The following is a 57,671-nucleotide window of genomic DNA, read 5'->3' as shown; positions in this document are numbered from 1 at the left end:
GATGAAAACTTGGTCAAATTCAAGCCCCTTGCTCGCATGCACGCTAAGCAAGCTAACGCCCTGCCCTTCGCTCATCTCGTTGCTTCCAAGGGCTAAGAAATTATAAAATTTACTGATATCTTGATATTTTTTAGCTAGCTCGCTTAGCACCACGCTCTTTGCCATTATGCGCTCTTTGACCTCTTCTTTGAGCGCCAGATCGACGTTGCCATTTTTTAGAGTTGCCCTTTTTGTGCTGATGTTTTCGACGATTAACGAGTAAATTTTGCTAGTTTTTATCTCATTTATCATCGTGGCTGGCTTTGAGATATTTCTCATGCCTCTTAAAAAGTTGTAAATTTCATATAAAAACTGCGCCCCACTCTCGCTTAGCTTTTGTAGTTTTAGCACAGGGTGGCCTAGAAATTTATCGCTAAAGCCAAGCTTAGAAAACCTTGAAACCTCGGCAAATTCGTCAAGGTCGTCAAAAAGTCCTAGCTGGTAGTTTCGCCTTTTGTTTGATGAGATATTTACACTCTCATCTGGCTCAACTATCCCTTTTATCAAATTTCCATGCCCAAGCTTAAGCAGTGCGTCAAAAATTTCTTTGCTAACTGCGCTGCCAACGCCCTTTGCGTATTCGCAGATGTGGATAAATGCCATTATATCTTTTGGATTGACATAAATTCCCATGATGTCGATGAGCGCTTTGATCTCGCGGCTCTCAAAGAAGCTCACCCCGCCCTTTCGCTTTGAGCCGATGCCTCGCTCTTTTAGCGCGACCTCGATGCCGTCAGCTGATGAGTTATTTCTAAAAATTATGGCGATATTTTCTCTATTAAATGGCGAAAATGAGATGATATCAGCGATATTTTGATACTGATCAAAAAGCTCGTTATAGACAAGCAGCCTTGGAGGCTTGAAATTTCCCTCGCGGCTAACTGTGAGGTGCTTTTCATAAAGCCTTGGGTTGTTGTTTATGACCTTGTTTGCAAGGGCAAGTATGCTTGAGCTTGAGCGGTAATTTACATTTAAAGCGTAGATATTTGCGTTTGGGAAGCGATCTTTAAATGAGCCAATGATCTCGATATTTGCGCCGTTAAATGCATAGATGCTCTGGTCAAAATCGCCCACGCAAAAGAGGCTCTTTGTCTTAAATGCGTCTATTAGGCTGCCTTGAAGGGTGTTTGTATCTTGATACTCGTCGATCAAAATTTCATCATAAGCTAAATTTGCCCCATTTTTTAACTCATCACGCATTTTTATGAGAAGATCGTTAAAGTCAGCATAAGAAAATTTAGCCTTTTCAGCCTCAAACTCCTCTAAAACATCTTCATAAATTTCAGCATAAACGCCCTGCTCTTCGCTCTTCTCACTTATCCATTTGCCAAATGTTGTGCCTTGCTCGCTGTTTTGAAAGAGCGAGTAAAGATCGTATAAATAGGCTCCGCCATAAGGCTTGACGTCGCTTAAATGGTAAAATTTACGCCTCTCAACAAGACTTTTTAAAAGCGTCTTTAGCTCGCTTGGCTGCTTTAGCGTGACGCCTTTATCAAGGCTTTTTAAAAGCGAAAATGAGACCGAGTGAAAGGTGCCTGCGGTGATTTTGGAGGTGATTTGTTTGTCAAAATACCTATTTAAGCGCTCTATCATCTCGCTGGCTGCTTTGTTGGTGAAAGTTAGAAGCAAAATTTTCTCAGGCTTTACGCCTAAATTTAAAAGATGTGCGATGCGAGCGACTATGGTGCTAGTCTTGCCAGTGCCAGCTGAAGCGATGATGAGATTGTGTCCAAATGGCGCAGTTGCGGCGGTGTATTGTTCTTTGTTTAACCTAGATAAGGGCATGTCTTCCTCTTTTTTAAAAAGGTCTAATTATAGCTACTTAAACTTTAACAGCTATAATCACGCGGATGAAAAAGTTTAAATTTCTAAAATTCCTTGCCCTATTTTTGGCTTTAATAGTCGCTATTTTTTTGATACTGGATCAAATTTATCCACTAAATTTAGATGCACTTAAAAAAGACGAAGCCAAAATTTTACTTGATAAAAATGGCGAGATCATAAATATGAAGCTTAGTAGCGATGGAATTTGGAGATTTCACGAGCAAAGCTTCCCAAACTCGCTAAAACAATGCGTCATTCTCTTTGAAGATAGATACTTTTACTACCATTTTGGCGTAAATTTTGCCTCCATTTTTAGGGCATTTTTTCACAACCTAAGAAGCGACAACCGCATAGGCGCTAGCACTATCACGATGCAAGTGGCAAGAATGCTTGAGCCAAGTGATAGGAGCTATAAAAATAAGATAAAAGAAATTTTTAGAGCATTTCAGCTCGAGCTTCACTTTAGCAAGGATGAAATTTTAAATTTATACCTAAATTTAGCCCCGTATGGCGGCAATATCGAGGGTGCAAAGGCGGCAAGCTTTTTTTACTTTGGCAAGGAGCTAAATGAGCTTAGCTACGCTCAGGCCGCACTTTTAAGCACGATCCCTAAAAATCCAAATAAAAATAGACTTGACCGCGTTTCAAATATAAATGCGCTAAAAAACAGGGTTATAAAGATGCTTTACAAGGCAAATTTAATCGATCTAAGTGCGTTTAAAAGAGCGCAAGCTGAGCCATTTAAAAATGTAAGGATAAGAGCCGTCGTAAATGCTAGCGACTACGCAAATGTCGCTTTTAAAAACCAAATTTCAAAGGCGAGCTTGGATCTAAATTTACAAAAAGATATGCTTAAAATTTTAAAAGATGCGATGTTTTCGCTAAAGGCTAAAAACGCAAATAACGCAGCAGCGGTAGTCATCGACAATAAAAAAATGAGCGTTGTTGCCTTTATCGGCTCTCACGATGAGCGCGCACGCGACGGCAAAAACTCAGCCCTAAATATGAAGCGAAACACCGGCAGCACGCTAAAACCTTTTATCTACTCGCTAGCCCTTGATAGCGGGCTTATCACGCCAAACTCGCAGTTAATAGATACGCAAATTTATCTGAATGAATATGTGCCAAAGAACTTTAGTAACGACTTTTTGGGGCTTGTGAGCGCAAAAGACGCTCTAAATTTTAGCCTAAATATCCCAGTTATAAATTTAGACTTAAAACTAAAAGACAACTCGCTTTATGAGCTGCTTGAAAAGGTAAATTTAGTTGATGAAAACAAGGAATTTTACGGCTCTTCGATAGTTTTAGGTAGTGCTGAGATGAGCCTGCTTGATCTTGCGCATCTTTATACGATATACGCAAATAATGGCGTTTATAGGCCGCTTGAGTTTGCTGGCAAAAACTACAAAAATGAAGACAAAAACATAACCCTCATCTCGCCTCAAAGCGCCTATCTAACCGCTAAAATGATGAGCGAGGCCTCAAGGTCATATCTAAAAAATGCTTGGCAATACGCGCAAAACACGCCAAAGATCGCCTTTAAAACTGGCACTAGCGCAAACTCACGCGACCTTTACGCCATAGGTGTCGATGAAGACTACACGATAGCCGTCTGGGTGGGCAACTTTAACGCCGAAAAAACTGACAAGCTAACTGGGCTAAATGACGTTTCAAAGATCGTTTTTGATATGTTTAAGATCACGGCGCAAAGGCAAAATTTAGAGTTTATGAGCGAGCCAGAGGGCATCGAAAAAGTGCCAACCTGCCTTGATGCTTTTAGTTATGAAACATGCAAAAAAACGGCACTTGATGATAGGATAGTTGGAGTTAAACTGCAAGATAAGTGCGAGAGTTTAAGAGGAGAAGAGCTTGAGTTTTTGATAAAAAATGGCTTTTTAGACAAAGACGAGGTCAAAAATAGTCCTTGCGCTGAAGTTTTTAAAGACAAAAAGCCAGTCTTTGCCTATCCGTATGACGGCGAAGAGATCGTGACAGATGAAAATGTAACACAAATTATGCTAAAATGCTACGCGTTTTTAGGTGATGAAATTTACCTAAAAGTGGATGATTTGAACTTTTCTAAGATAGAAAATGCAAGTGAAAAAAGGCTAGATTTAACTCTTGGCGAGCACACTTTAAAGTGCCTTGATCAAAACTCAAATCAAAGTGAAATAACAATAAAACTAAGGAGATAAAATGCAGCAAAAAGCGCTACTTCTAGCACTTTTAGGAGCAGTAAATTTATATGCTTTAAGTCTAAATGGCAATGTCGAGGTGAAGTCGCCTTTAAGCGTGGAATTTGGGCTAGAAGATGATGTTAGCAAAAATCTCATAGGCACGCTAAGCGAGAAAAAGCTTATCTCGTGCGAGCCAGCACTAAGTGGCACGGTGAAATTTAACGCTCAAAGCTTTACGCTTTTTACAAAAGATATGCACGCAGGTGCTGAATACATCTGTAAGTTAGAAAATGGCAGCAGCGCTAGCTTTGAGACGAAAGAATTTGCGCTTGAGAAGATAGAAAAGCTCACTGATAGCAAATTTATCCTTAAATTTAATGACGAAGTTAGCGAAGAGCTTGTGAAAAAAATAGCCGTAAAAAGCGCAAGCTTTAACGCCTTGCAGCTCTCTCAAAACAGCTTTGAGCTTGATCTTGATAAAAATATAAGCGAGCCTATTTTTGAGTTTGGAGAAAATTTTGAGAGTAAATTTGGCGCTAAACTAGCAGGCGATGGCGTGGTGAAATTTAGTGAGCAAGCAAGCGATGAGAGCGTAAATATAAATGCCGAAGCTAAAAGCTTTGAGATAGCTAAAATCTATCCAACAAGCCTTGATAACGGCATCTTAGCATTTAGAATTTATCTAAAAGAGTGGCTAAGCGATGATAATAATCTAAAGAAATTTATAAAGATAAAAGGCGTAAAAAGCTTTAGCATAAGCGACGTGGCATATAAAAGTGACGATGAAAATGGCGCGCCAAATTCTGAGCTTGAGGGGTATGATTATTACATTGATATCACAAGCGATGAGTTTAAACCGCAAAATAGCTACGAGATCACGATAAAGCCAGGCTTTGGAGACGATAGAAATGTCGTAAAGGAGGCTAAAACCTATGAGGTGGTCGCTAGCAACTTCACTCCATTTGCAAATTTCACAAATGAAGAGCCTTATATCTCAAGTGTTGGAGAGATCGGCATTAGAAGTGCAAATTTACCTGAGCTAAATGTGAGCGTTGAAAAGTTAAGCGATCAAAATTTTAGATACTTTTTAAATTTCAACGACAATAGTGAAGATTTAAGCAATTTTAGCTCAAAAGTAGCAAGCAAAAGCTACAAGCTAGAAGGTGCATTAAACGAAATTTCACTAAATAAGATCAAGCTTGACTTTACAGGAGCAGGAGACGGAGTTTATAAGATAAGCTTAAACTACGGCAAAGATAAGAGCGTCGCAAAGGTCGTCTATCTAAGCGACATCGCCATAAATGCAAAGCTTGGCAAGGATGAAATTTTCGTCTTTGCAAACCGCCTTGGCGAAAACACAATGCTGCCAAACGCAAATGTAAAAATTTATGGCAAAAGAAACGAAGAGATCGCAGTTGGCGCGACAAATGACGTTGGCGTCTTTAAATTTAACAAAAAAGATATCTACAAAGAGATCTCATCAGTCGTCGTCTCACTTAGCAAAGAGCAAAATTTCCTCATCATAAAAGATGGCGAAGCTCTAAATGAGGCAAAGCTTATCAGTCAAAATCCAAGCGAGAGCATCGATGCTTACACGCATTTTGCCTCAAATATCATAAGACCAAACGAGAGCTTAAAAGGTGCTATTTATCTAAGAGATAGGGACTTTAATCCGCTTAAAAATATGCCAGTTAAGATCAAATTTATCGATCCGCAAGGCAAAAGTAGTGCTCAGATCACGCAAAATACAAATGATGTTGGCATGATAAATTTTGAAAAAGAAATTTTAAGCGATCTAAGCGGTAGATTTAACATGCAGATAATCTACGCTAGCAAAGTGATAGCAAGCGTGCCATTTTACGTCGAGAGCTTCGTGCCAAACAAGATAAAAAATGACATAGCCATAGACGCTGATAAATTCTTTGCAAACGAGCTAGTAAAGGTAAATTTAACAAGTAGCTATCTCTTTGGCGGAGCAGCTAGCGACTTAGCTGGCAGTATGCAGGTTAGCTTCTTTGATGATGAGTATAAAAATAGCGAATTTAAAGAGTATAAATTTAAAAACGACACCCTAAAAGCAGCTGCCTATCCAAGCATAGAAAATGACCTAACTCTTTCAAAAGATGGCAAATCAAGCCAGATGATAGATCTTAGCTTTAACACCAAAAACGCACCTTCAATAATAAAAGGTGTCATAAATTTCAACGTAAATGACGATGGCAAAAACGTAAGTGACGCAAAAAGCTTTACGCTCTATCCTTACAAAGATATGGTTGGCATCGCTGCTAGCACGGCATTTGCTGATCCAAACGAAGATGTAAAGATAAGAACAGTCGTTGTTGATATGCCAAGCCAAAAGGCAGTGAAGTCAAATTTAAAATTTGATATAAAACGTGTCTCATGGCAGTATCAAAGGGACGCAAACGGCTATATAAAATGGATCCAAACACTTGAAGATGTGGATAGCTTTTATAAAAATAGTGGCGAGTTTAGCTATAAATTTACGCAAAGTGGCTCATACGTCATCACTGCTACAAATTTAGTAAGTGGTGCGAGCACGAGCCTTGATATGGACGTGAGCGGCTACAACTACTCAACCCTAGCCCCTACAAAAGAGCTTAGCAAGTCTCAGATAAAACTAAACAAAAGCGTCTATAAAAAAGGCGACGAGCTAAGCGCAGACATAAGCTCAGCCATAAAAGAAGGCATCGCACTTGTCACGCTTGAAGATGCAGGTGTCAAAGCCTATAAGGTCGTCAAGATCAAAAACAACTCAGCAAACGTTAAATTTAAACTTGACTTTGACTTTAGTGGTCTTTATGTGAGTGCAAATATCTACCGCATGACTGACGCTGGGCTAACTCCGTTTAGAACCTACGGCAAGGTCTATGCAAACGGCGATAAATCTTCAAGAAAGATAGAGCTTAGCTTAGAAGCGCCAAAAAGTGCAAAGAGCGATGAAAATATCAAAATTTCACTAAAAACAAAGCCAAAAGCTTATGTAAATTTATTTATTACAGATGTTGGCGTGCTTGATATCACATCGCAAAAGCCAGCCGATCCGCTTAAGTTTTTTGACAAAATTTTACCTGATGGCGTCTTTGACTACGACATTTATAATATGCTCACAAACTACAAGGTCGAGGGCAAAACGCTAAGCTTTGGTGGTGACATGGCGGCGATGGCTGTGGCGGCGAAAATGGCAAAGCATGCAAGCCCAGTTGATAGCAAAAATGTAAAAACTTATGCAAATTTAGTGAGCCTTCAAGCGGACGACAAAGGCGAAATTTCATACGAATTTAAAACACCAAATGGCTTTAACGGCGCCATTAGAGTAGATGCTGTGGCAAATGACGCAACTGAAATGAACGCCGTAAATAGCGAGATAAAAGTAAAAGATGATGTGATTATTAAGCCAAGCGCTTTAGTTTATCTTTTAAAAGGCGATGAATTAAGCGCAAATTTAAGGCTTATAAATACAACAAATACGGACAAAAACCTTACTATAAACATCGTAACAAGCAAAAATTTAAACATCAAAACGCAAGAAAAAGCCAACCTAAAGCCGCTTGAAAACAAGGCGTTTGTGCTTAAAATTTCAGCCCTTGAAACAGGTGCTGGCGAATACAATATAACAATAAGCGACAAAAATAGCTCAAAAACGCTTCAAAATTTACTTGACGTCGTTAGCCCTTATACGATCAGCACCTACGCAAAGAGCAGCGTCTTTGACAAAGAGAGTAAAATTTCACTCCCAAAAGGCTATCACGATGTGAGTGTTGATGCGTCAAGCTCGGTCTCAAGCGTGCTTTTAGCAGCTTCAAAGAATTTAGTAGAGTATCCTTACGGATGCGCAGAGCAAAGGAGCTCAAGACTGCTTGCGCTTTTAAATTTAAAACCAAAAAATGAGCTTGAAAAAGGGGATCAAAAGAGATTTATCGTTAGCGGCATAGATGAGCTAGTTAAGATGCAAAAACCAGATGGTAGCTTTGGCTACTGGAGCGATCTAGGCGAGACAAATGCATTTGCAAGCATCTTTGCAACTGATGTTCTACTTGATCTTAGCGAGGCTGGATATGAGGTAAGCAAAGGCGTCAAACAAAATGCGCTAAACTCTCTCTTAAAATACGCAAACAACGATCTTGAGGCACTTTACGCCCTTTATGTAAGCTCACGTGCAAATATGGCTGATAGGTCAATCTTAAATAAAATTTACGACGATAAAGCCTACAATAAAACAGCACTAAGTAAATACCTAATGGCAGCAGCTCTAAAGCTAAACGGCCTAAATGACGAGTCAAAGGTTGCGCTAAAAGATATCAAAAATGTTAAAACAAGCGAGGAAAATGCATCTGATTTTAGCTCAAAAGTAAGAGATAACGCCTTTATCTTATACTTGCACGCAAAATACTTTGAGAAAAACGACTACTCAGACGACCTTGCAAATTTCTTGATAGTAAATTTAAATGAGCTAAGCTCAACGCAAGAGCGTGCATTTACGCTAAGAGCACTAAATGCCTACTTTGGCAAAGATAGCGGCGAGAAAAATAACAAATTTAAGCTTAGCTATAACGGCGAAAGTAAAGAATTTGATGGTCTTTTAAGCACGTCATTTACTACAAAAAATGGCGAATTTAGCATCACTCCACTAGGCTCAAATAAGCTTTATGCGACTATCTTAAGCTACGCTTACTTGCCGCTTGATATTAAGCATAAGATCGAGCCAAAAGAGCTTGATATCTACCGCGTTTTTGTCGATGAAAAAGGCAAAGAGCTGGGTCTTGACAGCCTAAAAGTAAATGACGTCATCTATTCAAAAGTGGTGATAAACTCAAAAACAATGGTTAAAAATGGCGTTATAAACGAGATCGTAAGTAGTTGCTTTGAGCCGATAAATGAAAATTTAAGCAACTTTAGCAAGAGCTTAAAAAACAGCTTGCAAGTTGAGTATAAAAGCATAAAAGATGACCGCGTGTTAAGCTTTTACACGCTAAGTGGCGACGAAAAAGACGCCGTGCTTTACACACCTTATCGCGTAAGACTTGGTGGTAAATGCTCACTTGGTGCAGTCACAACTGAAAATATGTACAACGAAAGACAAAATGACTACGACCTAGCCGTGAGAAGCTTTAACGTCAAATAGTCATCTAAACTTCGGGGCGTTTAACCGCCCCAAGCCCATATTTCCCCACTTTTGCAAAGATTTTTTTAAACAAATTTTAGATAACATTAAGCATTTTTTAAACGAAAGAGGATACAAAAGTGGCAGAATTTTACAATGCAAAAGAGATAGAAGATAAATTTTATAAAATTTGGGAAGAACGCGGATATTTCGAGATAGACGCAAACAAAGATATCCAAAAAGATGGACGTAAATTTTGCATTATGATGCCACCTCCAAACGTGACTGGCTCGCTTCACATCGGACACGCCCTAACCTTCACACTTCAAGATATCATGACTCGCTATAAAAGAATGGACGGCTACAAGACACTTTGGCAGCCAGGCCTCGACCACGCTGGTATCGCCACTCAAAACGTCGTTGAAAAGCAGCTTTTGGCTCAAGGGATCAAAAAAGAAGAGCTTGGACGTGAGAAATTTGTAGAAAAAGTGTGGGAGTGGAAAGAAAAAAGCGGCGGCATGATAGTTCATCAGATGCGAAAACTTGGCATCACTCCGGCTTGGTCACGCCAGAGATTTACTATGGATGAGGGCTTAAGAAAAGCTGTAAAAAAAGCCTTTGTAAATTTATACGACAAAGGGCTAATAGTCCAGAAAAACTACATGATAAATTGGTGTACGCACGATGGCGCACTCTCTGACATCGAGGTTGAGCACAAAGAAAATAAAGGCAAGCTTTATCATTTGAGATACTACTTCGCAGACAAGCCAAGCGAATTTGTTGTTGTGGCTACAACCCGTCCTGAAACATATTTCGGCGATACGGCCGTAATGGTAAATCCAAACGACGAGCGCTATAAAAAATTAATCGGCAAAAAAGTGGTGCTACCTATCATAAATAGAGAGATCGAGATCATCGCAGACGAGCACGTTGATATGGAGTTTGGAACAGGCCTTGTTAAGGTCACGCCTGCGCACGATCAAAACGACTACGAGGTAGGCAAAAAACACAACCTTGAGTTTATCACTGTATTTGATGAAAAGGGTATTTTAAACGACAAGTGCGATAAATTTGCAGGTCTTGAGAGGCTTGAGGCTAGAGATATCGTAGTAGCCGAGCTTGAAAAACTTGGCAATGTTGAAAAGATAGAAGACTACGAAAACCAAGTAGGATACTGCTACCGCTGCAAAAACGTCGTCGAGCCATACATCTCAAAGCAGTGGTTTGTCAAAAAAGAGATCGCGGACGAAGCGATACAAAAAGTCTCAGATGGCCTTGCCAAATTTTACCCACCGCACTGGATAAACAGCTTTAATGCGTGGATGAGAGAGCTAAGAGATTGGTGTATCTCACGCCAGCTTTGGTGGGGACATCAAATTCCAGTATTTTACTGCGATGATTGCGGTCATATGTGGGCTGACGAGGATGAGCCGTGCGAATGCAAAAAGTGCAAAAGCAAAAACATCCACCAAGACCCAGACGTGCTAGATACGTGGTTTAGCTCTGGTCTATGGCCATTTAGCACGCTTGGCTGGGGCAATGAAAATGAGCTAAAAAATGAAAAATGGTTTGAAGGCGACTTGGCTGAGTTTTATCCAAACAACCTTCTCATCACTGGCTTTGATATATTATTCTTCTGGGTTGCTAGGATGATGTTTCAGGGTGAAAATGCCCTTGGCAAGCTGCCATTTGACGACATCTACCTACACGCGCTTGTAAAAGATGAGTTTGGCAGAAAAATGAGTAAAAGCCTTGGCAACGTCATCGACCCACTTGATAGCATAAATGAGTATAGCGCCGATATCTTGCGCTTTACGCTGACACTTTTAGCCGTTCAAGGACGCGACATCAAGCTAAGTGACGCCAAGATGAAGCAGGTAAGAAATTTTACCAACAAGCTTTATAACGCGAGCAAATACCTAATGCTAAATGAAAGTAAATTCCCAAATTTAGAGGATATCAAGCTTGAAACAAAGCTTGGAATTTATATGAATAGCCGCTTTAACGAGTGCGTTAGAGAGGTGCGCGAAAACATCGACGCCTACCGCTTTAATGACGCGGCAAACACACTTTATAAATTCCTTTGGGATGAGTTTTGCGACTGGGGCATTGAGCTAAGCAAGGCTGATAAAGCGAGTGTAAAAGAGCTTGGAAGTATATTTAAAGAGGCGATGAAACTGCTAAATCCTTTCATGCCGTTTCTCTCAGAGTATCTATTTCAAGAGCTTAGCGGCACACAACTTGAAAATGCAAAATCAATAATGGTAATGAGCTATCCAGAGGTAAAAGAGCGAAATTTAGAGGTTGAGAAGAAATTTGAGCTAGTTATCGAGGCGATCGTGGCTATTCGCCGTGCAAAAGCTACTATCGATCTTGGCAACTCAAAGATAGCAAAAGCCTTTGTTAAATTTAATGAAAAAATAGACCTTGACGAGGTAAAAGAGTATATCAAACTGCTTGCAAAATGCGAAGAGATCGGCTTTGTAGATGAAAAAATAGAAAACTCAATAAGAGATGTAAGTGAAAATTTAGAGGCATTTGTCCCGCTTGAAGGGCTTGATATGAGTGGTATCATCACAAGGCTAAGGTCTCAAAAGACAAAGCTTGAAAAAGAGATAGCCAAACTCTCAGGCATGCTAAATAACCAAAATTTCGTGGCAAATGCGCCAAAAGATGTGATAGAGACAAACAAAGAGGCTTTGCAGAACGCTGAGGCTAAATTTAAAAAAGTATGCGAAGAGCTTGAGGCTCTTGGCGAGTAGGTTTTGCGGCAAAAGTTGAAGGGTGGCGTTTCTTTGGCAGTTTGTTGTTGTCACGCTACCTTGGGTGCTAATGTATTGTCTAACTAAAATGAAATTTATCGCCCTGCACTATCTTGCATGTAAATTTAAGAATTTAAAGGATCAAAAATGAGTGAAAAAATAAAAATAGCAGTTTTAGGATATGGAAATTTAGGTCGCGGCGTCGAGCTTGCGGCGCGAAATAGCAAGGATTTAGAGATTACGGCGGTTTTTAGCCGAAGAGATCCAAGCGAAGTAAAAACGTGTGGTGCGCCAGTTTTTAGCGTGGATGAAATTTTATCGCACAAGGGCAAATTTGACGTTTTAGTCCTTTGTGGCGGTAGCGCAACTGACCTTCCAACGCAAACGCCAGAATTTGCAAAAGAGTTTAATGTCGTCGATAGCTTTGACACACACGCAAAAATCCCAGAGCACTTTGCTGCAGTGGATGCTGCTGCTAAAAAAGGTGGCAATGTAGGTGTCATCGCTGTTGGCTGGGACCCGGGGCTATTTTCGCTAAATAGATTATTTGGCGAGAGCGTGCTTGAAAATGGCAGCAGTTACACATTTTGGGGCAAAGGCGTTAGCCAAGGCCACTCAGACGCCATACGCAGGATAAAAGGCGTAGTAGACGCTCGTCAATACACAGTGCCCATAGATAGCGCCTTGGAGCGAGTTCGCGCTGGGGAAAATCCAAATTTAACCACAAGGGAAAAACACCTGCGTGATTGCTACGTAGTGGCGCAGGACGGCGCTGATAAGGTACGTATAGAGCATGAGATAAAAACGATGCCAAACTACTTTGCCGACTACGACACGAGCGTGCATTTTATCGACCTTGAGACGCTTAAAAAAGAGCATGGCAGTATCCCACATGGGGGATTTGTGCTACGAAGCGGAGTGAGCGGAGAGCATGGCGAGAACAAACACTTGATCGAGTTTTCGCTAAAACTTGACTCAAATCCAGAATTTACAGCAAGCGTGCTAGTAGCCTATGCCAGAGCAGCATATCGCTTGGCACAAAGTGGTGAGAGTGGCGCATTTAGTGTATTTGATATAGCCCCAGCACTTCTTTCGCCAAAGAGCGCTGATGAGCTAAGGCGAGAAATTTTATAAATTTAGGCAGTTAAAAATAAGGAAAATTTAGTGATAAAAATAGAAAATTTAACCAAATTTTATGGCGGCACGCAGATCCTTTTTGATGTAAATTTAGAGGTTGCAAAGGGCGAAATTTTTGCTATCGTGGGACACAGTGGTGCTGGCAAATCAACGCTTTTAAGGTGCATAAACGGGCTTGAGAGCTATCAAGGTGGCAGCCTAAAAGTCTTTGATCAAGAGATAAAAAATTTAGACGAGACGCAGCAGAGACATTTAAGGCGAGATGTTGGGATGATATTTCAGCATTTTGCCTTGATGGCTAGAAAAAATGTCTTTGAAAACGTCGCTACTCCACTTAAATTTTGGGGATATAAAAGCTATGAGACCGAAAAAAGAGTGAGAGAGCTTTTAAATTTAGTTGGTCTTGAAAACAAGGCAAAGAGCTATCCAAGCGAGCTAAGCGGCGGTCAAAAACAGCGTGTGGCGATCGCTAGAGCGCTTGCTTTAAATCCTAAAATTTTACTAAGCGACGAGGCGACTTCGGCTCTTGATCCAAACACGACAAATCAAATTTTAGAGCTGCTTGAAAAGATAAACAAAGAGCTAGATATCAGCGTCGTCATCGTCACGCACGAGATGGAGGTGGTAAAATCTATCGCAAAACGCGCGATACTGCTAGAGGGTGGCAAGATCATAGGCTCTGGAAGCATCGAAGAGCTATTTTTAAAGCCAGATGAGAAGATGAAAGAGTTTTTGGGTGAAGTTGAAATTTTACCAAGCACTGGCACAAATATCAGGCTATTTTTCCCAAAAGAAGTGGCTCAAAACAGCGTAATCACGCACATGGCAAGAAGCCTAAATATCGACTTTAACATAGTCTGGGGCAAGCTTGAAAAGCTAAACGACAACGTCCTTGGCTCGCTTGTCATAAATATAGATGAAAAAGATAAAGAAAACGTGCTTAACTATATCAAGCAAAGTGGCGTTTTGTGGGAGGTTGCTTGATGTTTGGTATCGATTTTTCTAAATTTCCAGATGTTTTTTCTAGGATACTTTTGCCAGCTATCGGCGAGACGCTATATATGAGCATAGTCTCTACCCTGCTCGCCTTTGCCATAGGCCTCATACCTGCGGTTTTGCTCATCCTTTCAGACAAAGACGGACTAAAGCCAAACAAGCAGCTTTATTTTGTACTTGATATCGTTATAAACGTACTTAGAAGCTTTCCGTTTATCATTTTGATCATCGTGCTCTTTCCGGTCACAAAAATGATCGTAGGCACAAGTATCGGCACCACAGCTGCGATCGTTCCGCTAACTATTGGCGCGGCTCCGTTTGTGGCAAGGCTCATTGAAAATGCCCTAAAAGAGGTTGATAAAGGCATCATCGAAGCTGCTCAAAGCTTTGGTAGCTCGAAATTTCAGATCATCTTTCGCGTGATGTTTGTAGAAGCACTTCCTGGTATCATCTCGGCATTTACGCTAACGCTTATCGTAAATATCGGCTTTTCAGCGATGGCTGGCGCAGTTGGCGGTGGCGGACTAGGATCTGTTGCTATAAACTACGGATACCAAAGATTTCGCCCAGATATCATGCTCTATACCGTGGTTATTCTTATCATTATGGTTCAAATTTTTCAAGTTTTAGGCAACTATCTCTATAAAATTTCAAAAAAATAAGGTCACATTTTTTATCTGATTTTAAGCTTTTTTCCTTAAAATTGCCAAATTAATTTTAGCTGAAAGGACAAAAGATGAAATCAGATATGTGCCAGATGTGCCGCCCAATAAAAAACGCGTCGTCGAAAGACTAATCTCTAAGCACAGAATTTCTTTTTAAGTGCTTAGAAATAGCTTAAGCGCTTAAAAAGAGATTTAACCTTCTAGCTTAAATTTATCCTTTTTTGGTGCTTGGCAAATTTTAAAAAAGGATAATAAATGAAAAAACTACTTCTTACCTCTTTAGTTGCCCTAGGCCTTAGCGTTAGCGCAAATGCTGCTGACAAGTCAAAAACAATAATCGTCGGTGCTACACCTATCCCACATGCTGAAATTTTAGAGGTTGTAAAGCCTATTTTGGCAAAAGATGGCTACACACTTGAGATCAAAGAATTTAACGACTACACCACGCCAAACCTTGCGACAGAGGACGGCGACCTTGACGCAAACTTCTTTCAGCACATCCCATATCTTGAAGAATTTAACAAAAACAAAGGCACTCACCTTGTAAAAACAGTTGGCGTGCACCTCGAGCCAATGGGAGTTTATTCTAAAAAGATCAAAGACATAAAAGAGCTAAAAGATGGCGCGGTTGTCTCTATCCCAAATGACCCAACAAACGAGAGCCGCGCACTCGACATCATAGCCAGCGCTGGTCTTATCAAGCTAAACAACAACCCACTAAAAACTCCACTTGATATAGTCGATAACCCTAAAAAACTTAAATTTGAAGAGATCGAGACTGCTCAAGTGCCAAGAACGCTTGATGACGTTACTATCGCAGTTATCAACACAAACTACGCGCTAAATGCAAATCTCAATCCAACAAAAGACGCGCTTGTGATCGAGAGCAAAGATAGCCCATACGTAAACTACGTAGTTGTTAAAGCTGGCAACGAGAACAGCCCTAAAACTAAAGCGCTTGATAAAGCGATCAACTCACCAGAAGTTAAGAAATTTATCGAGACAAAATATAACGGCGCTATCATCCCAGCGTTTTAATCAAATTTATAAAAAAGCGACGTAAAAGCTTTTACCTTTTTAGCGTCGCTTTACCAAAACAAAAAAAGGAAAAACAATGAAATTTATCAAACTTTTAACCGCATCTTTAGTTGCTCTAAGCCTTCACGCAGCCGACAAGGACCACACTATCATTGTTGGTGTCTCACCAGTGCCACACGCTGAAATTTTAGAATTTGTAAAACCAAAGCTAAAAGATAAGGGCTATGATCTTGTTATCTCTGAAATTTCAGACTATTCGATACCAAATGTCGCCACAGAAGATGGCAGCTTAGACGCAAATTTCTTTCAGCATTTGCCATATCTTGAGGAGCAAAACAAGGCTAGAGGCCTGCATCTTGTAAGCGTTGCAAGCGTGCACGTAGAGCCACTTGGCTTTTACTCTAAAAAGATAAAAAACATAAAAGATCTAAAAGATGGCGCAAAAGTAGCGATCGCTTACGATCCGTCAAATGGCAATAGAGCGCTTAGAATTTTAGAAAAAGCTGGTCTTATCGAGATCGATAAAAACGTAAAAGTTGCAACTGTAAATGACATAACTAAAAATCCTAAGAATTTGCAGTTTGTCGAGCTAGAAGGCGCTCAGATCCCAAGAACGCTTGATGATGTCGATATCGCTGCCATTAGCACAAATTTCGTCCTTGATCTTGGCATGAGCGTGGCAAAAGACGCACTTTTACTTGAAGATGCCAACAGTCCTTATGCCAACATCATCGTCACAAGAGCTGGCAACGAGAACAATCCTAAGATTAAAGCTTTAGTCGATGCGGTACTTAGCCCTGATACTAAAAATTTCATCATCACTCGCTACAAAGGCGAGGTCATACCTGCATTTTAAAAACGGGGCGAGCTTTCGCCCTACTTTTACCTTTAAATTTTAAACCTTATATCTTTTCGTTTTAACTATCTTTTTTAAAATTTATCGCTTTTGTTAGTTACTATTAGTATATAAAGCTTTGCTACAATGCTTCACTTAAGATAAATTTCGGAGTAAAAATGCTACATGACATTATTGATTTTATAGTCTCAAGCGTGAGTAGCTGGGGCTATGCTGGCATATTTGTGATGATGTTTTTAGAGAGCTCGTTTTTCCCATTTCCAAGCGAAGTGGCGATGATACCAGCTGGATATCTAGCTCACAAAGGCGAGATGAGTCTAGTGTTTGCCTTTATATCAGGCACGCTTGGTAGCTTGCTTGGAGCCATTTTTAACTACTATCTTTGCTATTTTTTTGGACGCGAGATCATCTTAAAATACGGCAAATTTGTCGGCATCACTCACGAAAAAATGGATAAATTTGAGGCATTTTTTAATAAACACGGCGAAATTTCCACCTTCAACTCACGCCTCATCCCAGGAATTCGTCAATATATCAGCCTGCCAGCTGGGCTTGCTAAGATGAACATTTTTAGATTTTGCCTATTTACCACGCTTGGCGCTGGGGTTTGGTGCGCGGTTTTGCTTGGAGTTGGCTACTTTATAGGCTCAAATCCTGACAAACAAACACTTTTAACAATAACGATTGCTCTTTTAGCTATGGTTGCGATAATAAGTGCTATCTATATAGTAAAGCAAAGAAAGAGATAGTACATATAAAAATACATAAAATTTAATGTATTTTGCTAAATTTAGCCTAGCTGATCGCTCTCATTTTTTCTAGGCGAGCTAAATTTCTTGAAATTTTCTCTAGCTCGTTTTGCTCGCAAACCTCGTCACCTGAGTAGAAAAATTTCACATTTGGAGTTAAATTTGCATTTGAAATTTTAAGTCCAAGCTCGCTTATAAGGCGCTTTATCGTCCCTTCGTTGCCGTCTATTATGCTTACATTTGGAGGTAAAATTTCTCTTAAGCTATCTTTAAAATAGTTAAAATGTGTGCAGCCAAGCACCAAAAAGTCAAATTTACTTAGATCAAATTTAGCTAGCTCTTCTTTTAGATATGACTTAACGTTTTCACTCTTAAACTCAGCCTTTTCAGCGAAATTTACAAGGCGAGGCAGAGCAAGTAGCTCGGTTTTATCTTTTGCGTTTAAATTTGTAATTAGCTCTTTTAGTTTCGCGCCATTTACGGTGACTGGAGTGGCGATGACAAGCGTTTTTAGAGCATCATCATGGCTTAGATCGTGAGCCTTTTTTACAGCTGGTTCCATGCCGATGATCGGCACGCTCAAATTTGCTCTAAGCTCTTTTATCGCCACACTTGTTGCAGTGTTGCACGCTACCACGACAGCATCTGCGCCATTTTTGACAAGAAATTTAACCGCATCAAAGCTAAATTTTAAAATTTCATCCCTGCTCTTTTGTCCGTATGGGACATTTTTCACGTCTGCGTAATATAAAAATTCATGCTCGCTAAGCTTACTTAAAGCTTCGTTTAAGACGCTAAGTCCGCCAAGCCCCGAGTCAAATATACCTATCTTCATGCCCATCCTTAAAGCCTGCAATTATAGCAAATAATATCTTTGTAAGCCGTTTTTTATTATACTTTGGCTCATTTTAAAGTTGGAGCTAAATTTGGCAGTTGATAAGGTTATTTTCTATCTTTGCGCGACTTTGATCGCCATAAGCATCATTTTTTCACTATCCTTGCCAGTTTTTACAGTTTTATTTTTTAACTACGACGAATTTCACTTTTTTATCCGCCAGTTTGCAGTCGGCTGCATAGGAATTTTTCTCATGTGGTGGCTCTCAAGGCTAAATCCCGACAAAGCGCTCGTTTGGATAGGCTTTGGACTTCTTATCTCGTGTGGTATCGCTATGGGGCTCATGCACGCCTTGCCAGCTTCTATGGTGACTGACTCTGGAGGTGCTAGACGCTGGATCAGACTGCCTGGCTTCTCACTTGCGCCTGTTGAGTTTTTCAAAGTCGGTTTTGTCTATTTTTTGGCGTGGAGTTTTACTAGAAAATTTAGCGACGGCAAGAGGACTTTGATGGCTGAGCTAAAGATACTTTTGCCTTATATCATTCTTTTTGGTATCGCTATCTTTCTTATAGCCGTTATGCAAAACGACCTTGGTCAGGTTGTGGTTTTGGCGCTTACTTTTGTGACGATGGCGCTTTTTGCAGGGGCTAGCGTTAGGCTCTTTGGTATCGGTATCTTGGGCGCTGCCTTTGTCATGACGGTGGCGATAGTTAGCTCTGAGCACAGAATTTTGCGTATAAAGTCATGGTGGGGCACGATACAAAATATGGTTCTCTCTTTCTTGCCAGATAGCGTGGCAAACGTGCTTAGAGTGGCAGACGCACCAGAGCCTTATCAAATTTCTCACTCACTAAATGCAATTAAACATGGCGAGTTTTTTGGCGAGGGGCTTGGAGCTGGGATATTTAAGCTTGGCTTTTTAAGCGAGGTGCATACAGACTTTGTGCTAGCTGGCATAGCTGAGGAGGTCGGCGTTTTTGGTATTTTATGCATCACAGCGATCTTTATCACACTACTTTATAGGATATTTAGAATTTCAGCTAGGAGCGAAAACAAGGTCTATCACCTATTCTCGCTAGGCATCGGTCTTATCTTGTCGTTTTCGTTTTTGATGAATAGTTACGGCATCACATCGATCACGCCGATCAAGGGCATCGCTGTGCCATTTTTAAGCTATGGCGGTAGCTCCGTACTTGCTATATGCATCGGCATCGGCATGGTCTTGATGGTTAGTAAAAAGGCGAAACTATGATAGTTATTTGTGGTGGCGGCACTGGTGGGCATTTGGCGATCGCTAGAAGCTTTTGCGAGGAGCTAAATAGACGAGGCATAAAGCCAATTTTTATCGGCTCAACTAGCGGTCAGGATAAATTTTGGTTTGAAAATGATGATAAATTTGCACAAAAATTCTTCTTACCAAGCAGTGGCGTCGTAAACAAAAGAGGTCTTGCCAAGCTAAAATCACTAACAAATATCATAAGCCTAGCTCTAAAATGCAGGCAAATTTTTAAAGAAAATGGCGTTAAAGCAGTCATCAGCGTGGGAGGCTACTCAGCAGCGCCAGCAGCCATAGCAGCCATCATCTCAAAAACGCCACTTTTCATCCACGAGCAAAATGCCGTAACTGGCAAGCTAAATAAAATTTTAAAGCCATACGCAAAGGGCTTTTTTAGCTCTTATGATGAGCTCTCGCCCTGCCCTTACCCTGTGGCAAATAAATTTTTTGAAAGCCAAAGAGTTAGAGACGAGCTAAAAACGATACTATTTTTAGGTGGCTCACAAGGTGCAAAAGCGATAAACGAGCTAGCTATAAATTTAGCCCCATATCTTAAAGAAAAAGGTATAAAGATCATTCATCAATGCGGCAAAAACGCCCTTGATGAGCTTAAAAAAAGATATGATGAGCTTGGCTTTAGCGAGGCAAATTTAGAAATTTTTGACTTTAGCAAAGAGATAGAAAAGAAGATGAGTGAGGCTGATCTAGCCATATCAAGAGCTGGAGCTAGCTCGCTTTGGGAGCTTTGCGCAAACGCCCTGCCATCTATCTTTGTGCCATTTCCTTATGCTGCTGGCAATCACCAGTTTTATAACGCTAAATTTCTAAAAGATAAAGGCATAGCTGAAATTTGCCTGCAAAATGGCGAAAATTTAGACAAAGATAAAGTCATAAAAATGATCGAGAGCTTTGATCTAAGCAAAAGCAGCAAAGCTCTAAAAAATATCCTTTTGCCAAATGGAGCAAAAGAGATAGTGGATAAAATTTTAAGCTAGATCCTCGCCTATGGCGTAGGCTTTTAGCTCTCGTAGCTCGTAAATGAGATAGTGATATATAAGCTCATTTGTCTTTAGGCTCTTGCCTGAAAGCACTGGTCTTATCATCTCAATGATCCTATCTGTGATGCCAGCGATCTCAACCAAAAGTAGCTCATCGCCTCTTTGTTTAGCCACTCTTATGCAGTTATAAAAAAATGTGTAGATAGTTTTAAAATTTTCCAAAACGACGTTTGAGACGATTTGAGAGTCGAGATGTAAAATTTTATTCATCCTATTTTGTAGCTCCATAAGCTCTGCAAGTAGCCCTCTTATCATCGCTGTGTCGCCACTTCTTGAGAAGATACTCTTTTTCTTTTTTTTATTTTGTATCTGATACTCGGCGACTAAAATTTGCATGATGTTTGAGATGCTTGTCAGGCTCTCTTGTAGGTTTTGATTAGTCTTTAGGCTCACTCCAGCCTTTTCTATCTTGTAGTATAGGCTTTTGTTTGTCTGCTCGAGGTATGAGCTAATATTTTCGTAGTAATCTTCAGTATTAAAGACATTTTTAAAAAAACTGCCCTCGTCTGTTGTGTTATAAAGTCTTTTTTTGATCTCTTCGACATTTTTATTAAAAGTGAGCGCATCGATCTTTGTTTCAGGCTCGACAACGCCGTTGTTTTCGATAACTTCCAAGTTTTTCTTAAGCGTGTTTATCAGCTTATCAATCTCATTAAAATCCATTTTGCCTCTTTGAAATTTTTGGCTATTTTACTATAAAAAGCTGAAGTTTTCGCTTGCAATTCTTAAAGAGATAAATTTATACTTCTTTTAATAAAATATCTCAAAAAAGGAGCAAAAATGAATGGTGAAGTTTTTAACGCTTGCATTATCGTAGCCTCTATAAAGCAAGCCTTAAAGTCAAATTTAGAGCTAGACTACAAAAGCGAAAAATTTATAAAAAGCCTAGTTTTTGACTATGTCTTAGGCGATGAGCCAGAAAAAAGAGAGCAAGCTAGCATAAATGAGTGGTTTAAGCACGTCTTAAAGCTTGGACTAAAAGATGTGAGATTTGCTACAAATTTAGCAGTCTCTTCAGATGAGCGCTCACTGCAAGGCTTTTCAAACGTAAGCCACAAGTCGATTCTTTGCATTTATAAAGATAAGATGAGCTACTTCGTGCCGCACTGGAGTTTTAAAGAAGATAAAAAGGGCTGGGATGTCTGGGAGATAGTCTATAAAGAATTTAGCCTAGATGGCATGCCAGAAATTCAAAAATTTAGCGATAACACTTTGGAGTTTAAAGATATCCTAACAAGGACCTCTAAATTTGCAGATGAGATAGAGTGTGAGAATTTTGGCGACTGTTTTAGAAAAGGGCTAAAAGCGCTAAATGAGCCAGAAAAGATAGAGCAAAATATCCTAAACGCTCCACTTATGCCAAAGCTAAATTTAGCCCTTTTTACTGCGGCAAGTGCGGCTGATGTCTTTGGTGGTATGGGCTCATGGAACGACGACGCAGCGGGCTGGGCGCAGCATAAAAAACGTGCTAAAGAGTACGATGAGCTTAGCAGTGAGCTTTTTACCCAGATGCGAAAGGCCTTGCTTTTTGCCATAAATGAGTGGTAGCTAGCCGTTTATCTGATAGATCTTTTTTCGCTGGCTTGAGCTGCCGATGTTTAGAATTTTGCGGTATTTGGTGATAGTTCGGCGAACGATTTGGATGTTAAATTTAGCTTGGATGAGCTCTTGGATCTTTAGATCAGAAAGAGGCTTTTTATGATCTTCATTTTTGATAAGCTCTAGTAAAAATTCCTTTATCGCAGCGTTTGAAGTCTCTTCGTCAAAGCCAGTTGCAAAGAAATTTTTAAGTGCGACCGTGCCTCTTGAAGAGCTTAGATATTTATTTGCGATGGCTCTTGAGATGGTTGAAGGGTTGCGTCCAAGCTCGTCAGCTAGGTCTTTTAGCTTCATAGGCTTTATATCGCCGCCCAAAAAGTAGTCGTACTGATACTCAACTATCATGAGCCCTATCTTATAAAGTGTCGCCTTTCTCATCTCAAGGGCGTCTATGAGCTCGCTAGCCTCTTTTATGCGCGAGCTTACAAAGGCCTCTTTCTCGTCTAGTCCCTCTGTATCAACCAAAATTTCAGGATAATAATCATCATTTATCTGCACGCTAATGCCACTACTGGTACTTAGCACGAAGATATCAGGCACCTTTTGGCTAGCCTCTTCTAGATATTCAATCGCCGGAGGATTTTTAAATTTCTTTATTATTTTTAGTGCGTCATCGTAAAATTTAAGCTTTCTAAGCTTTTCTATATTTTCAAAATTTAAGATGATCTTTTTGGCACACTCTATGATCTCATCACTCGCTTCTGCCTCGCTTAGCTGAAACAAAAAGCTCTCTTTGATATCCTTTGCGCCCACGCCACATGGCTCAAGATAGGCAAATCTAGCCCTTACTCGCTCCACTTCGCTCTCATTAAAACCCGTAAAAATTTCATCATCATAAGAAAAATATCCCTCGTCATCTAAACACTCAATGATCTTATATGCGATATCTTGGGACTTTTGCGTGGGAAAAAGTGGTGGATTTATCTGCCTAACGAGCTTTTCATAGAGGCTTTCTTTATATATGCTTAAAGCCTCGATGCTCTCGCTAACCGAGTTTTTGCTAACCTGCTCGAAAAAATTTCGCTTTTTTTCGCTTTTTTCTAAATTTTTATGCTCGATCGTGGCAAAAGGGTTCTCTTTTATAAAAGGCTCAAGCGTCTCTTTTAGCTCATCAAGCCCGCTTTGAAGGATAGGAAGCCAGCTTCTTAGCGTTTGGTTTAGTTTGATCTTTGGCGCTAAAGTTTGCTTTTGCCTTAGCATCATCTACTCAAGCAGTTTAAATTCTTCGCCAAGATAGTGCGTTCTAACAAGCTTGTTGTTCGCTACTTCGCTCGCACTGCCACTTGCTAGCAGCGAGCCATCTTTGATGACGTAGGCTCTGTCGCAAATGGCTAGCGTCTCACGGACGTTATGATCTGTTATCAAAACGCCGATGCCTAGCTTTTTAAGGTCTCTAACGATACTTTGTATGTCGCTAACTGCGATAGGATCGACGCCTGCAAATGGCTCATCAAGCAGCAAAAATTTTGGCTTTATGATGAGACTTCTAGCGATCTCACAGCGTCTGCGCTCGCCGCCACTTAGACTAACGCCCTTTCTTAGGCGGATAGGCTCGATGTTTAGCATATTTAGCATCTCATTTACTCTTTTAGAGATCTCTTCTTTGCTTTGATTTAAAATTTCAGCGCCAAGGAGTAAATTTTCTTCTACGCTTAGCTCTTTAAATATGCTTGATTCTTGCGGTAAATAGCCAATACCAAGGTGTGCTCTTTTGTGAAGTGGGACGTTTGTGATCTTTTCGTCATTTAAAAAAACATCTCCGCTAGTTGGTGAGATGAGCCCGCATATCATATAAAAAGTGGTCGTCTTTCCAGCGCCATTTGGCCCAAGAAGCCCCACCACTTCGCCACTATTTACCTCTAAAGATATACCTTTTATGATCTCACTTTTTTTTATCGTCTTTTTTAGATCTTTTACTTCTAGTTTATGCACTTATAACCTCGTATTTTCTGCCATTTTTGCTAGGAGAAATTTTTACTAATGTATAGCTCTCGCCGTTTTTCTTTAGAGCTTTTTCTAAATTTTCATCGCCCCACTCTACTAGATGAAGCCCCTCTTCAAACAAATTTTCAAAAAGGCCATTTTTAGCCATTCCGTCAAATCCGATCTGGTAAATATCGTAGTGGTAGATATCTTTACCATAAATTTGCATCAAAGAAAATGTCGGCGACGTCACGCTCTCATCTATGCCATGAGCCTTGATGATCGCCTTTACAAGCGTAGTTTTGCCACTTGCTAGATCGCCACTTAGTAGCACCACGCCACTTTTTGGCAGCACCCGCACAAGCTCGTTAAGCTCATTTTCTAAAAGCTCAAAAACCATCAAAGCTCTTTTACATATTCGCTTTGAGCGCTTTTTGGTATGCTTTTTGTGGTAGGGATCGCTAGCACCTCGTATCTCGCCTCTCGCGTTAGAAATTTGATAGTGATAACGTCACCTATCTTTACATCTTTTGCCGCTTTTGCCTGCACGCCGTTGATGCTCACAACGCCACTTTTGCACATATCTTCGCTAACGGCACGCCTTTTGGTGATATTTACTACGTTTAAAAATTTATCTACTCTCATGCGGCGGATTTTAACAAAAATAGCCTTAAATTTTTAATCCTTCAGATATTTTAAAAGCTCTTTTAAATTTAGAGGTATGACGCTGCCGTGCGTCTCATTTTTAAAAAGCTCAAAGTGAGAATTTACGCCGCTTTGCTTTAAAATCAAAGCCAAATCGCTCGCCTTTAAAATGCCAGCCTTATCAGTTTTGCCCTTTCTCTTTTCAAGCTCGCCAACGCTAAGAAAGACGAATTTAGCTTTTAGTTTCTCTTTAAATTTACCCTCACTCACGTTTTGCTTTAAAATTTCAGACTCGCCCCACCAAAGAGATGGCGAAGCGATAAAGAAATTTGAAAATACACCATCATTTTTTAGCAAGGTATAGAGCGTAAAAAGGCCGCCAAAAGAGTGTCCATAAAGGCTTTTTTGGCTATTTTGCACGTTAAATTTCTCATCAATTAACGGCACTAAATTTCTAGTTAAAAAGTGGTAAAACGCATCAGCGCCACCACCCTTGCTAAACTCCTCGCCCACTGCCTTTGGTGTGAGATCTCTTGTGCGTTTTTCTACCTCGTAGCTTTTGTTGCTGTCATATCCTATGCCTATTATTAGCGGGGCAGCCTTGTCATCAAATTCATTTAAAAGCATGTTAAACTGAGCGTTTGCATCAAGCAAGTAAAGCACGTTTTTAAACTCATTTTGCCCTTTTAGCTTGGCTGTGAAAATTTTATAAATTTCATCATTTGCGCTCATTTTAAAGGTTGAAATTTCAAATTTATTAGCAGCTTTTTGGCTAAGTGGCTCAGGCGTTTGGCTAGGTCCTGCGTACAAAGTCTGCGTCACGCCAAGCGTAAAAAGTAAAAATTTAAAGGCTCTTACCATTTTGCAGCGACCTTAAACCAAAATCTCCTGCCCTCTTGCGGATACCAGTAGTAGTTGCCATCGTCTGCTAGCGTCTCATCGTATCTTACTTTATCAAAGATGTTGTAGGCATTTAGGCTAAGAGTTAGGTGCTTGTTTGCGTCCCAGCTGACGCCTGTATCAAAGGTGAGTAGGTCTTTTGTGTTCTCTCTTACTCTGTTGCCAGCACCAAAATTTACGCTTGTTAGCTTGCTCTCATAGTTTGCGCCAAAAAATGTCTTGACGCTTTTTACAGGCTTATATGTAAGCGTGGCGTGAAGTGTGTGCTCTGGCGTTGCTGTTAGGCTTTTACCATCAAGTCTAGCTAGGTCTGTCTCGCTAAATTTCATAGGACCTCTTGGCGTATTTATCGTTGGGTTGCCAGTTTTTATCTTTGACTTATTATAGGTGTAGTTTGAGCTTAAATTTAGATTTGAAAGGATGTCATAGTCGCCACTTAGCTCCACACCCCAAACGGTCGCACCTTCAATGTTAAAGTAAGTTCCCCAGCCAGGGCAAGTAACGTGTGGTGCATTTGTGCAAGGACCAAAGGCTGGAATTTTATTTACATTACTGCCGTCGGTGTCTAGGATCTTATCTTTAAATTCATTTCTAAAAAGCGTCACCGAGCCTCTAAAATCAGCCTGATTGTCATAATATGCCCCAACCTCATAAGTCGTGCTCTTTTCTGGCTTTAGGTCTTTATTACCAAAATCAACTATCCTCCAGCCGCCTTGGATAGTGCCTACTTCTGGAGAAATTTGATTGACATCAGGGGTTTTATAGCCAGTTGCTACGCCGCCTTTTAGGCTTAGCGTATCTGTGGCGTTATAGACTAGGTAGGCTCTTGGCGAGAGGTGGTTGCCAAAAAATTCATTGTGCGTAAGCCTTGAGCCAAGCGTTAAAAAGAGTTTCTCATCTAAAATTTGCCACTCATCTTCGATAAATCCCGCATGCTCGCTCATCGAGTAGGTCTTTGGGTCTTTTAAGCCATTTCTTGAAGCGTTTGAGACGATGAAGGTCGTGCCGACATTTTGTTTGCTAAAGTCATAGCCAAAAGTTAGAGTATGTGCGCCAAAAAACGTTGTAAATTTTGAGTTAAAGTTGTGATTTTTAGCTTTTGCTGGTATAAATTTGTCAAAAAGGCTCGTTCTTTGTGTCTGGTCGTAAATGTAGCTAAGATCAGCATTTAGGCTATCAAATTCGCCAAGATAGCCCACACCATAGCTCTTTTTCTCATAATCATAAGCGTTTAAAAGCTTATTTGTTTTTATAGTGGCTGTTTTGCCAACGGTGCGCGAGTAGTCGTGTTTTTCACTTGAGCCAAGGATGAAAAATTTATTGTGTTCATCTGGAGTGATCCAAAGCTTTGCGCTTAAATTTCTCTTATCACTCTTTTGGTAGCCGCCTTTGTAGTTGTCTTCATCTCTTAGCTTTTTATAGCCCCAAAGCTGAAGCGCAAAAAGCTCTTTATAAAGAGGCAAATTTAGATAAAAGTCGCCTTGTCTGCCATCACCTATGCCTTTATGCGCATTTATCGTAGTTGAGATGCCGACGTTGCCGCTAAATTTTGAAAAGTCCTTTTTGGTAATGATATTTATAACGCCTCCAACCGCGTCGCTACCATAAAGCGAGCTCATAGGACCACGGATAACCTCTATACGCTCGATCGCCTCGGCTGGCGGGATGAAATTTGAGTTCATATCCCCTGCTCCGCCCTTTGGATTTGCGCTGCTTGAATTTACTCTTTTGCCATCAATTAAAACTAGCGTTTGAGACTTCTCCATACCGCGTATCGAGATGCCACTAGCTGGACCATCCTCGCCACCGACAACATTTACGCCTGGTACCTTTTGCGCGATTGAGTGAAGTGAGGTAAAGCTATCTTTTGTAAGCTCATCACCGCTTATCACGCTTATGCTTGCAGGGGCTTCTTTTATCTGTTGCGAAAAGCCACTCGCACTTACTACGACGCCATCTAGCTTAGTTTCGTTGTTCTCTTTCTCTACTGCATAGAGAGAATTTGCCACACAAGCGCTAAGGCAAATGGCAATAAATTTTGATCTATTCACAGATATCCTTTTGTTAAATTTAATCTTTGATAATGAAAGCGAAACGCAAATTTAACAAAGCAAGCATAAAAACAATATTAATTATCATAATTTTAAATGATAATGTAGAAAAAATTTATGAAAATAAAATTTAAATCAATCTAAGAGGAGCTAGACCCAAGTCGAGTCTAGCAAATTTGAAGTTATTTTGAGGCGACCATTTCGTTGTATGAGTTAAATATCTCTCTACTAAGATCTTCGAGTTTTCTAAACTCAGTGACAAAATGTTTTAAATTTTTCTCGTTATAGCCCTTGCCAGCTTCTGTCAAGATGGCTTTGATGTTTTTGTTAAACTCATCCACTAAATGGCGTGATTTTTCGTAAATTTTAGTGTGACTAAAGCTCTTTGCGCACTCATTTTCATACCACGCTACAAGATCATCTGCGTCTTTTGCTATATCGTCGCCGTAACCCTGCTCATTTACAGTGTCTGAATAAACACCCACTTTATAAACGATGATAGCTATCTTTGCGATGATGCCAAAGGTCTTATCTTCTACATATTTTGATCTTTGGGCTGTCTCTTTTGCATTTTGGTTAAAGCTAGCTAAAGTTTGTTTGAAATTTTCAACATTTGCTGTGGCAATCTTTGAAATTTCATCGATCTTTTTAGAGTTTTCATCGATATCTTTGGCTTCTTGCTGAAGTGTTTGGATATTTACGCCGATCTCGTGTGTCGCTTTTTGGGTATTTTCAGCGAGTTTTCTAACCTCATCAGCGACAACTGCAAAGCCGCGTCCATGCTCGCCTGCTCGTGCTGCTTCGATAGCTGCGTTTAGAGCTAGCAAATTTGTCTGCTCGGCTATATCTTTTATCAAATTTACAACCGAAGTGATGTCATCTGTTCTGCTATTTAGCGTGCTTATAGCGTGGCTTGAGCCCTCTATCAGCTCCTCAAGCGAGCTCATATTTACACTTAGCTCATTGATGCTTTGCGTCGTATCCTCAGCGATCCTAGCCGTATCTTTTGCCATAAGTGCCATTTGGCTTAGGTTTTTGATACTCTCATTTAGATCGTTTCTAACATCTTCTATGCCGTCGTTGCCGTTGCCAAGTGTATCAAGCTCTTTTGAAAGTAGGCCTCTTACTTTACTTTTGTGACTGTCTTTTATACCAGTTACGCCATTACTCATAGAGATGGCATTTTGTTTAAATATACCGCGAAATCCCTCTGTAAAGATATTTCTATATGTTAGTCCGCTTTGAGCAGCGTCTATTGAGGTTGAAATTTCTCTTTGGAGCGCCTCAACTTGATCAAGCAAGTCATTTATACCAAGTGCTACTTCATAAAGAGGGTCATTTTCTTTTACATTTACTATCCTAGGCTCTAAGATACCGTTTCTAGCTGAGCCTACTACGCTTAAAATTTCATTTATAGAGTCAAGTTTTTTTCCAAACATCTTATAGCCTTTGTAGGTTATTTACAAATTCATCATAACTTATATTTTTTTCTTTTAAAAATTCAGTTAAAAATTTCATCGAAGCATCCATGCCACCGCTCTTTTCTACCGATAACAACTTTTGATATATAGGCTCTATTATCTCAATCGCCTTTGGATTTGGCTTGCGTCTAACTGAGTAGTAGCCAACTGGATTATTTTGCACATCAAGCGAAGTTGTGATATTTGCAAAGACCCAGTAGTATCCACCATCAAAGCTTTTGTTTTTAACATAAGCGAAAATTTCTTCTCTATTTTTTATGCGCTCCCAAAGTAGCTTGAAAACAGCTCTTGGCATATCTGGGTGTCTTATGATGTTGTGAGGCTTACCCAAGACTTCAGCTTGCTTTGCTCCAACTATCTTTAAAAATGGCTCGTTACAATATGTAATACGTCCTTTTAAGTCAGTCTTTGAGACCAAAAAGGCGCTCTCTTCGACCATGTGTTCTTTGTTTTCAGACATCTTCTCTCCTTTAAGATTTTAATTATTTTAGTTTTTAACGGCTTTTGATAGATCCCACATCGGTAAAAATATACCAAGAGCTAGTAAAAGCACCATACCTGCTATAAAAACAAGCAAGATAGGCTCAATATAGTTTGAGATGTTATCAATAATATCGTTAAATTTCATCCTGTAATAGTCAGTTACTTTTCCAGTCATATCGTCTAAGCTACCGCTTTGCTCGCCAGCGCTTATCATCTGTATGAGCATATTTTCATATAAATTTGTATCTCTAAAAGCTTCCGTTAGGCTAACACCCCTACCAACAAGTATCTTAACGCCGCTTAGCTTCTTTTTGATATCCTTGTTTGAAACCGTTATCACAGCTGTATCAAGGGCATCTGCTATAGGCAAACCAGCTCGAACAAGCTCTGTAAAGATGAGGTTAAACCTGCTCATATTCGAATAAAATATGATCTTGCCGATGAGATAGACTTTCAAAAGGTATTTATCGACCTTATCTTGAAATTCTTCACTCTCAAGGTAGTATTTTCTAAGCAAATATCCGATAAACGCAAGTGCTCCAAGGATATAAAAGCCGTAGTTTGTCATGACGTATTCGATATTTAGCAAAATTTTAGTTGGTAGTGGTAGCTCTGCATTTAACTGCTCGAAAATTTCTCTAAACTGCGGTACAACAAGTATCATAAGGATGACAAAGGCGATGATGATCGCACAGATGACTGTTATCGGATAGCGTATAGCTTTTTTAAATTTTTGCTGATTGTCCCAAACCTCTTGCAAGATAGAGGCAAGCTTTGCAAGCGCGTCAGCCATATTGCCAGTGCTTTCCCCTAGCCTTATCATCGCAAGCGTCACGTCGCCTAGCTCTTCTTTAAAATTTTCTATGCTATTTGTGAGGCTTGAGCCTTGATTTAGCTCCTCATCTATAGTTTGAAATATAAATTTAAGGCGCTTATCCTCAGTAGAGTTTGCAACCTCTTTAATGCTATCGTGGATAGAAATTCCAGCATTTGTCATAACGCTAAGCTGCCTTATGGTGGCTACTAAATTTGGGATTTTCACCTTTGGATTAGTAAAAGCCTTTGCGATCACATTTTGTAAATTTTCAAAGTTATTTATGCTAGAAGTTTGCGTCTCTTTGATCTTTACGATCATGCCAGTGACATTTGCTTTATCTTTGATCTCGTTTTTATTGTTCGCTCTTAGGCTCATCTTATGGCGTTTGCCGTTTTGGATATACTCAACCTCAAAGTATTTCATATCTTAGCAACCCTATAAACTTCTTCAAGCGTGGTTATGCCATTTGCTGCTCTTATGACACCATCATGAAACATATCTATAAAGCCCTCTTCGTAAGCTACGCTTTTAAGCTCATCTTTAGAAGCACCATTTGCAACCATGCTTGCTATATGGTCACTAATAGGTAAAATTTCACTTATCATCTCACGTCCTAAATACCCAGTTTGTGAGCATTGCGGACATCCGACGCTTTTGTAAAACTGGTAGTTTTCAGGGACAAATTTCTTAACCTCGTCAAATGCCTTTTGAGATAGAGTGATCTTTTGTTTGCAGTGTGGGCAGAGCTTTCTAACAAGCCTTTGAGCCTCTATGCAAACGAGCGCGCCACTTACTAAATATGGCTCGATGCCCATATCTATCATACGAGGAAGCGCGCTAATGGCATCATTTGTGTGAAGCGTAGAAAAGACAAGGTGACCAGTAAGTGCCGCTTGTATCGCTATGCGAAGCGTCTCTTGATCCCTGATCTCACCTATCATTATGACGTCTGGATCTTGCCTTAAAATAGAGCGAAGAGCTGAAACAAAGGTAAGTCCAGCCTTTTCATTTACATGCACTTGTTGGATCATATTTAGCTGGTATTCGACTGGATCTTCGACTGTGATGATCTTAGTTTTTACGCTTTTTATATCATTTAGCGCGCCGTAAAGCGTCGTAGTCTTACCTGAGCCTGTTGGACCAGTGACAAGGATGATGCCATAAGGCGCTTTCATGCTCTTTTTAAATTTAGCAAAGTTATCAGGATGCATGCCAAGATCTTCTAAATTTATAATAACCTTTGACTTATCCAAAATCCTTAAAACTATACTTTCGCCGTTTAAGATAGGTAGCGTCGAGATACGAAAATCATACTCTTTGTCTAAAATTTGAGCTGAAAATCTACCATCCTGTGGGCGGCGGCGCTCTGCGATGTCCATGTTTGAAAGTAGCTTCATACGGCTAACCATCGGCGGATAGATATCTTTATCAAATATAAATGTCTCGCTTAGCATGCCATCGATCCTGCTTCTTACAATGCAGTTTGTCTCGGTCGGCTCTATATGGATGTCGCTGGCTCTGCTTTGGATAGATGTTTTTAAGATGATCTCTATTAGCTTTAAAATTCCAGAGTTTTCAGTGTTTTGACCTTGACTAGCCGAGCTTGAAAGCTCTCTTCTGATCTCTGTTATCACATCTTTTATGCTCTCATTAAGCGCTAGCTTGCTTATATATTTTTCTATCTGGGTTGGCTGAGCGATGGCAACTTTTAGTAGTTTTCTATTAAATAAATTTTGCACCTTATCTTGAGCGATAACATCAAATGGATTTTTAAAAGCGACATATACGCTTATTTCATCTTCTTTTACTGGGATCGCGCTATATGTTTTTAGCTGAGCGGTGCTTAGCTTCTCGCTTATGCGGTAGTCGATATCGATATCATCAAGGTCAAAGTATAAAACCTTAAATTTCTCGCTTATAAATTTAACAAAAGCCTTTATATCAAGCTCAAGATCATTTGAAATTTCATCTATATTTACATGTCCTCTTCTGTAAATATCAGACAAAATTTCCATAAAATCATCGTCATTTAGTAAATTTTCATCTCTTAAAATTTTAACAAGACCCTTACCTTCTTGCTCGCTTATCTGCTTTATCTTTTCTATATCTGATGTGCTTAGTTTGCCGTTTTGTTCTATATTTTTTAAGATTACATTTTCTACATTTTTCATTATCTATACTCTATTTGTGATTTCAGGTCGTTATTTTTAAAAATTTTAAGCACTAGCTTTGGTATTTGTCCATTTGTTGGGCTTATCTCATATCTTGTGTCAGAATTTGGCTCTTCAAAGATAAATGTGCCAAGCTCTTCAACATACTCTTTTTTTACAAATTTATCAAACAAAAATGAAAGTATATAATCACTCTTTGGAAGCCTGATATAGCTTATATCAACGCCATCTATCATAGCGTGAAATAAGAGCTTTTTCTTAAACAAGATGTCAGCAAAATAGGCAGCATTTTCTCTTGATTTTTCGCTCTTTACTAGCTTATCGATCGGAGTTGCTAGCCTGTTTAGATCGTTCATCTTTATGCAAGCGATGCCAAACATAGAAATTTGCTCTTCGTTATTTTGTGTTTTTAAAAAGTCCTCAACCTTTTGGTTGCAGACTTTTGCATAGTTTGCGCTATTAAAATCATCCCTTATCTCGGTTAGACTAACAGCAAAAACTTCACAAACAAAAACCAAAAAAATAACAAAAAATTTCATAATGTTCCACTTTTTATCTTATTTATAAGCTCATTTATCGAAGCTTTGTTTAAGTTTTTATTATACTCCCTTAGAGCTTTGACGGCATCATCGCTTTGTTTTAGCTTATATTTCGACTTTGCAAAGATGATCCACGACTCCTCTAGGCTATTATCTATATCGTTCGCAGCAAGCGACCACTTTATAGCTTCTTTGAAATTATTATTTCTAAAATTTAATCTAGCAAGCTCGAGCGCAATAGTTGGATTGTTTGTTTTTAAAAACTGCTCTCTTAACACGCTCTCTTCATTTGATGCTGAAGTTACTTGTATATTTACACGCTTTCTAGCTGGCTTTGACTCAAGATCTATCACTTCATCTTGTGGCACGCTCATGCCGTTTATGCCATTTTGTTCGGTAAGTGGCTCTTCATCAGGGATATTTAGCTTAAGCCAACCTTGTGAGCTTCTTTGCCTTTTTGGGTCATTTTTTGAAGTATCATTTGTCTCATTTATCTTTACAACCTCTTCAAGCTTTTTAGCTATCTTGTCAGCTAGCTCATCTTGCTTCTTACCCTCTTCAAATTTAGCCTTAGCAACCTCGCTCTTTTGCTTTAGCTCACTAAGCATGCTTGCATTTGTCTCGTTTTTTTCTACCATTTTTACTGCGGTTGCATTTTTGGCTAAAACTTTATCGCTTTTACTAGCAAGACTTGGAGCTTTCTCTATGCTTAGCACTATCAACGCAACCAACAAAATGATGATAAGCAAAAGCTCAATGATTAAAATTTTAGAGTTTTTGGCATTAAAAATTTTATGCAAAAAACCGCCATTTTTTTTCTTGTAGCTCTCATAAAGCTTTTCTAGTCTTTGAATTTCTTGTGGTTCAAGCATCGATTAGTCCCGCATCAAGTGCAGCCATGGTGAGTATCATGGTGTTTGCCTTATCACCGCTTAGCTTTGAAGGCTGATACTGCTCGTAGTATTCGCAAATTTCATAGAATTTATACATGATCTTGTTTAGCGTTCTTAAATTTCCGCCGCAAAATGAGTAGGCGCACTCGTAATCTTTTTTCTCAAATTTAAGGTATTTGTCATAGTTTTTTTGACTAAGCTTTCTTTGTAAGTAGATGATGATCTCATTTACATCAGCGCTACTTAGCTCGATGCTCTCCCAAATTCTAGTCTGAAAATAATCTTTTGCCAAAATATCTTCGTTTTCAGTTTTATGTATCGTAAAGAGAAATTTAAACATCCTAGTATCAGCCATAAGCCTTATCTTCTCGATAAGCTCAGTCGGATAGAGCTGCGCTTCATCTAGGATAACCGTCATTTGATTTTTTAAAATTTCATCTTTACTGCTAAAGTCTTTTGAATAAAATTTTATAAAGCTCTCAAAGTTGTTTATATCTTCAAGCTTTTTTCCATAAATTTGCTCACAAAGTGCCTCGATAAATGTCGCCTCACTAAAAAATGGATGTGGGAAAAAGATGAGACTTTTATCTTCTTTTAGATCATTTGCGATCTTGTTTAGCAAAAAGGTCTTGCCGCTACCTGGCTTGCCATAAAACAAGATGAGCTTAAGTGGCTTTTTTAGAGCTAAAACTATCTTGTTGTAGCAGCTTATAGAGTTGTCTAAATTTACGAAATTTAAACTCTCGTCTTCATCTATGAAAACATCTTTTATATGTGTATAAATATTTTCGTTACTCATAGATCGATTTAGAAAATCCTAGATCTTTTAGCGACTGCTGAACTGGTTTTGGATCTTCAAGATCAACAACTCTTGGCGTGATGACAAAGATAAGCTCAGTAGTTTTTACGCCATCTCTTGTGCTTTTAAAGACGCTTCCTATCAAAGGTATATCAGCTAGAAGTGGCACGGCTGTATTTTGTTTATTTTTAGTCTGTCCGATAAGTCCGCCAAGTATGATCGTATCGCCACTATTTACCTGAACTACGGTTGAGAGCTTTTTCTGAACTGTATCAGGGGCGATCTCTCTAATGGCTGTATTTTGTGATCTTATATCGTCTTCTGCATACTTAAAGCTGCTTAAGCTTGGGTTGATGCGAAGCATGATCTTGTTGTTATCTGAAACTTCTGGAAGTAAATTTAACAAGATACCGATAAATACAGAGTATTGCTTATAAGTTGTTGTAAGCCTATTGTTATTGTTATTGTTGCTACCATTATCTGTCTCTTCCATTACGCGGTAGTTTATATTATCACCCACAGAGATTAGCGCTTGTTGGTTGTTTAGAGTGGTTACTTTTGGGCTTGAAACGACCTTTGTTTTGCCATTTGTTTCAAGGAAATTTATCATACCATCAAGGCTAAAGTTTAAATTTGCAGCGATATTTAGTGTGCGACCAAAGCCATCGCTTAAGCTGTTGCCCTTGTTTGTCCAGCTTGCACTTGAGCCGGTGCTAGAGCCTTGGTTGCCTATATATGAGTTAAATCCAAGCTCAAATTTACTCCAATCAACACCTTGCTTATACTCATTATTTAAATCAACTGCGATGATAGAAACATCGATGATGACTTGTTTTTTAAGTCTTCTTTGCATCTCAGCTATATATTTTTCAACGCGTTTTAGCTGTGATGGGGTCGCTGTAACCGTGATAAGTCCAGCATTTTGGTTTATGATAGGATCTGGCGCTGTGATGTGCTCGCTGTTATTGTTTAAGATAGCTTTTAGCTCAGCATCAAGCTTCTCCCAGAAGTCAAATTTCTCAGTTGTTCTTATTAAGTTGTTTTCATTTTTTATGTCGTTTGAGCTAGTATCGCTGCTTGAGCTATTACCAACCTCTGACGGAGAGGCATCAACTGAAGCTTTTGTGATAGCTGTGCCCTCACGGATAGAGGTTATATAGTCTATTTTAAAAATTTTTGTTTGAAGCGATGAGATTTTTAAGACATTATTTGAAAACTCATAGCTTAAATTTTTCTCATTTAAAAGCAGATCAAAGACCTCGCTTAGGCTCATATTTCTTATATTTACGCCAAAGACTTTATCATCAAGCTCTTTTTTGCTATAAGCATCTTTTGCAACGATACTAAAATCACACATTTCAGAGAGCTGGTTTAAAACATCTCCAAGACTTATATCGTCTGTGATCTTCATACTAAAATTTTTACTCAAGCATGTGCTTGGTTTTGCCATCATAGGGGTAGCTAAAAATGAAGCCAACGCCGCAGCTATAATAAATTTACTTAATTTTGATACCAACATTTTTACTTCCATTTTTAAGAGTTAGTTCTTGTTTTTCATCATCTTTTACGATGATAACCTTGCTGCCATAAACACTTGTGATATTGTAATCATCAATCATATCTCCCACTTTATACCACTTGCCATTTATATTTGCTTTATTTAGCAAAATGGCCTTTAGCATAAACCCCCTTGCAGAAGAGTATTTTGTAGTGTTTTGATCGCCTTTTGGAGCAACTGGCAAATTTAGCTTGAAAGGATCTTGTAAGCTAGAAATTTCACCGCTATTAAGCCCTTTTCTTTGCTCCTTTATCTTAACAAAAACCTCATCATAGTTTTTCATCTCGCCTTCAAACTCACTGCCAAATAGGCTTAGAGCTAAAATTAAAAATAAACCAAATTTTTTCATCAGTACTTCATACCCCACACAGAGATAGAGAGCTTAGCTCCTAGATCTTTTTGAGTGGAATTTATATCCATTTTGTGAAGATCTACTACGAGTTTTGACTCTTCAAGTCCGTTTATATAGCTAAGCATATCTTTAAAATTTCCAAGGCAAGTGACATCTATATTTAAAATTTGCTCTATCTTTTGGAAATTTGGCTCTTTTATATCACTTTTAAGCTCTAAAATTTTTATATTATTTTGTTTTGCCAAAAGCACGATACTATCTATATAGTTTGCCCAGTTTTGATTGTCAAAAAGCAAAAATGAAAGCTCTTTAAGCTTTGAATCAAAATAGGTATTAAATTTCAAAATATTCGTGTAGCGAAGTTTTAGATTGCTTAAATTTCTATTTTCTTCATTTATCTTAAAATTTCTATCGCCATCAGGGGAGCTCACTGAGGCTAGATAGTTTCTAGTATTTTCTAGTTTTGTAGAAATTCTCGTATGTTTATCAAGCTTTTCATCAAAGAAATTTTGTGCAGGATCAAAGCATAGCATATAGACAAGATAAGCTATGATAAGCGCCGAGCCAAGGAAAATGAGGTTTGTTTCGTTTGGCTTTTTACTATCAAAGTATTGATCTATTTTGCTCAAAATATCTTGTCTCATTGTCTAATCTCTATGCTTATATTACTTTCATACTCGTGTTTAGCGTCATCTGAACGAATTTTTTTAGTATTTACCAAGTATTTTTCATCTTTGCTGATATCTTTGATCAACTGGGTTATCCTTTTTTCATTATCGCTAACTGCAGTTATAGTCAAATTTCTATCGTTATTTACGATGTTTGTGATATGAACTGCGTTTAGATTTAAAATATCGGTAATTTTAAAAAGATTTAAACCCTTCATAGCGTAATTATCTTTTTTATTTTCGATCTCAGCAAGCAGACCTTTTCTGAAATTTAGCTTTTCATTCTCTTTTTGAGTCTGTTCTTTTACCGCCTCTTGTTCTCTTGAAATTTTAGCTAGCGTCTCTTTTATCTGCATCTCTTGTGCGTTTAGGACGCTATATTCGTCATTTAGTCTTGCGCTGTCTTTTTCTAAAACAAGACCAGCTATGTAGTTGTAAGCTGGATATAACATACTTAGCGCAAATGCCGCAGCGCAAGTGAGCAAAAATTTGCCACTTTTTCTTTTGACAAATGGATCTGGACGAAGCATATTTGAGAGGTTAAAATTCTCATAAAATGGCTCTTTGGTATAAAATCTACCAAATAAAGCCATAACGTTATAACGCTCGTTTATAGTATAGTTTTTGTTGTTTATCGCAACTTTTATGTTTATATACTCTGCATCCAAACCAAGTTTGGTTGAGATAAAATTTGCAAAATTTTTGATCTCATAGTCACAATCTATGTAAATTTTCTTTATGGCTATGCCATTTTGGCTATTTATAATGTTTAAAATATCGTTAAAGTAAAAGATATAATCTTCAAAAACTGTGTTTAGATCGTAGTTAAAGCCATCATCGTCTTTATTTACAAGCCCTCTTTGAGACAAAACTTCGATAAATTTTTCATCACTCAAGCGATCGCCACTTTGCTCTAAGAATTTATCTTTAAGATAGTTTAAGTTATAGCGAATTTCTCTAGCAGTAAAAAAATCACCATCTAAATATATGCTTAAAAATGATTCATCTTTTCTAAGCGCGATAAAGCAGTCTGCTTGCGTGCTAGGTAGCAAGCCTTTTTTATAAATAGCAGAGTAGATCAAAGGCTCAGGCGCTAGGTAGTCGATATATGGGACCTTTTTTGCAACTGCTTTAAATGTCGAATTTATATCTTCATTTGTGATAGCAAAAACAGTAAAAATTCTCTCTTGAGCTTTTGTAGTGCCTTCTGAGAAAAATATCTTATTGTCAAGCGCAGGATCAAGCGAAAGCTCTGCATAGGTCTTTGAGTAAAGCTCTTCATAAAGAGTGTCGTTATCAACGCTTCTAGGGATGAAAAAGGTTGTTGTTTTTAAGTCTTTAAATTTTATATATGAGATGAAAAAGTCGCGTTTATTGACTGTTTTCGAAAAGTTAAAAGCTTCTACATTGCTGTTGTGATAACGAAATCCTTTATAGTCATACGGATCTAGTGCAACTATAGAAATTTCACTATTTTTTTTAATATTCATCATGAATCAAAAAACCTTCCTAAACGCTTATACTTGGTATTTTAATATCTTTAAAATAAAAAATCAATAGCCGATTATCTGATTTAGGCTCTTTTCTTCTTTACTCCAGCCTTTTTTAACGACTACATCGAGCTTTAGAAAGACCTTTGTGTTGGTTAAATTTTGTATTAACTTTCTTGCAAAAATTCCAATTCTTTTAATGGTTTCACCATTTTTCCCGATGATCATACTTTTATGGATCTCACGCTCCGTGATGATGCTAGCATAAATTTCAGTGATACCTGTTTTTTCTTTTACGCTTTTTATGATCGCATCGCTAAGGTAAGGTATCTCATCGCTTAAATTTTCATAGATCGCTTCAAGTATAAATTCTCTAAAAATTTCCTTCTCATTTGTCGGCGTGAGAAATTCTGGATCATAAAAGTACTCATGCTCTGGTAAAAGCTTGCAAATTTCATCAAGAAGCGGCTTTTTATAGGTAGGCTGCTTGGTGCTAAAAGTAAGAAGTGCTGCAAATTTATCTTGAAATTTCTGATACTGAGTGATCTTTTCAAGCACTTTTGCGTTTGAGCTCTCATCGACTTTTGTTAGCACTAAGATGTGTGGTTTTTCAGGATTTAGAGCTAGAAATTTCTCATAGTCACTTGTATCATCATGGATAGGCGCTAAAAATACGATGAGATCGCAGTCTCCCATCGATTTTATAGCTTGGTTTATTAGTAGTTGATTTATCGCTTTGTTGCTCTCGTGAAGCCCTGGTGTGTCGGTAAAGATGATCTGATCTTCGCCGTTCATCACGATGCCATTTATCTTTCTGCGAGTTGCGTTTTGCTTGTGCGAGACAATGGCGATCTTTTCGTTTAATAAAGCATTTAAAAACGAGCTTTTGCCAGCATTTGTGCGTCCTATGATGCTAACAAAGCCTGATTTCAAAGTATATACCTCGCTAGATCTTGATCTTCGACCACGTCTTTTAGGCGCTCTTTTACAAGCTCTTTTGTCACATTTATCTTCTCGCCACTCTTTTCGCTAGCCTCAAAGCTGATATCCTCTATCACGCGCTCGATCACCGTGTGAAGGCGTCTAGCACCGATATCTTCCATCTTTTCATTTGCTGCGTGAGCGATCCTAGCTATCTCTCTTATCGCTTCATCGTCAAATTCTAGCTCAACATTTTCAGTTGAAAGAAGTGCGATATATTGTTTTAAAAGCGAATTTTTTGGCTGAGTTAAAATTTGATAAAGCGCGTCCTCATCAAGACTATCAAGCTCTACTCTTAGTGGGAAACGACCTTGAAGCTCTGGGATGAGATCGCTTGGCTTGCTTATGTGAAAGGCGCCAGCTGCGATAAATAAAATGTGATCTGTCTTTAAATTTCCAAATTTGGTATTTACATTTGAGCCCTCAACGATAGGTAGCAAGTCTCTTTGCACGCCTTCTTTGCTAGGATCTTGCCTGTTTGAGCTACCTGAGCCAACGGCTACCTTATCGATCTCGTCTATAAAGATGATGCCCTCGTTTTCAGCCCTTCTTAAAGCCTCAGTTTTTACGCTCTCAAGGTCTAAAATTTTATCATTTGCCTCGCTTTGAAGAGCTTTTTTGGCGTCCTTTACCTTCATCTCTTTTTTGATGTTCTTGCCACCGATGCCAATTATCTTTATAAAGCTCTCTTGCATCTGCGCCATATCAGGTGGCACGTTTGAGCCAGCTTCAAGCGGGTTTTGCTGCACCTCTATCTCGATGCTTAGCTCGTCAAGCTCACCGTTTCTTAACCTATTTAGCATCTTGTCATAGCTTTTAGCATACTCTGCTTGCTTCTCTTCGCTAGCACCTTTTGGTAGTGGTGGAAGTAGCTTTGAGACGATCTTTTCTTCGATGTAGGCGTTAATTTTATCTTGATTTTTCTCGCTTTGCTCGTTTTTTACGAGATTATATGAGGCCATTGCAAGGTCTCTTACCATACTTTCAACGTCACGACCAACAAAGCCAACCTCGGTATATTTGCTAGCCTCGACCTTGATAAAAGGTAGCCCCATCATCTTTGAAAGACGCCTTGCGATCTCAGTTTTACCAACGCCAGTTGAGCCGATCATCAAAATATTTTTTGGCATGATGTCATCTTGTAAGCTTTTTTCAAGCTTCATACGGCGATAGCGGTTGCGAAGTGCGATCGCTATGATCTTTTTGGCATCCTTTTGACCGATCACATAGTCATCTAAAAATTTAACAATTTCTCTTGGTGTTAAGTTCATTTTCTCTCTTATTCTAAAACATAAGTTTTGATGTTTGTATTTGTATAGATGCAAATTTCGCCGGCGATCTTGAGGCTCTCTTTGACTAGCTCCTCTTCGTCGATATCGGCAAATTTATCTAGGGCACGAGCCGCTGAAAGGGCGTAGTTGCCGCCGCTTCCGATAGCTGCTATCTTGCCATCTTCTGGTTCTACTACATCTCCAGTGCCACTAAGTAAGAAAATTTTATCCCTATCAAGCACAAGCATCATCGCTTCAAGCTTTCTTAGATACTTGTCTTTGCGCCACTCTTTGCTAAATTCTATCACTGCCTTTAGCAAGTCGCCCTTTGTATGCTCTAAATTTTTCTCAAACATATCAAAGAGATTAAACGCATCAGCGGTGCTGCCAGCAAAGCCAGCTAGGACTTTGCCGTTGTGAATTTTGCGGATTTTTACGGCATTGCCTTTTAAGACGGTATTGCCAAAGCTCACCTGTCCATCACCGCCGATGACCGCTTTATTTTTGCCTTTGTAGGCTAGGATGGTTGTCGCATGAAACATCTACTCTCCTTGCACATCAACCTTTAAGGTCGCATTTATAGAGTGTCCAAGCTTTATAGAGACGTCATAAAGACCAACTGTTTTTAGGTGAGTGTCTAGGTCGATAGCCTTTTTCTCAACCACCAAATGATGCGTCTTTTCAAGCTCTGCTGCGATCTCCTCTTTTGAAACTGAGCCAAAAAGAGAGCCATTTGCGCCAAGAGTTTTCTTGACGACGACTGTCACTTTTGAAAGCTCTTCTTTAAGCTTTTCTAAATTTGCGATCTCATATTTTAGCTCTTCAGCCTTTCTCTTTTGAGCTGCTTCGTATTGACGAAGGACATCTGGAGTGGCAGCTTTTGCAAAGCCTTTGCCGATTAAGAAGTTGTTGCCGTAGCCGTCTTTTACCTCTTTTATCTCGCCAGCTTTACCAAGTCCTTTTACATCTTTTATTAATAATACTTTCATTTTTATCCTTTTAAATTTTATTTTTAGTCAAATTTTCGCCCATTTTTGCGTGCGATGATGAAACGAAGCGCATTTAGTTTGATAAATCCAGCTGCATCTTTTTGATCATAAACACTATCTTCTTCAAATGTGCAGTATGCCTCACTAAATAGATTATCATCTTTGCTATTTCTACCAAGGATGATCACATTGCCTTTATAAAGCTCTACTTTCACGGAACCATTTACGTGCTCTTGGCTCTTGTCGATAAGAGCTTGGAGCATATTTCGCTCAGGTGACCACCAGTAGCCGTTGTAAATTAGCTCGGCATATTTTGGCATGATCTCATCTTTTAAGTGAGCTGCACCGCGGTCAAGTGTGATGCTCTCGATCGCTCTGTGAGCTTTTAGCATTATCGTGCCGCCAGGAGTTTCGTAGCAGCCGCGACTCTTCATACCAACTGAGCGGTTTTCTACGATGTCAAGTCTGCCGATGCCGTGTTTTGCGCCAAGGCGGTTTAGCTCGGTTAAAATTTCAGCTGGGTTCATCTTTTTGCCGTTTATGCTCACTGGATCGCCTTTTTCATAGCCAATCTCGATGATCTCGCTCTTATCTGGAGCATCTTTTGGGCTTACTGTCCATCTCCACATATCATCTTCTGGTGCGTGACTTGGGTCTTCAAGCACTAGACCCTCATAGCTTATGTGAAGTAAATTTGCGTCCATTGAGTATGGGCTTTTGCCTGGTTTTTTGGTGATATCTATGCCGTTTTTCTCAGCGTATGCCAAAAGTTTTTCACGGCTGTTTAGATCCCACTCGCGCCATGGAGCGATGATAGTTAGGTTGTCACCAAGTGCGTAGTAGCCAAGCTCAAAGCGAACTTGGTCGTTGCCTTTGCCTGTTGCTCCGTGGCTCACACCATCAGCGCCAACAAGTCTTGCGATCTCGCTTTGGCGTTTTGCGATTAGTGGGCGCGCGATTGATGTGCCAAGCAGATATTCGCCCTCATAGACTGCGTTTGCTCTAAACATTGGAAATACATAATCACGTACAAATTCTTCTCTTAAGTCTTCTATAAAAATATTTTCAGGTTTTACACCAAGCGCTAGGGCTTTTTTGCGTGCAGGCTCTAGCTCTTCGCCTTGTCCGATGTCAGCTGTAAATGTGACTACTTCGCATTTGTATTCGTCTTGAAGCCACTTTAAAATAATACTTGTGTCAAGTCCGCCTGAGTATGCTAAAACAACTTTTTTTACATCTTTTTTCATAGCTGTCCTTTTGTTGAAATGGTCGTATTTTAGCCTAAATTGATTAATCTTTAATAAATTAATCTATTAAATAATGTAAGTAAAATTTTATTTTTCTGATAGTTTTTATCCGTAGAAATTAGAAATTTTAGTTTAAATGAAATTTGCTTGCAAATTTTAAATTTACAAGCAAAGTGTTTTTCTAAACGCCTAGAAATTTAGCAAGAGCAAAATAAAATATAGCTGATGATATTGCAGCTGCTGGAAGCGTGATGAGCCAAGCTAGGATGATAGGTCTTACCATTTTCCAGTTTGCATTTTTATTTACGATACCAATGCCCAAAACCGCGCCTATTAGGATATGTGTCGAGCTAACTGGTATGCCAAGCTTTGTAGCTAGAAGTATGACGATACTTGAGGCAAGCTCCGCGCTAAAGCCAGTCGTAGGTAAAATTTCGGCTAGTTTTGAGCCAATAGTTGTGATCACTTCTTTGCCTAAAAACCAGAGTCCAACGACAAGCGAGATGCCAAAGGTTACCATTGCGATGCTTGGTATGGGTGAGCTTTCGTTTATAGAGCCAGTTTTTAGCACGTCAAGCACAGCAGCAAATGGTCCAACTGCGTTTGCGATGTCGTTTGCGCCATGTGAAAATGCAAAAGATGAAGCGGTAAAAATTTGAAACCATGAGAAAATTCTATTGATGCTCTTTTCGCTATCGTTTTTGCTCATGACGTTTATGATAGCAAGGCTTGCAAGATACGCTAGTGCGCCGATGACGAAGATGATCCAGACTGTTTGGATGATGCTAAAGGCTAAATTTATATGCTCTAGCCCTTTAAAAAGCATCATTGATGAGATGACCATTGCGGCAAATCCAGCGATGATCGGGATGTGCTTTTTCATAGCTTTAAAGGTATCTATCTCTTTTTCGCTATCTTTCATGATGCGAATTTTTGAGCGGTACTCGCTGTATTCAGTGGTTTCGATCTCGTCCTCATCGATAACTGCGATCTTTGAAAGAGTGGCTATCTGCTCCTCAGCTGGCTTTGTTTTAAGCGCTTTTATAAAGCTTTCTTTATAGGCTTTTCTCTCAGCTTTTAGCGCTTTTAAATTTGTCTTTAGTTCGTGCGTTGGCTCGATTATTTTGCTCTTTACGTAGCCAAATATAATATAAGACATCACGCCACCAAGCAGTGGTGAGATGACCCAGCTAACGGCGATCCTGCCGATCTCACCCCAAGAGACCATATTAAGTGGCTCAGGATCTTTTATCATAAAACCCATGGCAAGTCCAGCACCTACGATGCCGCCTACGATAGAGTGTGTGGTCGAGACTGGCAGACCTTTTTTGGACGCATAAAATAGCCAAAGACCAGAGCTTAGAAGGGCTGAGATCATGATGATGACAAATTTCATCGGGTTTATGTCGCTTGGAAATTTCACTATCTCGTTTCTAATGGTATTTGTAACCTCAGATCCTGCGAATATCGCGCCGCTAAGCTCAAAAATGGCGGCGATAACGAGAGCTTGTTTTAGTGTGAGTGTTTTTGCGCCGACGCTTGTGCCAAAGCTGTTTGCAACGTCATTTCCGCCGATATTAAACGCCATAAAAAGACCAAACATACCAGCGATTAAGAATAAAAAGTAGTTATTTGTCGGTATGTATTGATAGCCCCAAACGAAAAATCCAACGCTGCAAATCGCAAAAATAACTAACGCCAAGAAGTTATCTCGAAGCAATCAAGCCCCCTTGTAAGAGTTTTTAGCAAAATTATATCTTGAAAATTATTAAAGTTTTTAGAATTTTCTCACTTTAAATGATACTAAATTATCATATGTTAGAATTTGGCAAAAATTTTAAGGATAAATTTTGGTTATAGCGATCGATCTTGGCTCAAACACCTTTCGCGTGGCACTTATAAAAAAAGAGCAAAATGGCTTTAGCAACGAGCAAATTTATGAAAAGATAGTTGGAGCTGCAAGAGGCTTAAACGAAAGTGGCAAGATAGGCTTGGAGGCTAAAAATAGGCTTTTTGAAGCGATAGTGGAGGCTAAAAGCAAATTTGACTTTACTAAATTTAAATGTGTGGCAGTTGCGACTGAAGCTTTTAGGGTGGCATCAAATAGCGAAGAAATTTTTAGTGAGATAAGAGAGAAATTTGGCATAAATTTTCATATCATTGATGGGCAAGCTGAAGCGAAACTTACATTTTTAGGCGTGCAAAATGCCCTAAGAAAGCTTCGCATAAATGATAAATTTGGCATCATCGACATCGGCGGTGCAAGCTCAGAGATAGGCGAAGATGGAAAATTTATAAGCTTTAAATTTGGCATCATCACCTTTTACGAGAGGTTTAAAGCGCTTGATCTGATGCAAGAAAATGCAAAAATTTATACAAAAGAGGCAAGGGAATTTCTAACAAGCCTTGACAATAGACTTATCGTGCTAACTTCTGGTGTGCCGACCACCATCGCAGCACTAAAACTTGGGCTAAACTACGAGAACTATGATCCAAAAAAAGTGAGCGGATATGAGCTTAAAAATGACGATCTTGCTTGGTTTGTAAATGAGCTTTTAAAGATGGATGACAAAAGCGCTGACGTGGCGGTTGGAAGAAGCAGAAAGTATCCGCTCATCGCTGGGACACTGCTCTTAAAAGAGCTACTAAACGGGCAAAAAGCGAAATTTATAGTAATAGACGATGGGCTTAGAGAGGGCGTAGGGACGGCTTATTTAAAAGGCATATTTCAAGAAATTATCACAAAATTTTAGTTATTATTTCAAAAATTTAAAGGAGATAAAATGAGCATAAGAGAGCAAATTTTAGCCGACATAAAAGAGGCTATGAAAGCAAAAGATGAGTTTAAAAGAGACACCTTAAGAACGCTAAATGCAGCACTTAAGCAGGTTGAAGTCGATCAAAGGATCGAGATGACCGATGAGGTCGTGCTTCCGCTACTTCAAAAAGAGATCAAAAAGAGAGCTGACTCGGTTGAGCTCTATCTAAAGGGAGCAAGAGAGGACCTAGCTAAAAAAGAGCAGAGTGAGATCGAGCTGATCAAAGCATATCTACCAGCTCAGCTAAGTGATGATGAGCTAAAAGAGAAAATAAAAAGCATAATTGAAAAGGTTGGTAAAAATTTAGGCGCTGTGATGAAAATGGCAAAAGATGAGATCGGAGCGAGCGCTGAAGCAAAACGCATAAGCATGATCGCAAAAGAGCTTTTGGCATAAAAGTAGATAAACCCATGTAAATTTTCGCATGGGTTTTAAAAGTTATAGTTAAATTTTATACGTTACAAAAGTATTTTATTTATTTTTAAATTTTAAAAAAGCTACTTTGAAAAATAAAATAAATTTACATATTTTTTTAAAAAACCTTGACAAATGGCATTAAAGTCTATATAATTACAACTCTTAAAAACATTGGGGTATCGCCAAGCGGTAAGGCAACTGGTTTTGGTCCAGTCATTCAGAGGTTCGAATCCTCTTACCCCATCCACATTTTAAAAATCCCAAATAACTCTTATCGCGGAGTAGAGCAGTGGTAGCTCGTCGGGCTCATAACCCGAAGGTCGGCGGTTCAAATCCGTCCTCCGCAACCAAATACCAAGGACTTTTACCACCTTTTAACCAAACACCAACTCCCACACCATCACGTATATCATCAACATTTAGATGCACGTAATGCAGGCTACTTTTAATATCTGTGTGACCCATAAAAGCCATCAGTTTATGAGCATTAAATCCCTTCAAACTCACTAACCTAGAAGCCACCGTATGGCGTAATACGTAAAGTCCGTGAGCACTATCATCTCCCTTATATCCTAAAAACTCTTTTACTGACCCCCACATCCTACTGCTACTATCAATATTTAGGTGGGTTATAGGACACTTATCAAGTGGTAGGTCTTTGCAGTTATCATAAGGCTAATTAAAAGTGTCAAATTTATTTCGTTAACATCAAGAGCATTGCTTTTTTGTAGTCATGATATAACTCTTTTAGGTATCAATTAGCACGTTATGCGAATTTGTTTCATAAAGAGTTTAAATATTTTTGATTATATTTTTAGCTATTTTAAAATTTTATTTTAAAATTTTTAACGATAATTTTAATTTGTAAAATTTCATTAACCATCAAATTTAGTAGATAAATTTAAATCAGCACAAGGCTTTTTATATCTTATCCGCGACACATCTAGCAAGTTCATCTTCACTATCACCCGGATATTCACTCCAAAAATCAATCTTCAAAATTTTTTTCTAACTGCTTTGAATTTTGCAAATCATCCAGCCAACGACCATCTATATAATCAACCTTTTTAACTTCTGAGAGTAGAATTTTTGTGTTTTTAGTTCGTAAGTTTTTCTAATAAATGTTCCTCATCTTCTTGCACATCATATAAAGATTTTTACTTTTCTATACACTCTTCGTATCTCTTATACTCTTTATTGCCAGGGTATAGCAAATTTGCACTTTTATCCAACCTATGATTTACAAAGTCCATTTGCACTATATGCTCTGGTTTAGGACCATTGTTATCACTACTAAAATACCTTACAAGCTTGAAATCTTTTCCATCTAATGCAAAAACATATTCCCAGTATCCGTACTTGCCATAATTATAGAAAAATTTTAGTTCGCTATTTTTTATCTCTACTACAAGCTATGGTGGAAAATAAGCTCCACCATCTTCATTTGGGCTCTCAAAGATATCTCTCTTAGTTACTACAGCCTCATATTTGTCGCCATTTGAGAGCAAGATCACGACACCACGACGATTTTTATTTACTATTTGACACCATTTATCGTCCTTGGTGCTCTCATCACAACCATCACTAAAAGGTAAAAATTTATCCTTAAAAGTTTCTTGAGTTACCACAACTACATCCTCTACGCCATCTTTATTTAGATCGCCCTTGATGGCATCATATAATGCAGTTTGGTTTGACAATGATGCTTTCACTGCCGCTAGCATCTTATCATCTAGCTTGGATAAATTCTCTATCTCGTACTCATTGCCAGAAAAAGGTATGCTCATCTGCTTTAGAGTTTTTAGCATAGATGTTGAGTTTTTCTCTACATTACTCGTATTGATATCTTGAGCAAAGGTAAAATCTAGCATTGAAAAAGGAATACAAATGAGAACTCCAATTTTAAACATTTTTATTCCTTTATCTTTACATTGCTATATAAATTCAGACCAAAATTTCTCTTTGGCCTTTTGCGTTAACTGGGCTTAAAACGCCCATTTTTTCCATCTGCTCAATTATATTTGCAGCTTTGTTGTAGCCTATTTTCAAGCGTCTTTGCAGGTAGCTGATCGATGTTTTTTGCTCGCTTAAAATGATCTCTTTTGCCTCTTCATAAAGCTCATCAAGCTCTTCTTCGCCTAGCGCACCAGCAGCCGAGCCTGCGCTAGAGCTCTCCTCTGCTAGAAATTTCTCGTCATAGATCACATCTTGTTGCTCTTTTAAGAAATTTACGATTGTTTCTATCTCTTTTTCGCTCGCAAATGGCGCATGCAATCTGATCACTCCAGGACTTCCAGGAGGCGTAAATAGCATATCTCCTCGTCCTAGCAAGCTTTCAGCTCCCATTTGATCTAAGATGACCTTACTATCGATCCTCTGCCCTACTCTGTAGCTTATCCTGCTTGGTAAATTTGCCTTTATAAGACCAGTCACGACGTCGACACTTGGACGCTGGGTCGCTACTATCAAGTGTATGCCACTAGCCCTTGCCATCTGTGCTAGACGTCCGATGTAAAGCTCCACGTCCTTGCCGCTAGTCATCATAAGATCGGCTAGCTCATCGATGATCACGACGATGTATGGGAACTGCTCGCCGCCCTCGCTCTTCATCTTTTCGTTATAGCTCTCTATATTTTTTGTGCGAGTTTGGCTCATTATCTTATATCTTCGCTCCATCTCAGCGACCATATTTGAAAGCGCTGTGATCGCCTTTTTAGCCTCTGTGATAACAGGCGTCAAAAGGTGCGGGATGTCGTTATATATGCTAAACTCAAGCATCTTTGGATCGATCATCATTAGGCGCAAAGTTTGTGGGCTGTTTCTATAAAGCAAGCTTAAAAGCATCGCATTTATACCCACGCTCTTGCCAGATCCTGTTGTGCCAGCGATTAGCAAATGTGGGAGCTTTTTAAGGTCAGTCACAAAAGGAGCGCCCACTATATCTTTGCCAAGAGCCATGGTTAGCGGACTGCTCGCATTTTTAAAGACTTCACTTTCTAAAATTTCTTTTAGATAGATCGTCTCTAAATTTTGATTTGGCACCTCGATACCAACGACGTCTTTGCCAGGGATCGGCGCTTGGATACGGATAGTTTGAGCCTTTAGTGCCATCGCTAAGTCATCTTGCAAAGTGAGGATTTTACTCACTTTGATGTGTGGGGCTGGGCGAAACTCAAATGTCGTGACGATAGGTCCGGTGTAGGTTCGCACCACGTCACCATCTATCTTAAATTTACGTAGCTTATCGAGTAAATTTGAAATTTGCTGGTCGATCTCTGCCTCATTTATATTGTGCGAGCGCTTTGGAGGGTCGTTTAGAAATTTAAGTGGCGGCAGGACAAAGTCTTTTGGCTTTTCGACCTTGCCGCGCTCTATCTGATCAAGAAGTTTTTTATTTTCAGCCACTTCGTTTAAAATTTCAACCCCGCCTATGGTTGCAGGTCTGCTCTCTTGTGCTGGCTCCATCTCTGGCTCTGGCTCAAATTCTGGCTCGCTCTCTAAATTTGGCTCATCATCATTTAGCACCTGAGCATCTATAAGCTCTTCTTCTTTTGTCTCTTCGGCTTTTGGCTTTTTGCGCTCTATCTTTGGTATCTGCCTTGCCCTTACCTCTTTTACGCTTCTACTTTTTTCCTCATAGCCATTTGGCTCTTTATCTACGAAAGCCTTTCTTAAAACGATGATAAAATTTTCTCTAAAAGCAAGTCCAAGTGAGATGATAAATATCATAAGTATAGCAACCGCAGTGCCGATAGCGCCGATGACTTCTTTTAGCGCTGAGACTATAAAGCCGCCTATCATGCCACTATTTGCTCCAGATGTTGTGAGGGCTTGAAACATCAAAAATGCGATAAAAAATAGAAAAATCCCAACTACAAACTGAGCAAAATCAAAGTCAAATTTCTTAAAATTTTTATATACAAAATAGCCTAAAACGATAAGTAAAAATGGATAAACATAGGCGATAAGGCCAAAATATTTAATATTAAAAACGCCAAGGCTTTGTCCAAGTGAGCCTACAAAATCAGCAGTCGGAGCAGCCGTAGCGATACCAAAATATATAAAAAAACAAACAAAAATAGTAAATAATATATGTCTTAAAATTTTAGATCCTTTTGTTAAAAAGGCTTATTATAGCACGCTTGAGTTTAATTTTTAAAAAATCAGCAAGCTAGGCCTGCTGATTTATCATTTTAGTTTAGGTAGTTTAGCAAGCTTAGTTGATTTATCTTAGCGCTTGCTTGAAGAGTAGCTTGATATGAGAGTGAAAGCTGTGTAAATTTAAGGTATGACTCTGCATAGTCTGCGTCTATGACGTCATTTTTAACAGTTAGCACATTTACTTTCATTATCTCTGCGCGCTCTTTTGTCGATGTCAAAAGCTTGGTTTGAGAGCCGATCTTTGTAAGCTCTTTATTTGCATGATCCACCAAGTGATCAAGCCTTTTTAAAGCGCCTTGCATGCCTGTATTTCGTGGGTCGTGATTGTTAGCGTCTGCTCTGTAGTAGCCATTTCTAACGGCAAATATCATATCATCAAGGTCTTGAAAGACGCTTGTGCTTGGCTCATCGATAGTTAAAGCATTGTTTTCGTTAAAGCTAAAAACAGAGCCCTTTCCTTGAGGATGACTTGCAGCGCCAGCGGTGTTCATGCCAGTGCTATCTCCGTCAAATATATCTCCATTTTTCGCATCATACATGGTTAGCTCTATATTTGTGACAGATTTTGTCTTGTCAGTTAAAACCATCCTGCCTTTATCATCTAAATTTACCTCTACTGCGCCTTTAGTCTTTGATAAAGCCTCTTTATAGGCGTTATAGTTTTGATCTCTTCTTACCTTTTCGATATCTGTATCAAAATTTGCATTTTCTACGTTTTGAGGATCAGGGATATTATCGCTTGCAGCCATCGCTACGATATCCATTAGCTGACGATATGTAAAGTCGCTTGCGTAGGTTCTGTAGCTACCAAATTCATCTGAGTTATAGACGGTCAAATTTCTAGTTGGAGATACCACGCCAGCAGCAGTTGTAGATGTTATTTGAAACTGCACTGGGGTATTTACGCCACCTGCTTCGCCCATTTTTACTTTGATGTCATACATTGTGCCAGTGATTGATTTTACTTGAAGACCTATCTCTTGATTATCTATATTGTAAAGCTCTCTCTTTCTAGCATCGACATCTTTTGGGTATAAATTTCTATTGTAGCTCTCTTTCGTGCCAGAAACCTCGCTTAGCTTTGTCTGATCAGTTGCAAACTCGCCTGTTCTTCTAGCTACTTGAGGTAAATTTGCTACTAGTTCATTGTCTTTTCGCTCAAATCTAACCTTGTCATAGTCAAATGCGTTTGTTAAATTTCCATCTTTATCAAGGTATTTACTCTTTGTAAATTCAGTTATATGAACCGTTTTTGGCACAGCATTTGCCATATTTTCAAGACTTTGTAGCGAATTTATCGTATCAAGTGTATTGTTTGGAGCTATTGCACCACGATTTGCCGCCACAGAAGTAGCTGCTACCATGTGAAAGTCTATCGTTTGATTGCCTTTTGTGAGGTCTTTTATGTTAAATTGTCCATCGTTATTTATGCTCACATCGACAACTTTTGTCGTCTTTGTGTTGCCAAATTCCATACCGATCTTCTCCATCAAACCAGCCATTGATGTATCGGCACTCATCTTAAATTTACTTGTAAATGTCGTGCCGTCTGGCTTTTTGCCCTGCATGAAAAAGTATGTGTCGGGGAAATTTACATTTGAAGTATCCAAAAAGTCGAAATCTGGCTCGATCGTGCCTTTATAAGAGCCGTCACTGCCCACGACTGAGTCGCTTGCGTAGTTTAGACCGATCATATTTTTTATCTTACTATTTTCGTCAAGATATTTTGGCGCATAAGCGATGTCAATTCTGGTTTGATCAGCTAGCATCACGTTTGTTGTTAAAATTTTATTATAGTCGCCATCTTTTCCTAAAAATAGATCAAATCCAGGGATGTTGTAAGGTAGCTCAACCTGCGCGCCAGCTGAAGTTTTCATATAGTCGCGGTTGCCTTGATATTTGCCTGAGCCATCTATCGGCTTAGTATCCACAGCACTTCCTGAGAATAAAAACTGCCCATTTATAGAGGTATTTGCGATATTTACAAGGTGGTTTTTGATGCCCTGAAGGTCGTTTGCTAAAGCTTCAAGAGAGGTTGTGCTATGCACGTCGCTAGCTGCTTGAACGACTTTAGTTTTAAAATTTTCAAGCTGTTTTTCAAATTCTTTCAGTGCATTGTCTGTGTTTTTTGCAAAATTTACTGACTTACCAGTAGCATCAGCCACTTGAGTGAGAGTGGTCGCTTCATAATCAAGCCTCATAGCATCGTTATAAACCGCAGCACCGTCGTATGGATCTTGGATTTTAAGTCCATTTGAGAGCTGCTGGTAGCTCTTATTTACGCCAACCATATTTTTTTGATAGTCGTGCAAAGTCTGACTAAAACGTAGTTGATTTGTAATTCTCATAATTTTTCCCTAAATTTTTATTCACTCTAAGCAAGAATAATTCCGCTTTTTGATATATCGGTGAAAATTTGATTTTTTTTAGTGCAAAAAAGTTTTATTGTATAATCTGCCAAAATTTACATATATAAAATAGGAAAGAAAATGGCGTTAAAAATCCTCTTCTCACCAAGCGAAAGCAAAATTTCTCTAAACACAAGTGATAAATTTGATGGAAAAAATTTGATATTTCCCAAGCTTTTTAGCAAAAGGGCTGAAATTTTAAATAAATATGATGAGTTTTTAAAAAGCGCAAATTTAGACGAGATAAAAAAGCTTTTTGGACTAAAAGAGCTTGAAGAGAGCAAGCAGCTGCGAGAAAGTCTATCTAAAAAAGGCAGTATAAAAGCTATCTTAAGATATGACGGCGTTGCCTACAAGCACCTAAACTACCGCGGACTAAGCGATGATGCTCAAAAATATATAGATAATAATGTTTTGATATTTTCAAATTTATTTGGGCCAATTTTAGCAAAAGATGGGATAGCTGAATACAAACTAAAGCAAGGTGAAAAGCTAGCTGGCTTTGATATTTGTAAATTTTATGAGCAAAATTTTAGCAAGGCAGTCGATCGTTTTTTAGAAAATGATGAAATTTTAGATCTTAGAGCTAAATTTTATGAGAAATTTTATGTGGTAAGAAAAGAATTTACGACATTTTGCTTTTTAAAAAACAAAAAGATACTAAGCCACCATGCAAAAGCTTATAGAGGTGAGGTTTTGCGCCAGATCGCAAATGCTAAAGTGACAAGCAAAGATGAACTAATGGGTTTAAATTTTGAAAATTTAAAGCTTGTAGATATGAAAAAGATAGGGCTAAAAAACGAGCTTACGTTTGAAATTTGTGAGTGAGAGTTCAAAATTTGGTCTTTTTTACTAAAAAAATGCAAAAAAAGAGCTAAATTTAGGGAAAAAGTATTGTATTTTTTTTTAAAAGAGTGTAGAATTGCCGCATAACTTCTTAAAAGGATGGTTCATGAAAAAAGCTGAATTTATTCAAGCGGTTGCCGACAAGGCTGGTCTTTCAAAAAAAGATACTCTAAAAGTTGTTGATGCTACTTTGGAGACAATCCAAGCGGTTCTTGAAAAAGGCGATACAATTAGCTTTATAGGCTTTGGTACTTTCGGTACTGCTGACAGAGCTGCAAGGAAAGCTAGAGTTCCTGGAACTAAAAAAGTAATCGACGTTCCTGCTAGCAAAGCAGTCAAATTCAAAGTTGGCAAAAAACTTAAAGAAGCAGTTGCTGCTGGCGCTGCTAAAAAAGGTAAAAAGAAATAATTTTCTTTTTCGGGGAGCAAGTCTCCCCTTTTTCTTTCTTCTCACAAATCTAAAATATCAATCTTAACTTAGCCCGAGTGGTGAAACTGGTAGACGCGTCAGACTCAAAATCTGATAAGGGCAACCTTGTGTCGGTTCGAGTCCGACCTCGGGCACCATTATGAACTTAAACATTTTATAAATTTAACCGATACTAAGTGCAACATCTTTAAAAGGATTTTAGATGAATGTTGCACAGCAAAAGTATGATTTTATAAATTTAAATGATTTGCAAAATCTCTCCAAAAGTTTTTTAAATCATAGCGATCACAATTGTTCAAAAGTAAATTTAAGCCAGTTTAACGAACTTTATGAAACAAATAAAACAGATACCATCTACATAACTGAGGCTGATATCAAAGAATACAACAAATATCTAGCAACACAAAAAGCAGAAGAAATTTTAAAAGATTACTCGCAAAATTTAACAAACAGCAACAACAAAATTTACTCAGACGAACTTTCTAATGGCTTTAGCAAAAACGCCTACTTTAAAAATATAAACACCACAGATGATGCCGCCATGCTACCTGTCTTAAAAAGTGGCTACTTAGAAAATACAAAATTTAAAAATTTAAACGACTACGCCCGCTCAAACACTCTAAAAACAAATTATGGTGAAGTGGAAGTCTTTTTAGACATTTATGGCGATAATGATGAGCTAGGCGTTGGAAAGCTAGAAAATAACAGCGCACTTTTTAGCTTTGATAGTAATAATGACGGCACACTAGATCAAAAAGATATGCTCTTTGACAAGTTAAAAGTAAGAGGATACGACAAAGACGGAAATGAAAAAATAGCAAATTTAAGTGACGTCACGGCTAGAGTTGATCTTAGGCAGTTTATCAGCACAAATGTCATAAATCACAACCAAATAACAAGAGAAGAGCTAAATCATAAAGCGGTGATCACAAACAATCCCGATCTTTACGTAGATACAAAAGAGATCGATCACAGACACTCCTACTACGCCTCAGATCCAAATACCTTGTTTGCTGCCGAAAATAGATATGAAAAGATAGGCAAAAATGACATAAATAATTTCTTTAAAAAATATGCTCAAAATGACGGCTGGGTCGATCTAAGGCACAATAATATCTTTGGTAAGGATAGCTCTTTTAAAAATTTCGCTTACACAAAAATAGGCTTTGATGAGAGCGCAAGACTAAGCGAGTTTAACCCGATCATCGAGCCAAGCAAAGAGCACAAAAAAGATGAAAATTTCTCATACACAAAATTTCAAAAAGATAGTTTTATGAAATTTTATAGTGACTACAACACTGAGCTTGATGCGCATGAAAAGACGATAGAAAATCTTAGCGCTAATTTAAAGAAATTTGACGAAAATACAGACGCTTACATATCAAAGCTCAAAGATACAAAATCAGCCAAAATGATCGCAATGGAAAATGAATTTAAGCAAGCAACTGGGCTTGATTTTAGCATCTCAAATCTAAAAAAGGTAAAAAAGGCTTTTACTACAAATGAAGCCACAGCTGCCACTGCACTGCGAGATAGCGATAGCGTCATAGCTATGAAGCTAAATCAAGATGGCACAATAAGATTAAAATTTGATAGTGGCAGAGAGCTAGACGTAAATGAGCTTTACAATGACACTGGCAAGCTAAATACACCAAGTGAGCTAAAAACTAGTGTAAATTTAGAGACGAAAAAGATGGATAATGCACAGCTAAATAGCCTAAATTTCAAAGATATCGGCGTCATGCAAAATGGCAAGATCACAAGCCTAAAAGATGCTGGTGCGATCGCTATCATCAACCTATCAAATAAATTTGAAAGTAAATTTTTAATCAGCCTAAATAGTGGCAAAAGCATATCCGCAAGAGAAATTTATAATATCAGCTACCTTGAAAACGATCTAAAAAATATAGAAAAGATAGATGAGAGGGATAAATTTTACAAAAAGGTTGATGTTAGGGTTTAAATTTAAGAGTAAAATCCAAAAAAGTTTATTGTAATTTAATCTTTTGGGGCATATAATCAATTCTTTGTAAATTCCAAACTTAAAAGAGACTGCTATGAATTTCACACCACTTTTTGCAATATTTTTCATAATCGCAACTGGTTTTTTTGCTAAAAAAGTCGGCATTGTTGAGCAAAAGCACTCGATCCCTTTTGTGGATTTTGTCCTTTGTTTTGCAATGCCTGCGCTAATCTTTGATAAAATTTACCACGTAAATGTCGATGCCTCGCTTATAAACACGATCCTAATTGGCTTTGCCTCAACCGCCATTAGCGCCGCTTTGGCATTTGTCATAGGTAAGGTTTTTAAATTTACCAAAATAACAACCGTTAGTATGGTCATGCTAAGCCTTTTTGGTAACACACTATTTGTTGGTATGCCTGTCATTCAGGGCTTCTTTGGCGATGCGATGGTAAATGAGGTCATCTTTTACGACCAAATAGCCACTGGTATCCCGCTTTCGATCCTTGGACCACTCATCCTATCTTTTGCCGCACCAGAGAAGGTTTCGCTATTTCAAAATACAATGAAAATTTTAAAATTTCCACCATTTATCGCGCTCATTATGGGTCTTATCTTAAAAGAAGTCCCGCTTCCAGATTTTATCTTTGCGCCACTTAGGATGTTTGAAGGCAGCGTCACTCCAGTGGCACTTTTTGCGATCGGTGTTGGCCTTAACTTTAGTAGCATCACAAGCTCATATAAAGGCGTTAGCGTCGTGCTTTTGTGTAAGATGATCTTGCCAGCTATCGTGTTTTTCATAATATTAAAAGTCTCAGGTATCCAGATGAGCAAAACTTGGGTCGTTGGTCTCTTTCAATGTGCGATGCCGACATCAGCCCTTGCAAGTGCGATGGTCATAAAAGCTGGACTTGATAGCTCACTAGCCATCTCATCAGTGGCCATAGGCGTGCTTTTTTCATTTATCACGTTACCAGTTATCTATTTTGTATTTGCATAAATTCACACTTATTTCACACTAAGAGGCTAGTATTTCATCATATTTCATTTAAAGGAGACGTTATGAAAAAGTTAATCTTAGTTGCACTTGGTGCTATGTTTATGCTTGGTGGTCTTGCAAATGCTACTGAAATGATGAAGAAAGACAACATGGGCAAAGACGAGATGATGAAGAAAGAGCAGATGAAAAAGGATGACATGGCTAAAAAACCAATGATGAAAAAAGATGAGATGAAA

At 38.8% G+C, this 57,671-nt stretch carries 47 protein-coding genes, 3 tRNA genes and 3 pseudogenes (2 of these 53 only partly in view); 23 read left to right on the top strand and 30 right to left on the bottom strand.

From position 1 onward, the window contains the following. Positions 1-1,824, bottom strand: the 5' portion of a protein-coding gene (locus MTT09_RS05755) for an ATP-dependent helicase (protein WP_429803076.1). Its footprint begins 210 nt before the window's first position; only the first 1,824 of its 2,034 coding nucleotides appear in the window; the start codon lies at positions 1,822-1,824; the stop codon falls past the left edge of the window. Positions 1,825-1,889: 65 nt separating this feature from the next. On the opposite strand from MTT09_RS05755, the gene pbpC reads away from it, so the two are divergent. The 10 genes from pbpC to MTT09_RS05705 all read left to right on the top strand — a co-directional run bounded on the left by pbpC (position 1,890) and on the right by MTT09_RS05705 (position 17,365). Further along, positions 1,890-4,058, top strand: a complete 2,169-nt coding sequence (gene pbpC, locus MTT09_RS05750; RefSeq protein WP_429803074.1) for a penicillin-binding protein 1C — start codon at positions 1,890-1,892, stop codon at positions 4,056-4,058. A 1-nt stretch (position 4,059) separates the two neighbouring features. Then, entirely contained in the window at positions 4,060-9,183 is a 5,124-nt protein-coding gene (locus MTT09_RS05745) for an alpha-2-macroglobulin family protein (protein WP_429803072.1), read from the top strand. Positions 9,184-9,302: 119 nt separating this feature from the next. Then, the gene (locus tag MTT09_RS05740) at positions 9,303-11,924 is read left to right on the top strand and encodes a valine--tRNA ligase (protein ID WP_429803070.1); all 2,622 of its coding nucleotides are present in this window, start codon (positions 9,303-9,305) and stop codon (positions 11,922-11,924) included. 22 nt (positions 11,925-11,946) lie between these two features. Further along, positions 11,947-12,075 carry a hypothetical protein gene (locus MTT09_RS05735; RefSeq protein ID WP_262974797.1) on the top strand — a complete coding sequence of 43 codons (129 nt, stop codon included), beginning with the start codon at positions 11,947-11,949 and terminating at the stop codon, positions 12,073-12,075. Next, positions 12,072-13,058 (top strand): diaminopimelate dehydrogenase, encoded by a 987-nt coding sequence (locus MTT09_RS05730; RefSeq protein WP_149700359.1) that lies wholly within the window; start codon positions 12,072-12,074, stop codon positions 13,056-13,058. The genes MTT09_RS05735 and MTT09_RS05730 overlap by 4 nt, the downstream gene beginning before the upstream one ends. Before the next feature lie 30 nt (positions 13,059-13,088). Continuing rightward, positions 13,089-14,045: a methionine ABC transporter ATP-binding protein gene (locus MTT09_RS05725; protein WP_429803068.1), complete on the top strand. Its 957-nt coding sequence runs from the start codon at positions 13,089-13,091 to the stop codon at positions 14,043-14,045. Further along, entirely contained in the window at positions 14,045-14,719 is a 675-nt protein-coding gene (locus MTT09_RS05720) for a methionine ABC transporter permease (protein WP_021086223.1), read from the top strand. Before MTT09_RS05725 ends, MTT09_RS05720 begins: the two co-directional genes overlap by 1 nt. Before the next feature lie 258 nt (positions 14,720-14,977). Further along, on the top strand, positions 14,978-15,760 hold the full coding sequence (locus MTT09_RS05715) for a MetQ/NlpA family ABC transporter substrate-binding protein (RefSeq protein WP_087581668.1): 783 nt from the start codon (positions 14,978-14,980) through the stop codon (positions 15,758-15,760). A gap of 76 nt (positions 15,761-15,836) precedes the next feature. After that, complete coding sequence (locus MTT09_RS05710; protein WP_021086831.1) at positions 15,837-16,616, top strand: MetQ/NlpA family ABC transporter substrate-binding protein; 780 nt, start codon at positions 15,837-15,839, stop codon at positions 16,614-16,616. 158 nt (positions 16,617-16,774) lie between these two features. Next, positions 16,775-17,365 (top strand): DedA family protein, encoded by a 591-nt coding sequence (locus MTT09_RS05705; RefSeq protein WP_429803066.1) that lies wholly within the window; start codon positions 16,775-16,777, stop codon positions 17,363-17,365. 46 nt (positions 17,366-17,411) lie between these two features. Here MTT09_RS05705 and murI read toward each other — a convergent pair whose 3' ends face one another. Further along, positions 17,412-18,200, bottom strand: coding sequence for a glutamate racemase (gene murI / locus MTT09_RS05700; protein ID WP_429803064.1), 789 nt, complete (start codon positions 18,198-18,200; stop codon positions 17,412-17,414). Positions 18,201-18,291: 91 nt separating this feature from the next. On the opposite strand from murI, the gene MTT09_RS05695 reads away from it, so the two are divergent. Both MTT09_RS05695 and murG read left to right on the top strand, forming a co-directional pair. After that, positions 18,292-19,452, top strand: coding sequence for an FtsW/RodA/SpoVE family cell cycle protein (locus MTT09_RS05695; protein WP_009293817.1), 1,161 nt, complete (start codon positions 18,292-18,294; stop codon positions 19,450-19,452). Continuing rightward, entirely contained in the window at positions 19,449-20,471 is a 1,023-nt protein-coding gene (murG, locus tag MTT09_RS05690; RefSeq protein ID WP_429803062.1) for an undecaprenyldiphospho-muramoylpentapeptide beta-N-acetylglucosaminyltransferase, read from the top strand. The genes MTT09_RS05695 and murG overlap by 4 nt, the downstream gene beginning before the upstream one ends. Here murG and MTT09_RS05685 read toward each other — a convergent pair. Beyond that, a complete protein-coding gene (locus tag MTT09_RS05685) occupies positions 20,463-21,197 on the bottom strand; it encodes an imidazole glycerol phosphate synthase (protein WP_429803060.1) in 735 nt (244 codons plus the stop codon). The two genes, murG and MTT09_RS05685, sit on opposite strands and share 9 nt — an antisense overlap. Positions 21,198-21,314: 117 nt before the next feature. On the opposite strand from MTT09_RS05685, the gene MTT09_RS05680 reads away from it, so the two are divergent. Further along, positions 21,315-22,082 carry a hypothetical protein gene (locus tag MTT09_RS05680; protein WP_103599130.1) on the top strand — a complete coding sequence of 256 codons (768 nt, stop codon included), beginning with the start codon at positions 21,315-21,317 and terminating at the stop codon, positions 22,080-22,082. Here the strand turns inward: MTT09_RS05680 and MTT09_RS05675 are convergent, their stop codons facing one another. From MTT09_RS05675 to MTT09_RS05565, 23 genes and pseudogenes are all read right to left on the bottom strand, one after another. Further along, positions 22,083-23,333 carry an RNA polymerase factor sigma-54 gene (locus MTT09_RS05675; protein WP_429803717.1) on the bottom strand — a complete coding sequence of 417 codons (1,251 nt, stop codon included), beginning with the start codon at positions 23,331-23,333 and terminating at the stop codon, positions 22,083-22,085. Between the two features lie 3 nt (positions 23,334-23,336). Further along, positions 23,337-24,065 (bottom strand): LPS export ABC transporter ATP-binding protein, encoded by a 729-nt coding sequence (gene lptB / locus MTT09_RS05670; RefSeq protein ID WP_009293825.1) that lies wholly within the window; start codon positions 24,063-24,065, stop codon positions 23,337-23,339. After that, positions 24,058-24,456, bottom strand: coding sequence for a tRNA (adenosine(37)-N6)-threonylcarbamoyltransferase complex ATPase subunit type 1 TsaE (gene tsaE / locus MTT09_RS05665; protein WP_103595874.1), 399 nt, complete (start codon positions 24,454-24,456; stop codon positions 24,058-24,060). Before tsaE ends, lptB begins: the two co-directional genes overlap by 8 nt. Next, a complete protein-coding gene (locus MTT09_RS05660; protein WP_087585885.1) occupies positions 24,456-24,701 on the bottom strand; it encodes an RNA-binding S4 domain-containing protein in 246 nt (81 codons plus the stop codon). Before MTT09_RS05660 ends, tsaE begins: the two co-directional genes overlap by 1 nt. A gap of 33 nt (positions 24,702-24,734) precedes the next feature. Next, entirely contained in the window at positions 24,735-25,562 is an 828-nt protein-coding gene (locus tag MTT09_RS05655; protein WP_429803058.1) for an alpha/beta hydrolase, read from the bottom strand. Then, positions 25,556-27,652, bottom strand: coding sequence for a TonB-dependent receptor domain-containing protein (locus MTT09_RS05650; protein WP_429803056.1), 2,097 nt, complete (start codon positions 27,650-27,652; stop codon positions 25,556-25,558). The genes MTT09_RS05655 and MTT09_RS05650 overlap by 7 nt, the downstream gene beginning before the upstream one ends. A 182-nt stretch (positions 27,653-27,834) precedes the next feature. After that, positions 27,835-28,512: pseudogene (locus MTT09_RS05645) on the bottom strand (methyl-accepting chemotaxis protein); the annotation flags it as partial. Between the two features lie 580 nt (positions 28,513-29,092). Continuing rightward, positions 29,093-29,593 (bottom strand): PAS domain-containing protein, encoded by a 501-nt coding sequence (locus tag MTT09_RS05640; RefSeq protein ID WP_103617104.1) that lies wholly within the window; start codon positions 29,591-29,593, stop codon positions 29,093-29,095. A 27-nt stretch (positions 29,594-29,620) separates the two neighbouring features. Continuing rightward, on the bottom strand, positions 29,621-30,856 hold the full coding sequence (locus MTT09_RS05635; protein WP_103639469.1) for a type II secretion system F family protein: 1,236 nt from the start codon (positions 30,854-30,856) through the stop codon (positions 29,621-29,623). After that, positions 30,853-32,604 (bottom strand): GspE/PulE family protein, encoded by a 1,752-nt coding sequence (locus MTT09_RS05630; protein ID WP_012001750.1) that lies wholly within the window; start codon positions 32,602-32,604, stop codon positions 30,853-30,855. The genes MTT09_RS05635 and MTT09_RS05630 overlap by 4 nt, the downstream gene beginning before the upstream one ends. Then, a complete protein-coding gene (locus tag MTT09_RS05625; protein WP_012001749.1) occupies positions 32,604-33,143 on the bottom strand; it encodes a hypothetical protein in 540 nt (179 codons plus the stop codon). The genes MTT09_RS05630 and MTT09_RS05625 overlap by 1 nt, the downstream gene beginning before the upstream one ends. Continuing rightward, positions 33,140-34,015: a CDC27 family protein gene (locus tag MTT09_RS05620; RefSeq protein ID WP_429803054.1), complete on the bottom strand. Its 876-nt coding sequence runs from the start codon at positions 34,013-34,015 to the stop codon at positions 33,140-33,142. Before MTT09_RS05620 ends, MTT09_RS05625 begins: the two co-directional genes overlap by 4 nt. Next, complete coding sequence (locus MTT09_RS05615) at positions 34,008-34,835, bottom strand: ATP-binding protein (RefSeq protein ID WP_002940497.1); 828 nt, start codon at positions 34,833-34,835, stop codon at positions 34,008-34,010. The genes MTT09_RS05620 and MTT09_RS05615 overlap by 8 nt, the downstream gene beginning before the upstream one ends. Then, on the bottom strand, positions 34,828-36,354 hold the full coding sequence (gene mshL / locus MTT09_RS05610; protein ID WP_429803052.1) for a pilus (MSHA type) biogenesis protein MshL: 1,527 nt from the start codon (positions 36,352-36,354) through the stop codon (positions 34,828-34,830). Before mshL ends, MTT09_RS05615 begins: the two co-directional genes overlap by 8 nt. Continuing rightward, positions 36,332-36,742, bottom strand: a complete 411-nt coding sequence (locus tag MTT09_RS05605; RefSeq protein ID WP_196088364.1) for a hypothetical protein — start codon at positions 36,740-36,742, stop codon at positions 36,332-36,334. Before MTT09_RS05605 ends, mshL begins: the two co-directional genes overlap by 23 nt. Continuing rightward, a complete protein-coding gene (locus tag MTT09_RS05600; RefSeq protein ID WP_012001744.1) occupies positions 36,742-37,389 on the bottom strand; it encodes a hypothetical protein in 648 nt (215 codons plus the stop codon). The genes MTT09_RS05605 and MTT09_RS05600 overlap by 1 nt, the downstream gene beginning before the upstream one ends. Beyond that, positions 37,386-38,906 (bottom strand): C4-dicarboxylate ABC transporter, encoded by a 1,521-nt coding sequence (locus tag MTT09_RS05595; protein WP_149703051.1) that lies wholly within the window; start codon positions 38,904-38,906, stop codon positions 37,386-37,388. Before MTT09_RS05595 ends, MTT09_RS05600 begins: the two co-directional genes overlap by 4 nt. Positions 38,907-38,966: 60 nt before the next feature. After that, on the bottom strand, positions 38,967-39,836 hold the full coding sequence (gene era, locus MTT09_RS05590) for a GTPase Era (RefSeq protein WP_193798105.1): 870 nt from the start codon (positions 39,834-39,836) through the stop codon (positions 38,967-38,969). Beyond that, positions 39,833-41,155: an HslU--HslV peptidase ATPase subunit gene (gene hslU, locus MTT09_RS05585; RefSeq protein WP_429803050.1), complete on the bottom strand. Its 1,323-nt coding sequence runs from the start codon at positions 41,153-41,155 to the stop codon at positions 39,833-39,835. The genes era and hslU overlap by 4 nt, the downstream gene beginning before the upstream one ends. A gap of 8 nt (positions 41,156-41,163) precedes the next feature. Further along, positions 41,164-41,697 carry an ATP-dependent protease subunit HslV gene (gene hslV, locus MTT09_RS05580; RefSeq protein WP_002940451.1) on the bottom strand — a complete coding sequence of 178 codons (534 nt, stop codon included), beginning with the start codon at positions 41,695-41,697 and terminating at the stop codon, positions 41,164-41,166. Next, positions 41,698-42,144: a 50S ribosomal protein L9 gene (rplI, locus tag MTT09_RS05575; RefSeq protein WP_087583215.1), complete on the bottom strand. Its 447-nt coding sequence runs from the start codon at positions 42,142-42,144 to the stop codon at positions 41,698-41,700. It abuts the gene before it with no gap. A gap of 23 nt (positions 42,145-42,167) precedes the next feature. Further along, positions 42,168-43,391, bottom strand: a complete 1,224-nt coding sequence (locus MTT09_RS05570) for an argininosuccinate synthase (protein ID WP_087583214.1) — start codon at positions 43,389-43,391, stop codon at positions 42,168-42,170. Between the two features lie 181 nt (positions 43,392-43,572). Continuing rightward, positions 43,573-45,111, bottom strand: coding sequence for an inorganic phosphate transporter (locus MTT09_RS05565; RefSeq protein WP_021089075.1), 1,539 nt, complete (start codon positions 45,109-45,111; stop codon positions 43,573-43,575). A gap of 130 nt (positions 45,112-45,241) precedes the next feature. On the opposite strand from MTT09_RS05565, the gene MTT09_RS05560 reads away from it, so the two are divergent. The 4 genes from MTT09_RS05560 (at position 45,242) to MTT09_RS05545 (ending at position 46,977) form a co-directional block, all read left to right on the top strand. Next, on the top strand, positions 45,242-46,144 hold the full coding sequence (locus MTT09_RS05560; protein ID WP_429803048.1) for a disulfide bond formation protein DsbA: 903 nt from the start codon (positions 45,242-45,244) through the stop codon (positions 46,142-46,144). A gap of 30 nt (positions 46,145-46,174) precedes the next feature. After that, entirely contained in the window at positions 46,175-46,606 is a 432-nt protein-coding gene (locus MTT09_RS05555; protein WP_009293851.1) for a GatB/YqeY domain-containing protein, read from the top strand. Positions 46,607-46,799: 193 nt separating this feature from the next. Next, positions 46,800-46,874: transfer RNA gene (locus tag MTT09_RS05550), tRNA-Gln, on the top strand. Between the two features lie 28 nt (positions 46,875-46,902). Further along, a tRNA-Met gene (locus tag MTT09_RS05545) sits at positions 46,903-46,977 on the top strand. A 1,062-nt stretch (positions 46,978-48,039) separates the two neighbouring features. Here MTT09_RS05545 and MTT09_RS05540 read toward each other — a convergent pair. From MTT09_RS05540 to MTT09_RS05525, 4 genes and pseudogenes are all read right to left on the bottom strand, one after another. After that, entirely contained in the window at positions 48,040-48,537 is a 498-nt protein-coding gene (locus MTT09_RS05540) for a hypothetical protein (protein ID WP_429803046.1), read from the bottom strand. Positions 48,538-48,571: 34 nt separating this feature from the next. Continuing rightward, positions 48,572-50,035: pseudogene (locus MTT09_RS05535) on the bottom strand (DNA translocase FtsK); the annotation flags it as partial. A gap of 285 nt (positions 50,036-50,320) precedes the next feature. After that, a pseudogene (locus tag MTT09_RS05530) lies at positions 50,321-50,677 on the bottom strand (DNA translocase FtsK 4TM domain-containing protein); the annotation flags it as partial. Positions 50,678-50,820: 143 nt separating this feature from the next. Continuing rightward, positions 50,821-53,136 (bottom strand): flagellin, encoded by a 2,316-nt coding sequence (locus MTT09_RS05525; protein ID WP_429803044.1) that lies wholly within the window; start codon positions 53,134-53,136, stop codon positions 50,821-50,823. 141 nt (positions 53,137-53,277) lie between these two features. Here MTT09_RS05525 and MTT09_RS05520 point away from each other — a divergent pair, with 141 nt between their 5' ends. The 6 genes from MTT09_RS05520 to MTT09_RS05495 form a co-directional block, all read left to right on the top strand. After that, complete coding sequence (locus MTT09_RS05520) at positions 53,278-54,024, top strand: YaaA family protein (protein ID WP_429803042.1); 747 nt, start codon at positions 53,278-53,280, stop codon at positions 54,022-54,024. Positions 54,025-54,148: 124 nt separating this feature from the next. Continuing rightward, on the top strand, positions 54,149-54,451 hold the full coding sequence (locus MTT09_RS05515) for an HU family DNA-binding protein (protein WP_012001719.1): 303 nt from the start codon (positions 54,149-54,151) through the stop codon (positions 54,449-54,451). A 71-nt stretch (positions 54,452-54,522) separates the two neighbouring features. Next, a tRNA-Leu gene (locus MTT09_RS05510) sits at positions 54,523-54,609 on the top strand. 65 nt (positions 54,610-54,674) lie between these two features. Next, the gene (locus MTT09_RS05505; protein WP_429803040.1) at positions 54,675-56,435 is read left to right on the top strand and encodes a response regulator; all 1,761 of its coding nucleotides are present in this window, start codon (positions 54,675-54,677) and stop codon (positions 56,433-56,435) included. A gap of 94 nt (positions 56,436-56,529) precedes the next feature. Beyond that, positions 56,530-57,435: an AEC family transporter gene (locus MTT09_RS05500; RefSeq protein WP_009293909.1), complete on the top strand. Its 906-nt coding sequence runs from the start codon at positions 56,530-56,532 to the stop codon at positions 57,433-57,435. Positions 57,436-57,497: 62 nt separating this feature from the next. Continuing rightward, positions 57,498-57,671, top strand: partial view of a pentapeptide MXKDX repeat protein gene (locus tag MTT09_RS05495; protein ID WP_148789636.1) — the 5' portion only. Its footprint extends 102 nt past the window's final position; the window shows 174 of its 276 coding nt (coding positions 1-174); its start codon is at positions 57,498-57,500; its stop codon lies off the right edge, out of view.

Source organism: Campylobacter concisus (assembly GCF_050447505.1).
Lineage (GTDB): Bacteria > Campylobacterota > Campylobacteria > Campylobacterales > Campylobacteraceae > Campylobacter_A > Campylobacter_A concisus_BP.
The sequence above is the reverse complement of the archived record's forward strand: the minus strand, read 5'-3'. Positions and strand labels throughout refer to the sequence as shown.

Bases quoted from the DNA above. Each gene is read 5' to 3' on its own strand.
- pbpC (WP_429803074.1), top strand. From the start codon at position 1,890: ATGAAAAAGTTTAAATTTCTAAAATTCCTTGCCCTATTTTTGGCTTTA.
- MTT09_RS05745 (WP_429803072.1), top strand. From the start codon at position 4,060: ATGCAGCAAAAAGCGCTACTTCTAGCACTTTTAGGAGCAGTAAATTTA.
- MTT09_RS05730 (WP_149700359.1), top strand. From the start codon at position 12,072: ATGAGTGAAAAAATAAAAATAGCAGTTTTAGGATATGGAAATTTAGGT.
- MTT09_RS05720 (WP_021086223.1), top strand. From the start codon at position 14,045: ATGTTTGGTATCGATTTTTCTAAATTTCCAGATGTTTTTTCTAGGATA.
- MTT09_RS05715 (WP_087581668.1), top strand. From the start codon at position 14,978: ATGAAAAAACTACTTCTTACCTCTTTAGTTGCCCTAGGCCTTAGCGTT.
- MTT09_RS05710 (WP_021086831.1), top strand. From the start codon at position 15,837: ATGAAATTTATCAAACTTTTAACCGCATCTTTAGTTGCTCTAAGCCTT.
- MTT09_RS05705 (WP_429803066.1), top strand. From the start codon at position 16,775: ATGCTACATGACATTATTGATTTTATAGTCTCAAGCGTGAGTAGCTGG.
- murI (WP_429803064.1), bottom strand. From the start codon at position 18,200: ATGAAGATAGGTATATTTGACTCGGGGCTTGGCGGACTTAGCGTCTTA.
- murG (WP_429803062.1), top strand. From the start codon at position 19,449: ATGATAGTTATTTGTGGTGGCGGCACTGGTGGGCATTTGGCGATCGCT.
- MTT09_RS05685 (WP_429803060.1), bottom strand. From the start codon at position 21,197: ATGGATTTTAATGAGATTGATAAGCTGATAAACACGCTTAAGAAAAAC.
- MTT09_RS05680 (WP_103599130.1), top strand. From the start codon at position 21,315: ATGAATGGTGAAGTTTTTAACGCTTGCATTATCGTAGCCTCTATAAAG.
- MTT09_RS05675 (WP_429803717.1), bottom strand. From the start codon at position 23,333: ATGCTAAGGCAAAAGCAAACTTTAGCGCCAAAGATCAAACTAAACCAA.
- tsaE (WP_103595874.1), bottom strand. From the start codon at position 24,456: ATGGTTTTTGAGCTTTTAGAAAATGAGCTTAACGAGCTTGTGCGGGTG.
- MTT09_RS05660 (WP_087585885.1), bottom strand. From the start codon at position 24,701: ATGAGAGTAGATAAATTTTTAAACGTAGTAAATATCACCAAAAGGCGT.
- MTT09_RS05655 (WP_429803058.1), bottom strand. From the start codon at position 25,562: ATGGTAAGAGCCTTTAAATTTTTACTTTTTACGCTTGGCGTGACGCAG.
- MTT09_RS05640 (WP_103617104.1), bottom strand. From the start codon at position 29,593: ATGTCTGAAAACAAAGAACACATGGTCGAAGAGAGCGCCTTTTTGGTC.
- MTT09_RS05635 (WP_103639469.1), bottom strand. From the start codon at position 30,856: ATGAAATACTTTGAGGTTGAGTATATCCAAAACGGCAAACGCCATAAG.
- MTT09_RS05630 (WP_012001750.1), bottom strand. From the start codon at position 32,604: ATGAAAAATGTAGAAAATGTAATCTTAAAAAATATAGAACAAAACGGC.
- MTT09_RS05625 (WP_012001749.1), bottom strand. From the start codon at position 33,143: ATGAAATTTTTTGTTATTTTTTTGGTTTTTGTTTGTGAAGTTTTTGCT.
- MTT09_RS05620 (WP_429803054.1), bottom strand. From the start codon at position 34,015: ATGCTTGAACCACAAGAAATTCAAAGACTAGAAAAGCTTTATGAGAGC.
- MTT09_RS05615 (WP_002940497.1), bottom strand. From the start codon at position 34,835: ATGAGTAACGAAAATATTTATACACATATAAAAGATGTTTTCATAGAT.
- mshL (WP_429803052.1), bottom strand. From the start codon at position 36,354: ATGTTGGTATCAAAATTAAGTAAATTTATTATAGCTGCGGCGTTGGCT.
- MTT09_RS05605 (WP_196088364.1), bottom strand. From the start codon at position 36,742: ATGAAAAAATTTGGTTTATTTTTAATTTTAGCTCTAAGCCTATTTGGC.
- MTT09_RS05600 (WP_012001744.1), bottom strand. From the start codon at position 37,389: ATGAGACAAGATATTTTGAGCAAAATAGATCAATACTTTGATAGTAAA.
- MTT09_RS05595 (WP_149703051.1), bottom strand. From the start codon at position 38,906: ATGATGAATATTAAAAAAAATAGTGAAATTTCTATAGTTGCACTAGAT.
- hslU (WP_429803050.1), bottom strand. From the start codon at position 41,155: ATGAACTTAACACCAAGAGAAATTGTTAAATTTTTAGATGACTATGTG.
- hslV (WP_002940451.1), bottom strand. From the start codon at position 41,697: ATGTTTCATGCGACAACCATCCTAGCCTACAAAGGCAAAAATAAAGCG.
- rplI (WP_087583215.1), bottom strand. From the start codon at position 42,144: ATGAAAGTATTATTAATAAAAGATGTAAAAGGACTTGGTAAAGCTGGC.
- MTT09_RS05570 (WP_087583214.1), bottom strand. From the start codon at position 43,391: ATGAAAAAAGATGTAAAAAAAGTTGTTTTAGCATACTCAGGCGGACTT.
- MTT09_RS05555 (WP_009293851.1), top strand. From the start codon at position 46,175: ATGAGCATAAGAGAGCAAATTTTAGCCGACATAAAAGAGGCTATGAAA.
- MTT09_RS05540 (WP_429803046.1), bottom strand. From the start codon at position 48,537: ATGTTTAAAATTGGAGTTCTCATTTGTATTCCTTTTTCAATGCTAGAT.
- MTT09_RS05525 (WP_429803044.1), bottom strand. From the start codon at position 53,136: ATGAGAATTACAAATCAACTACGTTTTAGTCAGACTTTGCACGACTAT.
- MTT09_RS05520 (WP_429803042.1), top strand. From the start codon at position 53,278: ATGGCGTTAAAAATCCTCTTCTCACCAAGCGAAAGCAAAATTTCTCTA.
- MTT09_RS05515 (WP_012001719.1), top strand. From the start codon at position 54,149: ATGAAAAAAGCTGAATTTATTCAAGCGGTTGCCGACAAGGCTGGTCTT.
- MTT09_RS05505 (WP_429803040.1), top strand. From the start codon at position 54,675: ATGAATGTTGCACAGCAAAAGTATGATTTTATAAATTTAAATGATTTG.
- MTT09_RS05500 (WP_009293909.1), top strand. From the start codon at position 56,530: ATGAATTTCACACCACTTTTTGCAATATTTTTCATAATCGCAACTGGT.